General features: G+C 69.7%; 49 protein-coding genes (1 of these 49 running past the window's edge). 31 read left to right on the forward strand and 18 right to left on the reverse strand.

Annotated elements, in window-relative coordinates; all coding sequences use genetic code 11:
* Window positions 1-80 precede the first annotated feature (80 nt).
* The gene (locus tag IEZ09_RS33510; RefSeq protein ID WP_189257821.1) at window positions 81-710 is read right to left on the reverse strand and encodes a TetR/AcrR family transcriptional regulator; all 630 of its coding nucleotides are present in this window, start codon (window positions 708-710) and stop codon (window positions 81-83) included.
* Between the two features lie 126 nt (window positions 711-836).
* On the opposite strand from IEZ09_RS33510, the gene IEZ09_RS33515 reads away from it, so the two are divergent.
* The 11 genes from IEZ09_RS33515 (at window position 837) to IEZ09_RS33565 (ending at window position 14,457) form a co-directional block, all read left to right on the forward strand.
* Window positions 837-1,790: an alpha/beta fold hydrolase gene (locus tag IEZ09_RS33515; protein WP_229813181.1), complete on the forward strand. Its 954-nt coding sequence runs from the start codon at window positions 837-839 to the stop codon at window positions 1,788-1,790.
* A gap of 40 nt (window positions 1,791-1,830) precedes the next feature.
* Window positions 1,831-2,820: a DUF3152 domain-containing protein gene (locus IEZ09_RS33520; protein WP_229813182.1), complete on the forward strand. Its 990-nt coding sequence runs from the start codon at window positions 1,831-1,833 to the stop codon at window positions 2,818-2,820.
* 83 nt (window positions 2,821-2,903) lie between these two features.
* Window positions 2,904-4,076, forward strand: coding sequence for an adenylyltransferase/sulfurtransferase MoeZ (gene moeZ, locus IEZ09_RS33525; RefSeq protein ID WP_189257822.1), 1,173 nt, complete (start codon window positions 2,904-2,906; stop codon window positions 4,074-4,076).
* A gap of 133 nt (window positions 4,077-4,209) precedes the next feature.
* Window positions 4,210-5,007: a TIGR02569 family protein gene (locus IEZ09_RS33530; RefSeq protein WP_189257823.1), complete on the forward strand. Its 798-nt coding sequence runs from the start codon at window positions 4,210-4,212 to the stop codon at window positions 5,005-5,007.
* A 105-nt stretch (window positions 5,008-5,112) separates the two neighbouring features.
* A complete protein-coding gene (locus tag IEZ09_RS33535; RefSeq protein WP_189257883.1) occupies window positions 5,113-7,044 on the forward strand; it encodes a molybdopterin oxidoreductase family protein in 1,932 nt (643 codons plus the stop codon).
* Window positions 7,029-8,444 carry an FAD-dependent oxidoreductase gene (locus IEZ09_RS33540; protein WP_189257824.1) on the forward strand — a complete coding sequence of 472 codons (1,416 nt, stop codon included), beginning with the start codon at window positions 7,029-7,031 and terminating at the stop codon, window positions 8,442-8,444. The genes IEZ09_RS33535 and IEZ09_RS33540 overlap by 16 nt, the downstream gene beginning before the upstream one ends.
* Window positions 8,445-8,541: 97 nt before the next feature.
* Window positions 8,542-9,846: an MFS transporter gene (locus tag IEZ09_RS33545; RefSeq protein WP_189257825.1), complete on the forward strand. Its 1,305-nt coding sequence runs from the start codon at window positions 8,542-8,544 to the stop codon at window positions 9,844-9,846.
* Between the two features lie 114 nt (window positions 9,847-9,960).
* Window positions 9,961-12,417: a nitrite reductase large subunit NirB gene (nirB, locus tag IEZ09_RS33550; RefSeq protein ID WP_189257826.1), complete on the forward strand. Its 2,457-nt coding sequence runs from the start codon at window positions 9,961-9,963 to the stop codon at window positions 12,415-12,417.
* On the forward strand, window positions 12,414-12,728 hold the full coding sequence (nirD, locus tag IEZ09_RS33555) for a nitrite reductase small subunit NirD (RefSeq protein WP_189257827.1): 315 nt from the start codon (window positions 12,414-12,416) through the stop codon (window positions 12,726-12,728). The genes nirB and nirD overlap by 4 nt, the downstream gene beginning before the upstream one ends.
* A complete protein-coding gene (locus IEZ09_RS33560; RefSeq protein ID WP_189257828.1) occupies window positions 12,725-13,819 on the forward strand; it encodes a uroporphyrinogen-III synthase in 1,095 nt (364 codons plus the stop codon). Before nirD ends, IEZ09_RS33560 begins: the two co-directional genes overlap by 4 nt.
* Window positions 13,816-14,457 (forward strand): sirohydrochlorin chelatase, encoded by a 642-nt coding sequence (locus IEZ09_RS33565; RefSeq protein ID WP_189257829.1) that lies wholly within the window; start codon window positions 13,816-13,818, stop codon window positions 14,455-14,457. Before IEZ09_RS33560 ends, IEZ09_RS33565 begins: the two co-directional genes overlap by 4 nt.
* Before the next feature lie 9 nt (window positions 14,458-14,466).
* On the opposite strand, the gene IEZ09_RS33570 is transcribed toward IEZ09_RS33565, so the two are convergent.
* The 3 genes from IEZ09_RS33570 to IEZ09_RS33580 are packed head-to-tail and all read right to left on the reverse strand — an operon-like array spanning window position 14,467 to window position 17,100.
* Window positions 14,467-14,784: an MGMT family protein gene (locus IEZ09_RS33570; RefSeq protein ID WP_189257830.1), complete on the reverse strand. Its 318-nt coding sequence runs from the start codon at window positions 14,782-14,784 to the stop codon at window positions 14,467-14,469.
* 13 nt (window positions 14,785-14,797) lie between these two features.
* On the reverse strand, window positions 14,798-15,787 hold the full coding sequence (locus tag IEZ09_RS33575) for an alpha/beta hydrolase (RefSeq protein WP_189257831.1): 990 nt from the start codon (window positions 15,785-15,787) through the stop codon (window positions 14,798-14,800).
* Window positions 15,788-15,804: 17 nt separating this feature from the next.
* A complete protein-coding gene (locus IEZ09_RS33580; RefSeq protein ID WP_189257832.1) occupies window positions 15,805-17,100 on the reverse strand; it encodes a cytochrome P450 in 1,296 nt (431 codons plus the stop codon).
* A 177-nt stretch (window positions 17,101-17,277) separates the two neighbouring features.
* Between IEZ09_RS33580 and IEZ09_RS33585 the strand changes: the two genes are divergently transcribed.
* The gene (locus IEZ09_RS33585) at window positions 17,278-18,096 is read left to right on the forward strand and encodes an SAM-dependent methyltransferase (RefSeq protein WP_189257833.1); all 819 of its coding nucleotides are present in this window, start codon (window positions 17,278-17,280) and stop codon (window positions 18,094-18,096) included.
* A gap of 102 nt (window positions 18,097-18,198) precedes the next feature.
* Window positions 18,199-20,280 carry a putative bifunctional diguanylate cyclase/phosphodiesterase gene (locus tag IEZ09_RS33590; RefSeq protein WP_189257834.1) on the forward strand — a complete coding sequence of 694 codons (2,082 nt, stop codon included), beginning with the start codon at window positions 18,199-18,201 and terminating at the stop codon, window positions 20,278-20,280.
* On the opposite strand, the gene IEZ09_RS33595 is transcribed toward IEZ09_RS33590, so the two are convergent.
* Together IEZ09_RS33595 and IEZ09_RS33600 are read right to left on the reverse strand one after the other, a co-directional pair.
* The gene (locus tag IEZ09_RS33595; RefSeq protein ID WP_189257835.1) at window positions 20,277-21,272 is read right to left on the reverse strand and encodes an alpha/beta hydrolase; all 996 of its coding nucleotides are present in this window, start codon (window positions 21,270-21,272) and stop codon (window positions 20,277-20,279) included. The genes IEZ09_RS33590 and IEZ09_RS33595 overlap by 4 nt on opposite strands.
* Before the next feature lie 16 nt (window positions 21,273-21,288).
* The gene (locus tag IEZ09_RS33600) at window positions 21,289-22,602 is read right to left on the reverse strand and encodes a cytochrome P450 (protein ID WP_189257836.1); all 1,314 of its coding nucleotides are present in this window, start codon (window positions 22,600-22,602) and stop codon (window positions 21,289-21,291) included.
* 172 nt (window positions 22,603-22,774) lie between these two features.
* Here IEZ09_RS33600 and IEZ09_RS33605 point away from each other — a divergent pair, with 172 nt between their 5' ends.
* Entirely contained in the window at window positions 22,775-23,599 is an 825-nt protein-coding gene (locus IEZ09_RS33605) for an SAM-dependent methyltransferase (RefSeq protein WP_189257837.1), read from the forward strand.
* Window positions 23,600-23,817: 218 nt separating this feature from the next.
* Window positions 23,818-25,815: a putative bifunctional diguanylate cyclase/phosphodiesterase gene (locus IEZ09_RS33610; protein WP_229813183.1), complete on the forward strand. Its 1,998-nt coding sequence runs from the start codon at window positions 23,818-23,820 to the stop codon at window positions 25,813-25,815.
* A 46-nt stretch (window positions 25,816-25,861) separates the two neighbouring features.
* Here the strand turns inward: IEZ09_RS33610 and IEZ09_RS33615 are convergent, their stop codons facing one another.
* Window positions 25,862-26,809 carry a chitinase gene (locus IEZ09_RS33615; RefSeq protein ID WP_189257839.1) on the reverse strand — a complete coding sequence of 316 codons (948 nt, stop codon included), beginning with the start codon at window positions 26,807-26,809 and terminating at the stop codon, window positions 25,862-25,864.
* 174 nt (window positions 26,810-26,983) lie between these two features.
* On the opposite strand from IEZ09_RS33615, the gene IEZ09_RS33620 reads away from it, so the two are divergent.
* Window positions 26,984-30,121, forward strand: a complete 3,138-nt coding sequence (locus IEZ09_RS33620; protein WP_189257840.1) for an ATP-dependent helicase — start codon at window positions 26,984-26,986, stop codon at window positions 30,119-30,121.
* A gap of 127 nt (window positions 30,122-30,248) precedes the next feature.
* Entirely contained in the window at window positions 30,249-33,614 is a 3,366-nt protein-coding gene (locus IEZ09_RS33625) for an ATP-dependent helicase (RefSeq protein WP_189257841.1), read from the forward strand.
* Between the two features lie 200 nt (window positions 33,615-33,814).
* On the opposite strand, the gene IEZ09_RS33630 is transcribed toward IEZ09_RS33625, so the two are convergent.
* Both IEZ09_RS33630 and IEZ09_RS33635 read right to left on the reverse strand, forming a co-directional pair.
* Window positions 33,815-34,342 (reverse strand): hypothetical protein, encoded by a 528-nt coding sequence (locus IEZ09_RS33630; RefSeq protein ID WP_189257842.1) that lies wholly within the window; start codon window positions 34,340-34,342, stop codon window positions 33,815-33,817.
* A gap of 76 nt (window positions 34,343-34,418) precedes the next feature.
* Window positions 34,419-34,799, reverse strand: a complete 381-nt coding sequence (locus IEZ09_RS33635; protein ID WP_189257843.1) for a DoxX family protein — start codon at window positions 34,797-34,799, stop codon at window positions 34,419-34,421.
* A gap of 62 nt (window positions 34,800-34,861) precedes the next feature.
* On the opposite strand from IEZ09_RS33635, the gene IEZ09_RS33640 reads away from it, so the two are divergent.
* Both IEZ09_RS33640 and IEZ09_RS33645 read left to right on the forward strand, forming a co-directional pair.
* A complete protein-coding gene (locus tag IEZ09_RS33640; protein WP_229813184.1) occupies window positions 34,862-36,286 on the forward strand; it encodes a M20/M25/M40 family metallo-hydrolase in 1,425 nt (474 codons plus the stop codon).
* Window positions 36,283-37,323, forward strand: a complete 1,041-nt coding sequence (locus tag IEZ09_RS33645) for a potassium channel family protein (RefSeq protein ID WP_189257845.1) — start codon at window positions 36,283-36,285, stop codon at window positions 37,321-37,323. Before IEZ09_RS33640 ends, IEZ09_RS33645 begins: the two co-directional genes overlap by 4 nt.
* On the opposite strand, the gene IEZ09_RS33650 is transcribed toward IEZ09_RS33645, so the two are convergent.
* Window positions 37,295-37,747 (reverse strand): hypothetical protein, encoded by a 453-nt coding sequence (locus tag IEZ09_RS33650; RefSeq protein ID WP_189257846.1) that lies wholly within the window; start codon window positions 37,745-37,747, stop codon window positions 37,295-37,297. The two genes, IEZ09_RS33645 and IEZ09_RS33650, sit on opposite strands and share 29 nt — an antisense overlap.
* Window positions 37,748-37,790: 43 nt before the next feature.
* Entirely contained in the window at window positions 37,791-38,360 is a 570-nt protein-coding gene (locus IEZ09_RS33655) for a single stranded DNA-binding domain-containing protein (RefSeq protein WP_189257847.1), read from the reverse strand.
* Between the two features lie 80 nt (window positions 38,361-38,440).
* Here IEZ09_RS33655 and IEZ09_RS33660 point away from each other — a divergent pair, with 80 nt between their 5' ends.
* From IEZ09_RS33660 to IEZ09_RS33670, 3 genes are read left to right on the forward strand one after another with little or no spacing between them, the layout of a single operon-like run.
* The gene (locus IEZ09_RS33660; RefSeq protein WP_189257848.1) at window positions 38,441-39,109 is read left to right on the forward strand and encodes a response regulator transcription factor; all 669 of its coding nucleotides are present in this window, start codon (window positions 38,441-38,443) and stop codon (window positions 39,107-39,109) included.
* The gene (locus tag IEZ09_RS33665) at window positions 39,106-40,350 is read left to right on the forward strand and encodes a sensor histidine kinase (RefSeq protein ID WP_189257849.1); all 1,245 of its coding nucleotides are present in this window, start codon (window positions 39,106-39,108) and stop codon (window positions 40,348-40,350) included. The genes IEZ09_RS33660 and IEZ09_RS33665 overlap by 4 nt, the downstream gene beginning before the upstream one ends.
* Window positions 40,351-40,389: 39 nt before the next feature.
* On the forward strand, window positions 40,390-40,869 hold the full coding sequence (locus IEZ09_RS33670; RefSeq protein ID WP_189257850.1) for a hypothetical protein: 480 nt from the start codon (window positions 40,390-40,392) through the stop codon (window positions 40,867-40,869).
* On the opposite strand, the gene IEZ09_RS33675 is transcribed toward IEZ09_RS33670, so the two are convergent.
* From IEZ09_RS33675 to IEZ09_RS33685, 3 genes are all read right to left on the reverse strand, one after another.
* Complete coding sequence (locus tag IEZ09_RS33675; protein WP_189257851.1) at window positions 40,866-41,765, reverse strand: neutral zinc metallopeptidase; 900 nt, start codon at window positions 41,763-41,765, stop codon at window positions 40,866-40,868. The genes IEZ09_RS33670 and IEZ09_RS33675 overlap by 4 nt on opposite strands.
* An 18-nt stretch (window positions 41,766-41,783) precedes the next feature.
* Window positions 41,784-43,025, reverse strand: a complete 1,242-nt coding sequence (locus IEZ09_RS33680; protein ID WP_229813185.1) for a neutral zinc metallopeptidase — start codon at window positions 43,023-43,025, stop codon at window positions 41,784-41,786.
* A gap of 127 nt (window positions 43,026-43,152) precedes the next feature.
* A complete protein-coding gene (locus IEZ09_RS33685; RefSeq protein WP_268247666.1) occupies window positions 43,153-44,268 on the reverse strand; it encodes a neutral zinc metallopeptidase in 1,116 nt (371 codons plus the stop codon).
* A 207-nt stretch (window positions 44,269-44,475) separates the two neighbouring features.
* On the opposite strand from IEZ09_RS33685, the gene IEZ09_RS33690 reads away from it, so the two are divergent.
* The 4 genes from IEZ09_RS33690 to nudC are packed head-to-tail and all read left to right on the forward strand — an operon-like array spanning window position 44,476 to window position 49,733.
* Complete coding sequence (locus tag IEZ09_RS33690) at window positions 44,476-46,101, forward strand: DUF2207 domain-containing protein (protein WP_189257852.1); 1,626 nt, start codon at window positions 44,476-44,478, stop codon at window positions 46,099-46,101.
* 10 nt (window positions 46,102-46,111) lie between these two features.
* Window positions 46,112-47,395, forward strand: coding sequence for a M16 family metallopeptidase (locus tag IEZ09_RS33695; protein ID WP_189257853.1), 1,284 nt, complete (start codon window positions 46,112-46,114; stop codon window positions 47,393-47,395).
* Window positions 47,392-48,780 carry a M16 family metallopeptidase gene (locus tag IEZ09_RS33700; protein WP_189257854.1) on the forward strand — a complete coding sequence of 463 codons (1,389 nt, stop codon included), beginning with the start codon at window positions 47,392-47,394 and terminating at the stop codon, window positions 48,778-48,780. Before IEZ09_RS33695 ends, IEZ09_RS33700 begins: the two co-directional genes overlap by 4 nt.
* Window positions 48,777-49,733 carry an NAD(+) diphosphatase gene (gene nudC, locus IEZ09_RS33705; RefSeq protein ID WP_189257855.1) on the forward strand — a complete coding sequence of 319 codons (957 nt, stop codon included), beginning with the start codon at window positions 48,777-48,779 and terminating at the stop codon, window positions 49,731-49,733. Before IEZ09_RS33700 ends, nudC begins: the two co-directional genes overlap by 4 nt.
* A gap of 161 nt (window positions 49,734-49,894) precedes the next feature.
* Here the strand turns inward: nudC and IEZ09_RS33710 are convergent, their stop codons facing one another.
* A complete protein-coding gene (locus tag IEZ09_RS33710) occupies window positions 49,895-50,644 on the reverse strand; it encodes an NmrA family NAD(P)-binding protein (protein WP_229813186.1) in 750 nt (249 codons plus the stop codon).
* On the reverse strand, window positions 50,641-51,846 hold the full coding sequence (locus IEZ09_RS33715; protein ID WP_189257856.1) for an FAD-dependent monooxygenase: 1,206 nt from the start codon (window positions 51,844-51,846) through the stop codon (window positions 50,641-50,643). The genes IEZ09_RS33710 and IEZ09_RS33715 overlap by 4 nt, the downstream gene beginning before the upstream one ends.
* Before the next feature lie 56 nt (window positions 51,847-51,902).
* Between IEZ09_RS33715 and IEZ09_RS33720 the strand changes: the two genes are divergently transcribed.
* Complete coding sequence (locus IEZ09_RS33720) at window positions 51,903-52,370, forward strand: MarR family winged helix-turn-helix transcriptional regulator (RefSeq protein ID WP_189257857.1); 468 nt, start codon at window positions 51,903-51,905, stop codon at window positions 52,368-52,370.
* Here the strand turns inward: IEZ09_RS33720 and IEZ09_RS33725 are convergent.
* Window positions 52,359-53,369 carry a DUF2399 domain-containing protein gene (locus tag IEZ09_RS33725; RefSeq protein WP_229813194.1) on the reverse strand — a complete coding sequence of 337 codons (1,011 nt, stop codon included), beginning with the start codon at window positions 53,367-53,369 and terminating at the stop codon, window positions 52,359-52,361. The genes IEZ09_RS33720 and IEZ09_RS33725 overlap by 12 nt on opposite strands.
* Window positions 53,370-53,451: 82 nt before the next feature.
* Here IEZ09_RS33725 and IEZ09_RS33730 point away from each other — a divergent pair, with 82 nt between their 5' ends.
* The 4 genes from IEZ09_RS33730 to IEZ09_RS33745 are packed head-to-tail and all read left to right on the forward strand — an operon-like array spanning window position 53,452 to window position 55,958.
* Entirely contained in the window at window positions 53,452-53,904 is a 453-nt protein-coding gene (locus IEZ09_RS33730; protein ID WP_189257859.1) for a YbaB/EbfC family nucleoid-associated protein, read from the forward strand.
* Between the two features lie 20 nt (window positions 53,905-53,924).
* A complete protein-coding gene (locus IEZ09_RS33735) occupies window positions 53,925-54,236 on the forward strand; it encodes a type VII secretion target (protein WP_189257860.1) in 312 nt (103 codons plus the stop codon).
* Complete coding sequence (locus IEZ09_RS33740; RefSeq protein WP_189257861.1) at window positions 54,233-55,483, forward strand: CdiA C-terminal domain-containing protein; 1,251 nt, start codon at window positions 54,233-54,235, stop codon at window positions 55,481-55,483. The genes IEZ09_RS33735 and IEZ09_RS33740 overlap by 4 nt, the downstream gene beginning before the upstream one ends.
* Window positions 55,484-55,496: 13 nt before the next feature.
* Window positions 55,497-55,958: a SitI3 family protein gene (locus tag IEZ09_RS33745; protein ID WP_189257862.1), complete on the forward strand. Its 462-nt coding sequence runs from the start codon at window positions 55,497-55,499 to the stop codon at window positions 55,956-55,958.
* Here the strand turns inward: IEZ09_RS33745 and IEZ09_RS33750 are convergent.
* Window positions 55,955-57,206 carry the 3' portion of a TIGR02680 family protein gene (locus IEZ09_RS33750; protein ID WP_189257863.1) on the reverse strand. It continues 2,777 nt past the right edge of the window, so only the last 1,252 of its 4,029 coding nucleotides appear in the window; the start codon falls outside the window, past its right edge — the gene reads right to left on this strand; its stop codon occupies window positions 55,955-55,957. The genes IEZ09_RS33745 and IEZ09_RS33750 overlap by 4 nt on opposite strands.

Here is a 57,206-nt window from a genome sequence, read left to right on the forward strand (position 1 = left end):
GCCCAAGCCAGTTGATCACCTGTGTTGCGACGACCCCTCGAATCCACCCCTGACGTGGAGGAAGGAGCCCTTCATCGACCTCAGTGCTGGAGCGGGAAGCCGCCGCCGATACCCCGCCACGCCAGGTTGGAGATCAGGGCGACCGCCTCCTCCTTGGGCACGCGGCGGTTGTCGGCCAGCCAGGAACGGGCCGTGACCTGGGAAAGCCCGACGAGGCCCACGGCCAGCAGGCGTGCTCGTTCCGGGTCCAGGCCCGCGTCGGCGGTGATGGTCTCGGTGATCGCGTCGACGGAGTCGGTGGTCGCGCGCTCGACGGCTTCCTGGACGGCGGGCTCGGAGCGCAGGTCGGACTCGAACACCATGCGGAAGGCCTGGCCCTCGCCGTCCACGAAGTCGTAGAAGGCGGCCACGGCGGCACGCACGCGCAGCTTGTTGTCCGTCGTCGAGCCGATGGCGGTGCGAACTCGGCCGACCAGCTCGTCCACATGGGACTCGAGCAGGGCCATGTAGAGCTCGAGCTTGCCGGGGAAGTGCTGGTAGAGCACCGGCTTGGACACGCCCGCTCGTTCGGCGATCTCGTCCATCGCCGCGGCGTGGTAGCCGTTGGCGACGAACACGTCCTGTGCCGCTGCCAGCAGTTGCGCGCGGCGGGCGGTGCGCGGCAGTCGAACGCCCCTGCCTGCGGGTGCGCTCTGCGCCGTCTCCGTCATGGTGCCTCCAGCACGAGTCATCTGCCGTCGGAGAGGGGTTGCCTGACCGCGGCGTGAGCGCAACCTTACTCGCTAGTAGCCCAGATCCGGGAACCATCTCCTGCTTCTTTCCCGCATCCTGGTCTGGTGAGCGCCCTGATTCCCGCACCGCTGTCCACCGTCGAACTGCCGCCGCTGGACACGACGCAGACACCGTGGCCCGGCGAATTCCACCAGGTCGAAGGGCACGAGGTGCACGTCAGGGTCACCAAGGGGGACGGGCCGCCCGCCGTGTTCGTGCACGGGCTGGGTGGGTCCGCGACCAACTGGACGGACCTCGCCGCCCAGCTGCGCGACCACGTCAGCGGGTACTCGATCGACCTGCCCGGGTTCGGGCGATCGGAGCCGATTCCTGGGTACGACTTCAGCCTCGCCACGCACGCGCGCACGGTGATCAAGTATTTGGAGACGTTCGACGAGCCCGTGCACCTCTTCGGCAACTCGATGGGGGGTGCGATCTCCGTCATCGTGGCCGCGACCAGGCCTGATCTGGTCAGGACGCTGACGCTGGTGAGCCCGGCCGTGCCGGATCTGCGGCCCCGGCTGGACCGGATGTCGGATCCGCGGATGGCGCTCGCCGTGCTGCCGATCATCGGGGCCAAGGTGCGCCGTGAGCTCGCCAAGCTCACCGCGCACGACCGCACCAGGCAGATGCTCGAGCTGTGCTTCGCCGACCCGAGCGTGGTGCCCGACCACCGCATCGAGGAGTCGATCAAGGAGAACGAGGAGCGCGCCCGGCAGAAGTGGGCGGGGCAGGCGCTCAACCGCAGCACGCTGGGGTTGATGCAGAGCTGGCTGATACCGGGGCCGAAGTCGCTGTGGAGGCTGTTGCCGCTGGTCAAGGCGCCCACGCTGGTCGTGTGGGGCGAGAACGACAGGCTCGTGAGCGTGCGGAAGGGGCCGCGCACGGCCCGGCTGCTGCCCAAGGGGCGACTGCTCGTGTTGCCGAAGACCGGGCACGTCGCCCAGATGGAACGGCCCGCCACCGTGGCCAGGGCCGTGCTGGGCATGTGGGAGGCGGTCGACCGACACACATGGTGATGAACAACGGCCATACGGGGGATGTGGGACCCTGGGCAACGTGAATCGCGCCCCCGAGCGAGGACGTACTGATCCGCCTGCTGACCGCTATCGCCGTGGCGCGCGCCGGACCAGCGCGGAACCGCTTGCGGCCGCCTGGGAGCCCGAGGGCACGGCGCAGCACCGGCGGCCGCGCAAGCGCGGGGTGAAGAAGCTCGTCGCCAACTACGGGTGGCGGATCTACGCGATCCCCGTGCTCGTCGTGCTGACGGCGCTCGTGGTGCTCGACACCGTGCAGCCCAAGTCGCCCGCCGCCGGTGGCAGCGCGGGCAACCCCACCGACGTGGCCACCACCACGCCGGAGGCTCCCGCGTCCGAGGTGCAGGCGCAGAAGCCCAAGCTCGACGTCCCCACCGCCGAACTGCCCCCAGGGCCGGCGTTCTCGGAGGACGGCGTCGGCACGTGGCGGGTGATCCCCGGCAGCGGCGCGCGGGTCGGTGAGGCGAACGCGCCGAAGTTCCGCAAGTACGCGATCGCCGTCGAGGACGGTGTGAAGCCCGCCGACTACAACAACGACGAGGCCGCGTTCGCGCGGACCGTCGAGGGGATCCTGTCGGACCCGCGCAGCTGGATCGGCACGAAGCAGGTCGCGTTGCAGCGGGTGGAGGCGAACCAGAACCCCGACTTCATCGTCAGCCTGACCAGCACGAAGACGACGCACACGCTCTGCGGCAAGGAGATCCCGTTCGAGACCTCCTGCTGGAACCCCGCGAGCAAGCGCGTGATCATCAACGTCGCCCGGTGGGTGCGCGGTGCCATGGTCTACGGCCCCGACCTCGCCGGATACCGGACCTACGTGATCAACCACGAGGTCGGGCACGCGCTCGGCAGCGGCCACGCGGCCTGTCAGGAGAACGGCGCGCCGGCGCCGGTCATGATGCAGCAGACGTTCGGCGTCGCGAACAACTTCGTGTCGCAGCTCAACGCGGGCCAGGACGTGGTTCCCGCCGACGGCAAGGTGTGCACGCCGAACGCGTTTCCCGCTGGCTGAGACGGCTTTCCAACGAGGAAGAGTCCAGGCAAGGTTGACGTTGTCTCGGATACAGAGGCATGCAGTCCGTCGAGGAGGAGCAAATGGCGCTTCCGCCGCTCGTTGAGCCAGCCGCGGAGCTGACCAAGGAAGAAGTCGCGCGGTACAGCCGGCACCTGATCATCCCGGACGTCGGGGTGGACGGGCAGAAGCGGCTGAAGAACGCGAAGGTCCTCGTCGTCGGCGCGGGCGGCCTGGGCAGCCCGGCACTGCTGTACCTGGCCGCGGCCGGGGTCGGCACGCTCGGCGTCGTCGACTTCGACGTCGTGGACGAGTCGAACCTGCAGCGCCAGGTGATCCACGGCCAGTCCGACGTCGGCCGCCCGAAGGCCGAGTCCGCCCGCGACTCCGTCGCGGAGATCAACCCGTTCGTCAAGGTCGTGCTGCACCAGACGCACCTCAACTCCGAGAACGCGCTGGAGATCTTCCGCGACTACGACCTGATCCTCGACGGCACCGACAACTTCGCCACGCGGTACCTGGTGAACGACGCCGCGGTGCTGCTGGGCAAGCCGTACGTCTGGGGTTCGATCTTCCGGTTCGAGGGCCAGGTCAGCGTCTTCTGGGAGGACGCCCCGAACGGCCAGGGCCTCAACTACCGCGACCTCTACCCGGAGCCGCCGCCTCCCGGCATGGTTCCCTCCTGCGCGGAGGGCGGCGTGCTGGGCGTGCTGTGCGCGTCCATCGGGTCGATCATGGTCACCGAGGCGATCAAGCTGCTCACCGGTATCGGTGACCCGCTGCTGGGCCGCCTGATGGTCTACGACGCGCTGGAGATGACGTACCGGACGATCAAGATCCGCAAGGACCCGGACTCGCCGAAGATCACCGAGCTGATCGACTACGAGGCGTTCTGCGGTGTCGTCTCCACGGACGCGCAGCAGGCGGCGGCGGGCAACACGATCACGCCGCTCGAGCTCAAGCACAAGCAGGAGTCCGGTGAGGACTTCCTGCTGGTGGACGTCCGCGAGCCGCACGAGTACGAGATCGTGAAGATCCCCGGCTCGGTGCTGATCCCGAAGGACAAGATCCTCTCGGGTGAGGCGCTGTCCGAGCTGCCGCAGGACAAGCCGCTGGTGCTGCACTGCAAGTCCGGCGCCCGGTCGGCGGAGGCCCTCGCGGCGCTGCACAAGGCGGGCTTCAAGGACGCCGTCCACGTCGGTGGTGGCGTGCTGGCGTGGGCGCGCGAGGTCGACCCCAGCCTGCCGACGTACTAACCCCGGTGACTGCTTTCGGGCGCTTCGGTGCCCGAAAGCACTCATGAACGACTGGGCTGTTCGGGTGGTGGGATGAATCACGGCGTGTCGCCTTCCACCACCCGGACGGTCTAGCCAGGTAGCGTGCCGGACCGTGACCCGCAGCCCCGAACCGCCCCCAGCGCACGTGCGTGCGGCGTTCGGGGCACGTGACGCCGAACCGGAGCTCATCGACGGCGGCCCCGCGTGGCGCTGTGGCGATGCCACGATCCGGCCCGCGCCGAAGCCGGCCGAGGCCACCTGGATCGCCAAGACCCTCGACGGCCTGGACGTGCCGAACCTGCGCATCGGCAGACCGCTCAGATCCACCGACGGCCGGTACGTCGTGGGCGGCTGGTCCGCCACCAAGTTCCTCGCCGGTCGTGCCGAGGCACGTCACGACGAGGTCATCGCCGTCGCCCAGCGCCTGCACCAGGCCACGGCCGAGCTGCCCAAGCCCCGCTTCCTCGACGCCAGGACGGACGTGTTCGCCGTCGCCGACCGCAAGGCCTGGGGCGAGGAGGACGTGCCGCTGGAGGCCGATCTCGGCGGCAGGCTGTTCGACCTGCTGAAGGAGACGCAGAAGCCGCTCAACCTGCGGTCGCAGGTCGTGCACGGCGACCTCTTCGGCAACGTGCTGTTCGCGGGCAACGCCCCGCCCGCCGTCATCGACTTCACCGCGTACTGGCGCCCCGCCGAGTGGGCCGCCGCCGTGATCGCGGTGGACGCCGTCGCGTGGGGTGGCGCGGACCCCGGCCTGTTCAAGCGGTGGGCCCACCTCGCCGAATGGCCGCAGGTTCTGGTGCGCGCGACCCTGTTCCGGTTGGCAGTGCACGCTTTGCACCCGTTGTCAACGTCACAGTCGTTTTCGGGCTTGGAACGAGCTGCTCACCAAGTCACCGCACTGCTCTGAGCTGACAACTTTCCACGTTCGAAACATTGCGGAGCATCGGGTTAACGCGCGCTTCTTAGCGTCAGCCAGGTGACCCATTGCCCCTACTGCGCGCTGCAGTGCTCCATGAGCGTCATCGACGGCCAGGTGGCCCCTGGTCCCGGTGGGCTGTGCCAGAAGGGCTGGACGGCGGGGGAGTTGCTGCGCCATCCAGGCCGCCTCACCACGCCGCTGATCCACGGCCGGCCCGCCTCCTGGGACGAGGCGCTGGACTTCGTCGCCTCCCGGATCAAGGAGTTCGAGCCCGACGAGATCGCCGTGTTCGGCGGCGGCGGGCTCACCAACGAGAAGGCGTACCTGCTCGGCAAGTTCGCGCGGGTCGCGCTGAAGACCTCGCAGATCGACTACAACGGCCGGTTCTGCATGTCCTCGGCCGCCGCGGCGGGCAACAAGGCGTTCGGGCTGGACCGCGGCATGCCGTTCCCGCTGAGCGATCTCAAGACTGCCGACACCGTGCTGCTGGCGGGCTCGAACCCGGCCGAGACCATGCCGCCGTTCCTGCGCCACCTGGAGGGCGCGCGGCTGATCGTCATCGACCCGCGCCGCACCGCCACCGCCGAGCGCGCGACGCTGCACCTGCAGCCCGCGCCGGGCACGGACCTCGCGCTGGCGCTGGGACTGCTGCACACCGCGGTCATCGAAGGCGTGGTCGACAAGGAGTACATCTCCTCGCGCACCAGCGGTTTCGACGACGCCTGGCGCATCGCCGCGCAGTGGTGGCCCGAGCACACCGAACGCGTCACGGGTGTCTCGGCCGCTGACCAGCGCGCTGCCGTGCACATGCTGGCCGGGCGGTCGTACATCCTCACGGGCCGCGGCACCGAGCAGCACGCGTCCGGCACCGACACCGTGTCGGCGTGGATCAACCTCGCGCTGGCGCTGGGTCTGCCGGGCCGCGTCGGCTCCGGCTACGGCTGCCTGACCGGGCAGGGCAACGGCCAGGGCGGCCGCGAGCACGGGCAGAAGGCCGACCAGCTGCCCGGTTACCGCAAGCTCGACGATCCCGTGGCGCGCAAGCACATCATGGACGTCTGGGGCGTCGACTGGCTGCCCGGTGTTGGCCGCAGCGCGTACGAGCTGCTGAACGCCGACGACCTCAAGGCGATGCTGGTGTTCGGCAGCAACCCGGTGGTCTCGGCACCGCGGGCGTCCGGTGTAGCGGAACGTCTGAAGGCCCTGGACCTGTTGGTGGTGGCGGACTTCGTGATGTCCGAGACCGCCGCGATGGCCGACGTCGTGTTCCCCGTCACGCAGTGGGCGGAGGAGGACGGCACGATGACCAACCTCGAAGGCCGGATCATCAGGCGCCGCAAGGCACTCGACCCGCCCGCCGGGGTGCGCAGCGACCTGCACCTCATCCACGGGCTGGCCGCGCGCCTCGGCTGCGCGGAGAAGTTCCTGACCGAGCCGAAGGAAGTCTTCGAGGAGCTGCGCCGGGCGTCCGCCGGCGGCCCTTCCGACTACTCCGGCGTCACCTACGAGCGGCTCGACGCCGAGCAGCTGCACTGGCCGGTGCCGTCCGTCGATCATCCAGGCACGCCAAGGCTTTTCCTCGACCGGTTCGCGCATCCGGACGGTCTCGCGCGGTTCGTCCCGGTCGACCACAAGGGTCCGGCGGAACCGCCGGACGAGGAGTTCCCGTTGCAGGCCACCACCGGGCGGGTCCTGCAGCACTACCAGTCGGGTGCGCAGACGCGGCGGATCGGCGAACTGATGAAGGCGGTTCCCGAGATGTACGTGGAAATGCACCCGGACACGGCTTCGCGTGCAGGGCTCGCTTCCGGTGAGCCCGCGCACGTCGTGTCCCGGCGGGGCAGGGTGACGGCGACCGTGCGGTGCGTGCCGAGCATGCGCGCCGACGCGGTGTTCCTGCCGTTCCACTTCCCCGGTGACGGGAGGGCGAACCTGCTCACCAACCCCGCGCTCGATCCCACGAGCCGGATGCCCGAGTTCAAGGTCTGCGCGGTGCGATTGGAGCAGGTATGCGACGAGTCGTGATCGTTGGCTACGGCATGGCGGGCGCTCGGCTTGCGGACGAGCTGCGCCGTCGTGACCAGGACATCTCCATCACCATCATCGGATCCGAGCCGCACGCCGCGTACAACCGCGTGCTGCTCTCGACCGTGGTCGCCGGAACCATGACGCCGGAGTCGACCCGGCTGCACGACGACAGGTGGGCGGCCGAGCACAACATCGACCTGCGGCTGGGGCAGACCATCTCGGAGATCGACCGGGCTTCGCGCACGGTCGACGGAATTCCTTATGACGCACTGGTTCTCGCCACCGGCAGCACTCCCTGGGTGCCGCCGGCGGAAGGCCTGGTCGAGGACGGCAAGCTGGCACCGGGTGTCGTCGCCTTCCGGACTCTCGACGACTGTGCCGAGATCGAGGCCAAGGCCAAGAAGGGCATGCCCGTCGTCGTCCTCGGCGGTGGCCTGCTGGGCATCGAGGCCGCGCGTGGCCTCGCCGGACGCGGCTGCCTCGTCACCGTCGTCCACCCGGTCGGCCACCTGATGGAACGCCAGCTCGACCCCGGTGCGGGCGGCGTTCTCGCCCGCACGCTCGGCCAGCTCGGCATCGAGTTCAAGCTGAACTCGCTGGCCGCCAAGTACCTCCCCGGCGACGGCCTGATCCTCGACGACGGGACCCACGTGCCCGCCGAGCTCGTGGTCGTCTCCGCGGGTGTGCGCGCCGAAACGTCGTTGGCGGTCAAGGCAGGCCTGGAGGTCGACCGCGGAATCCTGGTCGACGACGCCCTGCGCACCAGCGACCCGCGCATCCACGCGATCGGCGACTGCGCCCAGCACCCCGGCACGGTGTCCGGTCTCGTGCAGCCGGCGTGGGACCAGGCCGCGGTGCTCGCCGACCGTCTGACCGGCGCCAACCCGGCGGCCCGCTATCGCGGCACTTCCGTCGTGACGCGGTTGAAGGCGCGTGACGTGGATCTCGCCGCGCTGGGTGACGTGCACACCGACGTGGACTGCCAGGACGCGGAAGTCCTGTGCTTCCAGGAACCTTCCCGCGGCCGGTACGCCAAGCTCGTGCTGCGGGACGACCGGGTGGCCGGCGCGATCGTGCTCGGCGCACCGGACGCGGCCGCCACGATCACCCAGCTCTACGACCGGGGAATCCCCGCGCCGACCGACCGGCTGGCGTTGTTGCTGGGCCGTGCGTTGCCCGCGGAGGCCGCGTCACCTGCGGACCTGCCGTCCAGCGCGGTGATCTGCCGGTGCAACACCGTCTCCAAGGGACAGATCGTGTCGGCCTGGCGTTCGGGAGCGGAAACCCTGCCGCAGCTGGCAGAGGCCACCCGCGCGACCACGGGCTGTGGTGGGTGCAAGGACGCTGTGTGCGGACTGCTCGACTGGCTCGGAGCCTCACAGCCCGCCTCGGCGTGATGTGCGGCGGAGTTGCCTTCGTCGTCATCGGCCAGAACCCCTCGGTAATCCGGACTTCCTAGCTTTTTCGGCAGTCGCCGACCCCAGGAGGAACTACATGCGGAGCTGGATCGAGCACTGGGAACCCGAGAACCCCGAGTTCTGGGAGTCGAAGGGCAAGAAGATCGCGCGCAAGAACCTCGCGCTGTCGATCTTCGCGGAGAACCTCGGGTTCAGCGTCTGGGTGCTGATGAGCATCGTCGTCGTCAGCCTCGGCTCGGTGGGCTTCAACTTCACCGTCGGCCAGCAGTTCTGGCTGCTGATCGTGCCGAACCTGGTCGGCGCGGTGCTGCGGGTGCCGTACACCTTCGCGGTGCCGAAGTTCGGCGGTCGCCTGTGGACCACGATCAGCGCGGGCCTGCTGCTGATCCCGACCGCGATGCTCGCCTACGCCGTGACCACGCCGGGCACGCCGTACTGGTTCTTCCTGCTCACCTCGGCCGCGATGGGCCTCGGCGGCGGCAACTTCTCGTCGTCGATGGCGAACATCTCGTTCTTCTACCCGGAGGGCAAGAAGGGCCTGGCGCTCGGCATGAACGCGGCCGGCGGCAACCTCGGTGTCGCGATCACCCAGCTGATCGTGCCGGTCGTCATCACCATCGGCACCGGGATCCACCTCGCCTACGCGGCGCTGATCTGGATGCCGTTCATCGTCCTCGCCACGGCGCTCGCGTGGTTCTTCATGGACAGCCTCACGCAGGCCAAGCCGGACGGTCAGTCGTACAAGAAGGCGCTGTCGAACCAGCACACCTGGGTGATGTCGTTCCTGTACATCGGCACGTTCGGGTCGTTCATCGGCTACTCGTTCGCGTTCCCGTCGCTGATCAAGATCAGCTTCGTGGAGTACAAGAGCTGGGTGGCGCTCGCGTTCCTCGGCGCGCTGATCGGCTCGATCGCCCGTCCTGCCGGTGGCTGGCTGGCCGACCGGATCGGCGGTGCCAAGGTGACGCTCGGCACGTTCGTCGGGCTCGGGATCGGCACGATCGGCGTCATGGTCAGCGTGGACATGAAGAGCTTCCCGCTGTTCTTCGCCTCGTTCATCGCGCTGTTCATCCTGGCGGGCGTCGGCAACGGCTCGACCTACCGGATGATCCCGGCGATCTTCAAGACGCAGGTGGACGACGACAAGTCGGCCAAGCGCCAGGCCGCCGCGGTCGTCGGCATCGCGGGTGCGATCGGTGCTGCCGGTGGCGTTCTGGTGAACCTCGTCTTCAAGTTCTCGCTGGAGGGTTCGAAGACGCTGACGCCCGCGCTCACGGCGATCCTCGTCTTCTACGCGCTCTGCCTCGCCACGACGTGGTGGTTCTACCTGCGGCGCAGCGTGTTCGCGACGCGACCCTCGCTGGCCTACGCCGGAGTGTGACGCGCACAACGCGCTGAGCTGCGGAGAGAGTTTCCTTTAACACCCGCGAAATAGTGCGGACCTCGGGATGACACGCCGCCCGGTGAGCATACCGGGCGGAAGGAGGGATATCCGATGACCCAGACCCTGGTCGTGATCGGCAACGGCATGGTCGGCCACAGGCTCGTCGAGATCCTCCGCGACTCGTCCTGGCGGATCGTGGTGTTCGGCGAGGAAGCGCGCCCTGCCTACGATCGAGTCGCGCTGTCGTCCTATGTGGACACCTGGAACGCCGCGGACCTGGAGCTGACGCCGCTGACCGGCTGCGAGCTCCGCCTCGGCGAGAAGGCTGTCTCGGTGGACAGGGAACGTCGTGTGGTGACGGGCGCGTCCGGCATCGAGGTGCAGTACGACGCGCTCGTGCTGGCCACCGGCTCGGTGCCGTTCGTGCCGCCGGTTCCCGGCCGTGACCTGCCCGGTTGCCACGTCTACCGCACCATCGACGACCTGGACGCCATCCGGGCGACCGTGCAGGCCGCCGACCGGCCCGGCCGGCACTCCGGCATGGTGCTCGGCGGTGGCCTGCTCGGCCTGGAGGCGGCCAACGCGCTGCGCGGCATGGGCGTCTCGCCGCACGTCGTGGAGCTGGCACCGAGGCTGATGCCGATCCAGGTCGACGAGGGCGGTGCCGGGCTGCTCAAGCGGCTGGTCGAGAAGCTCGACCTGACCGTGCACACCGGTACCTCCGCTTCCTCCATCGAACGCGACGGCTCGCGGTTGATCGCCAAGCTGGCCAACGGGGTCGAGCTCGACCTCGATGTCGTGGTGTTCAGCGCGGGCATCCGGCCGCGCACCGACCTCGACCTCGGCCTGGAACTGGGACCGCGCGGCGGTTACCTGGTCGACGCCGCCTGCCGGACCGCCGACCCGCGCGTGTTCGCGATCGGCGAGTGCGCTTCGGTCGAAGGTGTGGCCTACGGGCTCGTGGCTCCCGGTTACGCGATGGCCGAGGTCGTCGCGGACCAGCTCTCGGGTGGCACGAAGGTGTTCCCCGGTGCGGACCTGTCCACGAAGCTGAAGCTGCTCGGTGTGGACGTGGCGTCGTTCGGTGACGCGCACGCCACCACTGAGGGTGCGCTGGAAGTCGTCGTCAACAACGCGGTGGCCGGCACTTACAGCAAGCTCGTCGTGTCGGACGACGCGAAGACGTTGCTGGGCGGTGTGCTCGTCGGTGACGCCTCCGCGTACCCGTCGCTGCGGCCGTTGGTGGGCAAGGAAGTTCCGGCGGCGCTGCTGCAGCCCGGTGGTGCCGTCGACGTCGAGATGCCGGCGGACGCCCAGGTCTGCTCGTGTCACGCCGTCACCAAGCAGACGATCACCGACGCGATCCAGTCCGGTGTCGCGTGCGATGTGGCGGAGCTGAAGGCGTGCACCAAGGCCGGTACGGGCTGCGGCTCGTGCGTGCCGATGCTGAAGAAGCTGCTGACCGACTGCGGTGTCGAGCAGTCCAAGGCGTTGTGCGAGCACTTCACCTACTCGCGCGCCGAGCTGTTCGAGATCATCCGGGCGACGCGCATCACGACGTTCACCGCGTTGGTCGAGAAGCACGGCACCGGTCGTGGTTGCGACATCTGCAAGCCCGCCGTGGCCTCGATCCTGGCGTCGCTGAACAACGGGCACATCCTGAGCGAGACGCAGGTCTCGTTGCAGGACACCAACGACAGGTTCCTGGCGAACCTGCAGCGCAACGGCACGTACTCGGTGGTGCCGCGCATCCCCGGCGGTGAGATCACGCCGGAGAAGCTGATCGTCATCGGTGAGGTGGCCCGCGACTTCGGCCTCTACACCAAGATCACCGGTGGTCAGCGCATCGACCTGTTCGGCGCAACCGTCGACCAGCTGCCGCAGATCTGGCGCCGGCTGGTGGACGCGGGCTTCGAGTCGGGTCACGCCTACGGCAAGGCGCTGCGCACGGTGAAGTCCTGCGTCGGCACGACCTGGTGCCGTTACGGCGTGCAGGACTCGGTCGGTCTGGCGATCGAGCTGGAGCTGCGCTACCGCGGCCTGCGGTCGCCGCACAAGCTGAAGTCGGCCGTCTCCGGTTGCGCGCGCGAGTGCGCGGAGGCACGCGGCAAGGACTTCGGCGTGATCGCGACCGAGAACGGCTGGAACCTCTACGTCGGCGGCAACGGCGGCTTCACGCCCCGCCACGCCGACCTGCTGGTGTCCGATGTGGACACCGAGACGCTGATCAAGGTGATCGACCGGTTCCTGATGTTCTACATCCGCACCGCAGACCGCCTGCAGCGCACCTCGGCGTGGCTGGAAGGCCTCGACGGAGGGCTCGACCACCTGCGCGAGGTCGTCGTCGACGACAAGCTCGGCATCTGCGACGAGCTGGAAGCCGCGATGGCCGCGCACGTCGAGGACTACGCCGACGAGTGGAAGGGTGTGCTGGAGGACCCGGAGAAGCTCGCGCGGTTCACGTCGTTCGTGAACGCGCCCGGCACGCCCGACCCCACGATCTCGTTCCGCGCTGAGCGTGGTCAGCGCGTCCCCGTCCAGCTCGGCATTCCGGAGGTCGTCAGGTGACCGTCGTCTGTGACTTCGACTTGTTGCGTCCCGAGACCGGCGTGGCCGCTCTGCTGCCAGACGGCACGCAGGTGGCGGTGTTCCTGACCGCCGACGGGACCTTGCACGCGTTGGACAACATCGACCCGTTCAGCGGTGCCGCCGTTCTGTCGCGCGGCATCGTGGGCGACCGGGGCGGTGTTCCCGTCGTGGTGTCGCCGGTCTACAAGCAGGCTTTCGAGCTGGCGACCGGCAAGTGCCTCGACGAACCGTCGGTGTCGGTCGCGGTGCACCCGGTGCGAGTGCGTGACGGCGTCGTGGAGCTGCCATGAACGGACCGCTGGCGGGCTTCACCATCGGCGTCACCGCGGCCCGTCGCGCCGACGAACTCATCGCCCTGCTGGAACGCAAGGGCGCGTCGGTCATCCACGGCCCGGCCATCCGCATCGTGCCGCTGCCCGACGACGCCGAGCTGCACCAGGCCACGTCGCGCCTGGTCCAGACACCGGTCGACGTCGTGGTCGCCACGACCGGCATCGGGTTCCGCGGGTGGTTCGAAGCAGCAGAGGGGTGGGGACTGGCCGCCCGCCTGCACCGTGCTCTGGAGGGCGCGGTGGTGCTGCCGCGCGGCCCGAAGGCCAAGGGCGCGGTGCGGGCGGCCGGCCTGGTCGAGACCTGGTCGCCGGAGTCCGAGTCGAACGCCGAACTGCTGCAGTACCTGCTCCGCATGGGCGTGTCCGGCAAACGCGTTGCCGTCCAGCTGCACGGCGAACCGTTGCCGGACTTCGTGAACACTCTGCGCGCCGCCGGTGCCGACGTCGTCGAGATTCCCGTGTACCGCTGGGAGCCGCCTGCCGACATCGGGCCGCTGGACCGGTTGATCGACGCGACGCTGGCCGGGCAGGTGGACGCGCTGACGTTCACCAGCGCGCCCGCGGCCTCCTCGGTTCTGCGCACGGCGGGGGACCGGTACGCGGAACTGGTGGAGGCGTTGCGGCGCAACGTTCTCGTGGTCGGGGTCGGCGCGATCACCGCAGGGCCGTTGGTGGCTGCCGGGATTCCCGTGGTGCAGCCCGCCCGGTCCCGGATCGGGTCGATGGTCCGGGAGTTGGCTGTGGAGCTGCCTTCTCGGGCCACTCGGTTGCGGATCGCGTCGCGGGACATGGAGATGCGGGCGCAGGCCGTCGTGATCGACGGGGAGTTGCGGCCGGTGGCTCCGGCTCCCATGGCTGTTCTGCGGACGCTGGTGGCCGCTCGGGGACGGGTGGTGTCCCGGCAGGACCTGTTGGCCGCCTTGCCTTCCGGGGGTGAGGAGCACGCCGTCGAGACGGCCATCGGGCGGTTGCGGACCGCTCTCGGCTCGCCGCAGATGGTGTGCACGGTTGTCAAACGTGGTTACCGGTTGGCCATGGAGCCCGCATGAAGCTTGTACTGGCGTTTCACGGCACTCGGGATCCTCGTGGAGCCGTGGTGTGCGAAGAGATCGCTGCTCTGGTGCGGCCGCAGGTGGATGTGCCTGTCGAGGTTGCTTATGCCGACGTGCGGCAGCCCGATGTTCGGTCGGTTGTGGACGGTCCGGCCGTTGTGGTGCCGGCGTTCCTGGCCGCCGGCTACCACGTTCGGGTCGACATCCCGGAGCAGATCGGGAATCGGCCGGACGTGGTGCTGACCTCGCCGCTCGGGGTGGATGCGGTGCCCGCGGTGCGGGATCGGTTGCGGGAAGCAGGTTTCCGCCGCGGCGACGCAGTGGTGCTCGCCGCGGCGGGTTCGTCGGACGTTCGGGCGCTGGCGGACGTCAAGCGGGCTGCGGCCTTGCTCGGCGCCTGCGGTGTCGGGTACGTGGCCACCGCGACGCCCCGCGTGCCCGAGGTCGTCGCCGGGGTGCGGGGGCGCCGCGTGGCCGTCGCTTCGTGGCTGCTGGCACCGGGCGTGTTCCACGGGTCGCTCGCCGAGTGCGGCGCGGACGTCGTGTCCGATCCGATCGGAGCGCATCCCCTTGTGGTCGAGGCGTTGGTGCGCAAGTACTACGCGGCTCGGGCGGTGCTGCGCCAGTCGGCGTGAGGTGCTCGCCTACCAGAGGCCCGGCTCTTCTTCCTTGCGCGCGTCTTCCCAGCGGTACTCGCGCAGGTTCACCTTGCCGTCCAGGTTCGGGACGCCCTCCTCGTGCAGCAGCTGGAGCTGCGTCTCGCGGAGGTGTGGCGCGCAGGTGCCGTCGGCCTTCAGCACTCGTTGCCACGGCAGGTCGTGACCGTCCTCGTTGAGGATGCGGCCGACCAGCCGTGGCGACGGGGCTTTGGCGAGATCTGCGATGTCGCCGTAGGTGGCGACGCGTCCGCGGGGGATGGCCTTGATGAAGTCGCGGACTCGCTCGTGGATCTCTTCGTCCATCCCCCGAGTTTAGTCAGATCGACTTGGACCAGGTGGCCACAACGGCGTGGTAGTCGGAGGCGTTGGGCGCGTAGTTGATGGAGTGGCCATAGCCGTTCAGGATGAAGGTGTCCAGGCGGGGGACGGAGGGGAAGAACTGGCCCTCGTCGGCCTTCAGGGCGGCGGGCGAGGAGCAGTCACTGCCCATCAGGGGGAAGTCGTCGCCGCAGAAGTGGAAGTCGTTGCCGACGACCAGGAGGACGGGGACGTTGATGTTGCGGGAGACCGGGATGATCACGGTGTTCAGCAGGATCGTGTCCACGGCCTCGGTGGCGGCGAAGACGTCCTTGGTGGACTCGTCGAACGAGATGGCGCCGTCGACCAGGGGGCCCGGCTTGTGGAACGCGTTGTAGCGGGTGTCCGGCATCGTGGTCAGGTAGCCGAGGTCCAGGCCCGCCGGGATCATGTTGGCCAGCACCGGGACGACGGTGATGTAGTTCATCTTGTGCGTGAAGCCGGTGACCAGGACGCCGTCGACGTCGTGGTAGGTGCCCGCCTCGATCATGGCCATCGCGGAGCCGATGGAGTGGCCGGCGACGATCACCTTCTCGAAGCGCGGTTTCAGGGTTTTGATCACCTGGTGGACGGCGCTCGCCTGGGTTGAGGCGGTGACCAGGGCGCTCAGAGGCTTGGAGCTCCTGCCGGTGCCCAGGCGGTCGACGGCCAGGGTGGCGATGCCCGCCTTGTTCTGGGCTCGGGTGTAGGAGCGGGTGTCCGGGTCGTAGCCGATGTCCCAGTACGAGTTGTCGTAGGTGCCGCCGGGGATCAGCACCTGGACGGTCCTGGCGCCCTGGGGGGCGCAGAGGCGGCCGTACATCCGTTCCAGGGACGGGACGAGCGGGGTCAGGCCGATGTTGACGTTCGTGTAGACGTCCTCGCACGTGACTGCGGCTGAGGCGGGTGTGGGGGCGAGCAGTGTTCCGGTGGCGAGCAGAGCCGCGGCGCACAACCGGCGGAAACGCATGGGGGAACGACCTCCAACTAGTTGCGGGGGACGGCCTTCATCAGCAGGCCGTGGGGGTACGGGGCGGACGTGAACTTCACGCGCGCCGGACGGGTGGGGACGAGACGCCAGCGGGTCGCGATGGTCGCGAGGGTGATGACGATCTCGGTGTGGGCGAAGGTGTTGCCGAGGCACTGGCGGTTGCCGCCGCCGAACGGGATGAACGCTCCGCGCGGGAGGCTCGCGGCGAACTCGGGGGTCCAGCGGCCGGGGTCGAAGCGCCGCGGTTCGGGGAAGTACCGCTCGTCGTGGTGCAGGGCGTGCGGGCTGACGATCACCTCGGCGCCCGCGGGCAGGTGGACGTCGCCCAGCTGGACGTCCGTCAGCGTCCGGCGCATCACGAACCAGATCGGGTACCTGCGCAGGGTTTCCTGCACGACCTGCTCGGTGTAGGTCAGGGAGGCCACGTCGGCGAAGGTGACCGGGCGGCCGCCCAGGACCGCGTCGACCTCGGCGTGCAGGCGGTGTTCGATCTCCGGGTTGCGGCCGACCTCGTAGAGGGCCCAGGCCAGGGCGATCGCGGTGGTCTCGATGCCCGCGGTGAGCAGGGTCAGGACTTCGTCGTAGGTCTGCTGGTCGGTCATGCCGGCCAACAGCAGCATCGAGAGGACGTCGCCGTGGTCGGTGCCGTCGGCGCGCCAGCTCTCGATGACTTGCAGCACAACGGCTTTCATGCGGGCGATGGCCGCGTCGAACTCGCGGTTGCCGGGGATCGGGAGCTTCTCGACGAAGGAGGGGGAGAGCGCGCGGATCATGCCCTGCTGGATCACGGTGAAGATGGACCGGCGGACCTCCTCGACGGCCCGGTGGCCCATCTCGGTCGAGAAGAGCGCCTCGCCGACGATCGTGACCGCGAGCTCCTGCATGTCGTTCTCGATGACGCGGATCTCGCCCGGTTGCCACCGCGCAGCCAGCGAAGCAGCGGCACGAGCCATCGTCGAGGCATAGGTTTCGATCCGTTCCCGATGGAACGCGGGTTGCATCAACCGGCGCTGGCGCAGGTGGAACTCGCCGTTCGACAGCAGCAGGCCGGTGCCCAGGTACGGCTGGAACTTGTCGAACATCGCGCCCTTGCGGAACTTCGACCCCTGGGAGACGAGCACCTCGTGGGTCAGCGCGGGACTGGTGACGAAGTACGCGTGCAGCGGGCCCAGGTCCAGGCGCACCACGTCACCGTGCTCGTGCAGCGCGTCGGTGAACTCGGCGCGCCGGATGAGCATCGCCGGGGTGTGCCCGAGTAACGGCCAGCGGCGGGGAGCCACCGGGACGGGCATCCAGACTCCAAGGAGTTGGGCCGAATGGGGACGGACCACCCTAGGAGCCGTTTGGGGGAGGACGACAGTGCCTGATCGGGTGGTTCCTCATCACTCTGTTGGTTCAGTGCGGTAGCCGCTCGGGTGACTAAGCTCGTTCGTCTTCCCCGAACGCCACGAACCGAAGAGGTGTGCACCGTGGCAGAGACCCAGGACTGGGTGCCGCTCGGCATCGACACGAACGTGCCCAGCATGGCCCGCGTCTACGACTACATCCTCGGCGGCGCCCACAACTTCGCCGCAGACCGGCAGGTCGGCTCCCAGATCGAGAAGCTCGTTCCCGGACTGCCGAGTGTCGCCCGGCTCAACCGGCGGTTCCTCGGCCGCGCGGTGAACTTCCTGATGGACCAGGGAGTTCGCCAGTTCCTCGACATCGGCTCCGGCATCCCGACCGTGGCGAACGTGCACGAGGTCGCGCAGGACCGCGACCCGGCCGCGCGCATCGTCTACGTCGACAAGGACCCGGTCGCCGTCGCGCACAGCGAACTGATGCTGTCGGGCAACTCCAACGCCGCGATCGTGCAGGCCGACATGCGCGACCCCGAGGCCGTGCTGTCGCATTCCGAGGTCAGGCGGTTGCTGGACTTCGACCAGCCGATCGGGCTGCTCATGCTCCTCATGCTGCACTGGGTGCCGGATGAGGACGACCCGCAGAAGCTCGTAGCCACCTACCGCGACGCGTTGCCCGCCGGCAGCTTCATCGCGATGACGCACGTCGCCAAGGACCAGATCGACGAAAGCGTGGACAAGGCCGCCGAGGTGGTGAACCGCAGCAAGAGCGCGGACCAGATGCACATGCGCACGCATGCGCAGGTCAGCGCGCTGTTCGACGGGTTCGAGCTGGTCGAGCCCGGTCTCGTCGGCTGCGGGGAGTGGCGGCCGGACGGGCCCGGCGACATCGCGGACGAGGCGGGCATGAACATGTTCCTGTACGCGGGGGTCGGTCGTAAGGGGTAAAACTACCCTGTAGTGTCGGAGGTTCACTCCGTCGGCGCAGCGGGCGTCGACTGCCGGTAGGTAAACTGCCGAACACTCTCCAACCCATACAGGGCAACGGGAATGACGAATCCGAGCCGAAGACCCGATGCCGCTCCACCGTCGGACTCCGCAGCCGTCCGCGCGCGCGAAGCCTTGGCGCGCAAGTGGAGCTACCTGCTCAGCAGCGTCATCGTCGTCGCGCTGAGCAGAGACGAGCTGGACGCTGAACTGAGCGCCCAGCTCGACGCGTTGTGCGCGTCGCTGCACAGCGAGCCGTTCGACCCTGCTCCGTTCGAGGAGGTGGGCGAGCGACTCGTCGCTCTGGGCTACGTCAACGAGCCCGGACTCCGGCGCACCGTCGACGTGCTGGGCAAAGGCTTGCTGGCACTGGAGGAATTCCACGCGGTCGAGCAACTCCCGGTCCGCGTCGTCGGTGGAATCGGCGCGTTGACGTGCGGCTTCACGATCGCGCGTGCCCGCGTGATCCTGGACCAGCAGGAGAGCATGCAGCGCTCGCTGCTCAAGGCCGCCCGTGACGCGCAACGCGACCAGCGCCAGAGCGAGGCGAAGTTCGAGGGCATCGCGTCGTCGTCGACGAACGGCGTCCTCATCGTCGGCCTCGACGGAAAGCTGGCCTGGGGCAACGACTCGATCGGCGACATCCTCGGCCGTCAGCCGGAGCCCGGCACCAGGCTCGTGGAGCTCATCGCGCCGCAGTCGATCGTGGTGTTCCGCGAGATGATGGAACGGGTTCTCGCCGAGCGCGACGAGTTCGAACGCGAACCGATGCAACTGCTGCGCGACGACGGCGAGTTCGCCAAGGTGACGCTCACGGCGTCACTGCTGCGCGACGACGAGGGCAAGCCGAGTCATGTGCTCGTCATGGCCGACGACGACACGGAACTGGCGCTGCTGCAAGGAGAACTGCGCAGGCAGTCGCTGCACGACGTGCTCACCGGGTTGCCGAACCGGCAGTTCTTCACCACGCACCTGGAAACCGTGCTGCGCAGGGCCGATCCCGAGTTCGGCGTGACGATCTACCACCTCGACCTCGACGCGTTCGGCCTGGTGTGCAACAGCCTGGGCGGCCGCGTCGGCGAACACCTGCTCCAGCACGTGGCGCGCCGGCTGCGCGCGTTGATGTCACACGAGCAGGCGATGGTCGCGCGGTTCGACGGCGACGAGTTCGGCATCGTCGTGGAGAACACCGCCACCACGCCGGACGTCGCCACGACGATGGCGGCCATCAACGCCGACCTCGGTGAACCGACCTATGTGGACGAACACGGGCTGGCGGTCTCCGTGAGCGCCGGCGTGGTCCACCGGCCGTCGCCGGACATCGATCCCGTAGAACTGCTCCGCATGGCGGACCTCGCGTTGCGGCAGGCCAAGAAGGACCAGCGCGGCCAGTGGCAGTTGTTCCACGCCAACCAGGACACCGAACGCAGGCGCGACCACGCGCTGGCCGTCGTGATGCCGGGAGCGTGGGAACAGGGCGACATCGGTGTGTGCTACCAGCCTGTGCGCGTGCTCGCGACCGGTGAGCTGGCAGGCGTCGAGGCGGTGCTGCACTGGGATCTCTCGGACCGGTGCGCCGAGCTCGCCGACCAGACGGGGCTGATCCTGCCGATGGGCGAGTGGCTGCTGCGGATCGCGGCCGGCCAGGCGCAGTGGTGGCGTCAGCGCGGCGAGCTCGACGCGCAGTTCGGCGTCCGGCTCACGCGCCACCAGGCGACCGACGCGGACCTCGTGTCACGGGTGGCGAAGGTCGTCGACGAGACCGGGATGCCGCACGAGCGCTTGACGTTGTGCATGCCGGTCGGCGTGCTCGGCGTGGCCGACGCGGCGGACAACCTGGGCACGCTCGCGGCCAGGGGAGTGACGATCGCGCTCGAGGACTTCGGCCTCGGGCCGCGGGATCTGGCCTGGCTCTCGGAGCTGCCGATCGTGTCCGTGTGCGTGCCGAACGATCTGGTGCGACGCCAGGATCCCCGTTCCGCCGCGTTGATCCCGGCCGTGCACGAGCTGGGCGTGAACATCTGCGTGGACGGCGTCGAGAACGCCGACCAGGCCAAGTGGTGGACGGAAGCGGGCGCCGACCTCGCGATCGGCGCCCACTTCGGTGTCCCGCTCGATGCGGGAGAGTTCCTGAAGAGCCTTTAGAGGCTGCGCTGCCACGCGGTGACGGCCGCGTGGTAGCCGGACGAGTCGGTCGAGTAGTTGAAGCAGTGGCCGTAGCCGCTGAGGATGAACGCGTCCATTCGCGGCGCCCGCGGGAAGAAGGGCCGCTCGGACGCGATCAGCGCCTCGGCCGACGAGCAGTCGGCACCAAGCGGTGGGGTGCCGCAGAAGAAGTCGTCGCTCGATTCGACCGCCATCACCGGTGCGGTGATCGCGCTGCTGGACGGGATCACGATGTTGTTCATGAGGATGAGGTCGATGGCCTCACCCGCTGAGGCGACGTCCTTCGTGGCCTCTTCGAAGTCCATCACGGCGGTGTTCAACGGGCCGGGCTTGTGGAACGAGTCGTAGCGGGTGTTCGGCATCGTGGTCACGTAGCCCGGATCCAGGCCCAGCCTGCCGAGCCGCGGGTCGAGCGTGACCGGGATCAGGCTGGCCGCGACGGGAACCACCCTGAGGTAGTCCCACTGGTTGGCCAGGCCGGTGATCAGCACGCCGTCGACGTCGTGGTACGTGGCCGCCTCGGCGACCGCGACAGCCGAGCCGACGGAGTGGCCGCCGACCAGGACCTTCTGGAACCGGGGGCGCAGGCTCTGGATCACGTGGTGCACGGCTTCGGCCTGGCTCGGGACGGTGACCAGCACGCTCAGCGGTTTGCTGCTCTTGCCGGTGCCGATCCGGTCCACCGTCATGGTGGCGATGCCGGCGTTGTTCATCGCGAGCCGCGCCGAGCGGGTCTCGGGATCGAGCGGGATGTCCCAGTACGAGCTGTTGTACGTGCCCCCTGGAACGAGGACCTGGACCGTGGTGGCGTTGTGCGGCACGCACAACCTGCCGTACATGGTCTGCTGGGTGAGCCCGAACTGCACCGGCGTGTACACGTCCTGACAGCTGGTCTGGACCGCGTTCGCCGGCGGGGGTGCGGAGACGAGCAATGCGAGCGATACGGCGGCACAGAGCCGACGGAGACGCATCGGGGACAACCTCCAACTAACGGGGAACGGCCTTCATCAGGAGGCCGATGGGGTAGAGCGCGTTGGTGAACCTGGTGCGCACCGGCTGGACGGGGACCAGCCGGTGGCGAGCGCAGATGGTCGCCACCACGATGACGATCTCGGTCAGTGCGAAGTGGTTGCCGAGGCACTGGTGGACGCCGCCGCCGAACGGGACGAACGCGCCCTTCGGCAGCTGCCGGACGCGGTCGGGGGTCCAGCGGTCCGGGTCGAAGCGGTCGGGATCCTGGAAGTGTTCGGGGTTGTGGTGCATCGCGTGCGGGCTGAGGAGCACCTCGGTGCCGGGCTGCAGGAGGACGCCCCCGAGGTCGACCTCCTCGACGGTGCGGCGCATGAACAGCCAGAGCGGGTACTTCCGCAGCACCTCGTTCGCGACCTGCCCGAGGTACGTCAGCTTCGGCACGTCGTCGAACGTCACCGGCCGTCCGGCCAGCACCTCGTCGATCTCGGTCAGCACCCGCTGTTCGATCCCGGGGTTCGCGGCGATCTCGTGGAAGATCCACGCCAGTGCCAGCGCGGTGGTCTCGATCCCCGCGAACAGCAGTGTCATGACCTCGTCGAAAACCTGCTGGTCGGTCATCGGCTCACCGGTCTCGGCGTCCCTGGCCAGCAGCAGCATCGACAGCACGTCGCCGTGATCGGCTCCGTCGGCACGCCAGCCGACGATGACCTCGCGCACGATCGCGCCCAGCCGGGCGATGGCCGCGTCGAACTCGCGGTTGGCCGGGATGGGCAGCTTCTCCACGAATCCCGGTGAGAGAGCGCGCACGACCCCGTGCTTGATGACCAGGAAGACAGACCGGCGGGCCTCGTCGATCGCTCGTTTGCCGATCTCGGTGGAGAACAGCGCCTCGCCGACGATCGTGACGGCGAGGCCCTGCATGTCCAGCTCGACCTGGCGCACCTCGCCGGGACTCCACTCCTCCATCAGGTCCCGCGTCGCGCGGGCCATGGTGTTCGCGTAGCCCGCGATCCGGTCGCGGCGGAACGCCGGCTGCAGCATTCGGCGCTGTCGCAGGTGGAAGGCTCCGTTCGACATCGCGACCCCGTCGCCGAGGATCGGGCGGAGCTTGTCGAATATTCGCCCTTTGTGGAACTTCGGCGCATCGGTGACCAGCACCTGGTGCATCAGCTGGGGGCTGGTCACGAAAAAAGTTCGCATCGGCCCCAGATGGACTTCGACGAGATCGCCCTGAGCCCGCAAATTCGTGGTGAACTCGAATTTTTTCCGCAATATTGGCAGGGTGTGCCCGAGAAATGGCAGCCTGCCGGGTGCCATCGGAGCGGACATCAGCACTCCTCGCGAGGCGGAAAGAGGCGGAAAGAGATGGACAACCATAGGAGTCGTTTGGTCGAGAGTGACAGTGCCCGATCGGGTGACGCGCGTTCACGCCGGCGGTCTAGTCGTGTGGACTTGGTGCCTGACTAAGCTCGTGTGTTCTCAATCCGAAGAGGTGATCGTCGTGCCCACCGAACAGAACTGGGTTCCACAGAGCGTGGACGTCTCCGTCCCGAGCGCGGCACGGTTCTACGACTACCTGCTCGGGGGCGCGCACAACTTCGCGGTGGACCGCCAGTTGGGCGACCGGGTCGAGCAGGTGATGCCGCACGTGCGCAGCGTGGCCAGGGTCAACCGGGCATTCCTCGGTCGTGCGGTGAGGTTCATGGTCGACGAGGGGGTGCGCCAGTTCCTGGACATCGGCTCGGGCATCCCGACCGTGGGCAACGTGCACGAGGTCGTGCAGGAGCTGGACCCCGAGTGCCGGGTCATGTACGTCGACCGCGATCCCGTCGCTGTCGCGCACAGTGAACTGATCCTCGCGGGCAACGACCGCGCCGGCGTGCTGCAGGCCGACCTGCGTGATCCGGACAGCATCCTGAACAGCGCCGAAGTGCGCCGGCTGCTCGACTTCGACCAGCCGATCGGCCTGCTGATGCTGTTCATGCTGCACTGGGTGCCGGCAGAGGCCGAGCCGTGGAGTCTGTCGAGTCTGCTGAAGCGCTACCGCGACGCGATGCCCAGCGGGAGCTACCTGGCGATCACGCACTACGCCGACGACCATGGCGACGAACTGATCACGGCCGCGGTCGAACGGGTGAACCAGCAAGGCGGAGACCAGGCCTGTCCGCGCAGCCGGGACGAGATCGCCGCCTTTTTCGGTGATTTCGTGCTGGTCGGGCCGGGACTTGTCAGATACGCGGAATGGCGAACTTCCGGGCCTGGCGACATCTCCTCCGATCCGGGGGTGAACAGGCTCGCGTACGCCGGGGTAGCTCGTAAGCCGTAGAAACTCCTTCGAGCGACGCGGATTCACGCGGTCGGTGCAAAAGGAACCCACCGCGAGTGGGTAAACTGCCGGGCAATCTGAGCCCATGTGAGGCAGCGTCAATGCCCAACCCGAGTCGAATACCAGACAGCACGCCGTCACCCGAGGACAATGTCCGGGCGCGGCTGACGCTCGCGCGGAAATGGTCGTATCGACTGCACGGCACATCGGCGATTCCAATGGGCCGGGAAGATCTCGACGGGAAGCTGAGCGGCCTGCTCGACGAGTTGTGCGAGATGCTGCACCAGGAACCGTTCGCCAGCGCTCCGATCGAGCGCGTCGGCGCGGATCTTTCGGGACTGGGATACCTCGGCAAGCACGGGCTGCGCTGCTCAGCGGAGGTCCTCGGCAAGGGACTGCTCGCACTGCCGGAGTTCCGGCCGGTCGAGCGGTACGCGGTCCGGGTCGCGCAAGCGATCGGCGCGCTCGGGGTCGGATTCGCCGACGCCAACACCGAGTCCGTGCTGTTGCAGCAGGAGGGCATGCAGCGGTCGTTGCTCAAGGCCGTGCGCGACGCCAACTGGAACCTCAAGGAGAGCGAGGCCCGGTACAACGAGGTCGTCACGTCGTCCAGCGATGGCGTGCTGATGGTCGACCTCGACGGGCGGCTGCTCAGGACGAACGCGGCGATCGGCGACATCCTCGGGCGAACCCAGGAGGAGCTCGTCGGTGCGCAGCTGAGCGACCTCATCGCGCCCGGCTTCACCGAGATGCTGCAGCAGGCGATGGACGACCTCGTACGCGGCACCGCGGAGCGGATCCGGCAGTCGCAACGGATGCTGCGCAAGGACGGTGAGGTCGCGCGGCTGTCGTTGACGGTGTCGCTGTTGCGTGGCGCGGACGGCGAACCGAGCCATTTCGTCGTCGTGGCCCAGGACGGCACCGAGCTGGAGCTGCTGCAGAACGAGCTCAAGCGCCAGTCGTTGCACGACGCGCTGACCGGACTGCCGAACCGCCAGTTCTTCACCACACGGCTGGAGATCGCGCTGCGCAAGGCCGATCCCCTGCACGGCATCACGATCTTCCACCTCGACCTCGACGCGTTCGGGATGGTGTCGAACAGCCTCGGCGGCCGGGTCGCCGAACGGCTGCTGCAGCACGTGACGCAGCGCCTCAGGCTGTTGCTGGCTGGCGAGAAGGCCATGATCGCCCGGTTCGGCGGCGACGAGTTCGGCGTGCTCGTGGAGAACACGGCGACCACGCCGAGCATCGGCTCGATCATGAAGCGGATCAACGACGACCTGCTCGAACCGACCTATGTGGACGGTCACGGGCTGGCGGTGTCGGTGAGCGCGGGAGTCGTGCACCGGCCGGAGAGCGGTGCCGAGCCGGTCGACCTGCTGCGCGCGGCGGACACGGCGTTGCGAAGAGCCAAGGTGCGCAGACGTGGCCAGTGGGAGGTGTTCCACGCCGGGCAGGACGCGGAGGAGCGCCGCGCCCACGCGGTGGCCGTGACGATGCCAGGTGCGTGGGAGAACGGTGAGATCACCGTGCGGTACCGCCCGATCGTGCGGCTGTCCGACGGTGAGGTGAGCGGTGTCGAGGCGGCGTTGCACTGGGACCGCCAGGATGCCGAGGCGCTGAACCACGACCGGTGCGCGGCGCTGGCCGAGGCGACCGGGTTGATCCTGCCGCTCGGCGAGTGGCTGCTGCGGGTCGCGAGCGGGCAGTCGGCGTGGTGGCGGCAGCGCGGGCAGTTCGGCCACGCGCTGGTCGTGCGGCTCACCGCGCACCAGTCGTCCGACGCGGACCTGGTCGAGCGCGTGGTGCGGGTGCTCGGCGAGACCGGGCTGAAGATGCACGAGCTGGCGGTCAGCATGCCGGCCGGTGTGCTGCCGGAGTCCGACGCCGCCGACAACCTGGGAGTGCTCGCGGGGCTCGGCGTTCACGTCGGGGTCGACGACTTCGGGCTCGGACCGCTGGATCCCGCCACGGTGCTGGAGCTGCCGGTGAAGTCGGTGCGCGTGGCGCGCGGTCTGGTCGAGCGCCGGTCGCCTTACGTCACGGCGCTGATCCCGTTGGTGCGCAAGGCGGGCGTGACGGTCGCGGTCGACGGGGTCGGCAGCGCCGAGCAGGCCCTGTGGTGGCGTGAGGCGGGCGCGGACTTCGCGACCGGCGACCACTTCGGGGTGGCGTGCCCGCCTGGGCAGTTCCTGGAAGAGCTGGAGCCCCGGTGACCGGACGGCGTCGGGGTGCACGTCCGGCCACCGGAGGAGTTCTCGATCAGCCGGTGAACTTCGCCAGCGCCTTGGTGAACTCGTAGGTCTGCTGGTTGATGCCGCTGCACGAGGAGCTCATCGCGCCGCAGTTGCCGCGGTCGCGGTTCACGGCCCAGAACGACACGCGGGACAGGTGCTTGGAGTTCGCCCACGTCACGATGTCGCGGAAGTTCTGCGGGGTGACGGTCTCGCCGGTGTCGGTCTTGCCGTTCATCGACGACAGGCCGCTGCGCCGGTACGCCGCGTCGTCGGTGAGCCCGAACGTGGACTTCACGTGGTTCTTCAGGCCGTCGACCGCGCTCTTGGTGTAGGCGAACATGTCGCCGCCGCTGCCCCAGTCGAACGGCATGACCGCCCACGTGTCGATCGGCGCGCCGAGCTCCTTGGCGCGGGTGATCAGGCGCTTGCCCCAGGAGTTCGGGCCGGTGCGGTCGGTCGGCATGGTGATGACCGTCTTCACACCGGGGTTGTTCTGCTTGATGATCTTCAGCGCGCCGAGCACGCGGTCCTGCGTCGTGTTGTTCTCGAACTCGGCGGCCTCGATGTCGATGTCGATCGCCTTGAGCTGGTAGGCGTTGATCACCTTCTGGTAGGCGCCCGCGAGTGCGCTGGCCGACGTGCAGAACTGGCCGAGCTTGTTGCCGGACCAGCCGCCGATCGACGGCACCGCGTCGCCGCCTGCCGCGCGGATGTTGCTGATCAGGGTGGCGTCCGAGCCGGTCAGCGAGCGGTTGCCGTCCCACTTCGGGTTGCAGGTGCCGTCGCTCAGGATGAACGCGAGGGTGAAGGCCTTGATGCCGGTCTGCTGCATCACCGTCTGCGGGTTCGGCGCGCCGCCCCACTGGTAGAGGTAGGGGGCCGCGAGCACCGGGTTCACGGCGGCCTGCGCGGCCGTGGGCAGAAGCATCGTCGCGCACGCGGCAGCGACAGCGCCGACGAGGAACCGCTTCATCAGTCCTCCAAGACTGCTCGGTCCAGGGCGGCGGAGCTGGCAGTGAGGGGGCTCACAACGTGTTCAAAAATGGACTAGACCACATCTCTCTGTCAAGAAGGTAGACCAAATCCGTCCGTGCTCCGTCCGGCGGGCGTGACTGATCTTGTCGGTGCAGCGTGGTGAAATCGGAACGTGGCACTCGCACCCCAGCTGGTCCGCCGGAAGCCGGAGACGCGCCCGCGTCCCCGGTGGGATCCGGCTGTCCAGCGCGTCTTCTCGCACTCCGGCTTCCTGCGGGTGCTGGGTGGTCCGGGCACGGGGAAGACGACGCTGCTCGCCGAGCTGGCGGCGCACGTCGTGCTGGAGGAGGGGGCCTCACCGGAGAACGTGCTGGTGCTGACCGCGAACCGGCGCGCGTCCGTGGCGTTGCGCGCGCACATCACGCGGTTGCTCACCGGGCGGCTCTCGACGATCCGCGAGCCGCTGGTGCGGACGGTGCACTCGTACGCGTTCGCCGTGCTGCGCAACCAGGCGGTGCTGCTGGGCGAGCCGCCGCCGCGGTTGTTGTCGGGCCCCGACCAGGACGCGATGGTGCGCGAGCTGCTCGCCGGTGACGTGGAGCTGGGCGCGCTGAACTGGCCGGAGCGGTTGCGTCCCGCGCTGGAGCTGCCGGGGTTCGCGCACGAGCTGCGCGATCTGCTGCTGCGCGCGGCCGAGCGGGGCCTGGGGCCGGAGGACCTGATCGAGCTCGGCGAGGAGCACAGGCGGGACGAGTGGGTGGCGGCCGGTCTCTTCGGTCAGCAGTACGAGTCGGTGAACCTGCTGTCCGGCATGGACTCCGCGACGGCGTACGCCCCTGCCTACGACGCCGCCGAGCTGGTGTCGTCGGCGTACGCGGCGTTCGTGAACGACGAGGACCTGCTGCTGGCGGAACGGCGCCGGGTGCGGTACCTGCTGGTCGACGACGCGCAGCACCTCGACCCGATGCAGTACTCGCTGATCAGCTCGCTGGGCTCGGGTGCCCAGCGGTTCGTCCTGGCGGGCGATCCGGACCAGGCGATCTTCACGTTCCGCGGTGCCGATCCGGAGATCCTGCGGGACGTGCCGGGCGAGACGGTGGTGTTGCCGAGGTCGTTCCGGATGATGCCGGAGATCCGGGACGCGGTGGCGCGGCTGGCTTCCCGCCTGCCGGGAGCGTCTCCCACGCGGTCGGTGCTGCCCGCCGACGGCGAGGGTTCCGTGCAGGTGCGGCTGCTCGCGTCGTCCGCGCAGGAGGCGACGTGGGTGGCGGACCAGCTGCGGCGTTCCCACCTGGCCGACGAGGTGCCGTGGTCGCAGATGGCCGTGGTCGTGCGGTCGGCGACGCTGTCCTTGCCGGTGCTGCAACGGGCTCTGCTGGCGGCGGGGGTGCCGGTGGCCGTGCCGTCGGACGAGTTGCCGTTGGCGCAGCAGCCTTCGGTGCGCCCGCTGCTGGCGTTGATCCGTGCCGCGGCCGTGCCGGGTTCGCTGGACGAGGACACGGCCGCGATGCTGCTGTCGTCCGCGTACGGCGGGGCAGATCCGTTGGCGCTGCGGAGGTTGCGACGTGGCCTGCGGCGCCTGGAGATGGCCGCGGGCGGCGACCGTCCCAGCGGTGAGCTCCTGGTGGAGGTGCTGGAGACCGCCGACCGGCTGGCCGCGCTGGAGGACGTGGAGTCGTTGCCCGCGCGGCGGATCTCGCACCTGCTCGCGTTGGCGCGCAAGGCGATCGAGGCGGGCAAGTCGGTCGAGGTCGTCCTGTGGGAGCTCTGGACGGCGACGGGCCTGCAGGACCGCTGGGTCGCCCAGTCGGCCCGCCGGGGCATGCCGGGCATGCAGGCCGACCGCGACCTCGACGCGATCGTCGCCCTGTTCGAGGCGGCCGCGAAGTACGTCGACCGGCTGCCGGGTTCTGGCGTGGCGGGGTTCGCGGACTACCTGGAATCGCAGCGGATCGTCGGCGACACGCTGGCCGCCTCGGCGCCCACCGGTGAGGCGGTGTCCATCCTGACGGCGCACTCCGCCGCGGGGCGCGAGTGGGAGGTCGTCGCCGTCCCGGGCGTTCAGGAGGGCAGCTGGCCCGACCTGCGCCTGCGCGGCACGGTGCTCGGCGTCGAACGCATGGTGGACGTTCTGGCCGGCCTCGAACCGTCGGTGTCGGCCGTGGCGCCGATCCTGGCGGAGGAACGCCGCCTGCTGCTGGTGGCCGCGTCCCGTGCCCGGTCGAAACTGCTGATCAGCGCTGTCCGGGGAGAGGACGAACAGCCGTCGCGCTTCCTCGACGAGATCGAGTCGTCCGCCGAGGAGGAACGCAAACTGCACCGCCCGCAGCGCGGTCTGGTGCTGGGCGAGCTGGTGGGCGAGCTCCGCCGCGTGGTGTGTTCGGACTCGGAGGACCCGGCGCGCCGTTCCCGCGCGGCCGTCCAACTGGCGCGCCTGGCCGAGGCTGGCGTGCCCGGCGCGCACCCGGAGTCCTGGTACGGCCTGGTCGACGTGTCGACCGAAGCTCCACTGTGGACGGAAGAGCAGAAGGTCAGCGTGACACCGTCGACCATCGAGGTGATCACGAAGTGCCCGCTGCGCTGGGTCGTCGAACGGCACGGAGGCCAGGATCCGGCCGAACTGGCGTCCGTGACGGGCACCCTGGTCCACGCGCTGGCCCAGGCCGCCGCGTCCGGCGCCGACGCGGCCCAGCTCCGCGTGAAGCTGGACGAGGCCTGGGCCGCCGTCGACGCGGGCGCCCCGTGGTTCTCCCGCCGCGAACGCCTGCGCGTGGAACGCATGCTCGACACGTTCCTCGCCTGGCTGACCATGAGCCGCAGCCAGCTGACCCAGGTCGCGGTGGAAGAAGAGATGGTCGTGGAGGTGCCCAAACGCGACGGCGGGCCGTGGCTGCAGGTCCGCGGCCGGGTCGACCGCCTCGAACACGACGAGGACGGCCGCCCGGTCGTCATCGACATCAAGACGGGCAAGAGCCCGGTCTCCCGCGAGGCCTCGCAGGAGCACCCCCAGCTGGCCGTCTACCAGCTGGCCACGTCGCTGGGCGGCTTCACCCACATCGGCCTGGGCACCGAACCGGGTGGGGCGCGCCTGCTCTACGTCGCCAAGGAGGACAAGAAGACCGGTGCGGTGGAACGCACCCAGGCCCCGCTCGACGAGCAGGGCGTCCGCGCGTGGCTGGAGGTCGTCCAGGGAGCGGCGGAGTCGGTGCTGGGCCCGAACTACACAGCGCGGGAGAACGCGGACTGCGACCGCTGCCCTGCCCGCACGACGTGCCCGGTCCACCCGTCAGGGCGACAGGTGAGCGAGTAGGGCCTGGGTGGTGCGGACGCGCACAGCCCGGGTAGGAAGATGTGCTGGTGACGTTGTTCAGGACTGATGACCGGCCCGTCGCCCCGCGCGACGTGCGGTGCGACGTCACGTGTGGACTGGTCGTCCGATGACGGTCAGTCCTTTCGAGATCGCCGAGGCGCTCGGGCTCAACAAACCGACCCCCGAGCAGGCCGAGGTCATCGCGGCGCCGGCCCAGCCCGCCCTGGTCGTGGCCGGTGCGGGCGCGGGCAAGACCGAGACGATGGCCGCGCGCGTCGTCTGGCTGGTCGCGAACGGCATCGTGCTGCCCGACCGGGTCCTGGGTCTGACCTTCACCCGCAAGGCCGCGCGGCAACTCGCGGACCGCGTGCGTGCGCGGCTGCGCAGGCTGGCCGGATCTTCGCTGCTCGACGAGCTCGACCCGAGCGGCGAGCGCAAGATGGCCGTCCTGACCGGCGAGCCCGTGGTGCTGACGTACCACGCGTACGCAGGGCGCCTGGTGTCCGAGCACGGTTTGCGGCTGCCGGTCGAGCCGGGAGTGCGGCTGCTCACCGAGACCGCGTCGTGGCAGCTCGCGCACCGCGTGGTGTCGACGTGGGCCAAGGACCTCGACACCGACAAGGTGCCGGCGACGATCACCGGTTACCTGCTGGCGCTGGCCGGTGAGCTCGGCGAGCACCTCGTCACGCCGGAAGCGCTGCAGAACCACGCGGACAAGCTCTGCGCGCTCATCGAGAACGCCCCGAGAGCCAAAGGCCAGCGGGACGCACTGCCGGAGAAGCTGAAGGAGGTCATCCGGGCGCAACGGCTGCGGGTAGCGCTTTTGCCGCTGCTGGAGGCGTACCAGCTGCGCAAGCGGAAGGAGGCGGCACTCGACTTCGCGGACCAGATGTCGCTGGCCGCGCAGCTCGCGCAGTTCAAGGAGGTCGCGGAGGGCGAGCGCGAGCGGTACGGCGCGGTGCTGCTGGACGAGTACCAGGACACCGGGCATGCGCAGCGCGTGCTGCTGCGGTCGTTGTTCGGTGAGGGCAAGCCGATGCCCGTCACGTCGGTGGGCGACCCGGCGCAGGCGATCTACGGCTGGCGCGGTGCGTCGGCGGCGAACCTGCCGCGGTTCGCGGACGACTTCCCGCCCACCAGGAAGTTCGGGCTGCTGACCAGTTTCCGCAACCCGCCGGAGGTCCTGGAGCTGGCGAACGCGGTGTCGTTGCCGCTGCGCGAGGCGGGGCTGGACGTCGAGGAGCTGCGAGCGCGCCCCGGTGCCGGGCCGGGCGACGTCCGGCTCGCGTTGCACGCGGACATCCGCCAGGAGCTGGACTGGATGGCGGACAACGTTGCGGCGCAATGGGAAGCGCACCTCGACACCGAAGGCGTGCCGCCGACGGCCGCTGTCCTGGTGCGGCGGCGGTCGGACATGGCGGCGATCGCGGCCGCGCTCAGGGAACGCGGGCTGCCGGTCGAGGTCGTGGGCCTCGGCGGTCTGCTCGACGAGCCCGAGGTGCGAGACCTGGTGTCGGCGCTGAGGGTGCTCGTGGACCCGTTGGCGGGAACGGCGGCCGCGCGCCTGCTGACCGGGTCGCGGTGGCGGCTGGCCGCGCGCGACCTGGCGGCGTTGTGGAGCCGTGCGCGCGAGCTGGCGGGAGTCCAAAGCAGACAGTCCGTTGTGGACGACCCGCTGCTCGTGCTGGCCGACGCCCTGCCCGGCGAGCACGCCGAGCAGGCGGGTCTGGCCGACGCGCTGGACGATCCCGGTGATCCGGACGCCTACTCGCCGGACGGCTACCGGCGCATCAGAAGGCTGGGCGGCGAGCTGGCCGCGTTGCGGCGCAGGCTGGACCAGCCGCTGCCCGAGCTGGTCGCGGACGTCGAACGCACGTTGCTGCTCGACATCGAGGCCATGTCGCGGCCGGGCATGGTGGGCCGGGCGCACCTCGACGCGTTCTCCGACGTGGTCACGGACTTCGCGGCGGCCAGTCCGTCGGCGACGCTGTCGTCGTTGCTCGACTACCTCTACGCGGCCGAGCACGCCGAGGACGGCTTGGAGCCCGGCGAGGTCGAGGTGTCCGAGGACCGCGTGCAGATCCTGACCGTGCACTCGGCCAAGGGCCTGGAGTGGCGGATCGTCGCGCTGCCGCACCTGGTCAAGGACGTCTTCCCCGGCCGCAAGAAGTCCTCCTGCTGGCTGAAGTCCGTCACCGAACTGCCGGCGGATCTTCGCGGTGACGCGCAGGACCTGCCCCAGCTGCGACTCTCGGCCGGCTTCAACCGCAAGGAGGTCGACGAGGCGCTGACGATCCACGCCGAGGAATTCGAAGACCGCCGCCTGGTCGAGGAACGCAGGCTCTTCTACGTCGGCGTCACCCGCGCCGAGCACAGCCTGCTCATGTCGGGCCACTGGTGGGCGGAGGCAGGCGACAAGCCCAAGGGCCCGTCGGTGTTCCTGCAGGAGATGCACGAGGTCCTGCAGCGCGAAAACCCACCGGGCGACATCAGCGTGTGGGCGGACGAGCCGGACCCCGACACCCCGAACCCCCTCGCCGAAGACGTGAAGACGTCGCAGTGGCCGGCCGATCCCCTGGGCAAGCGCCGCGACGCCGTGGTCGAGGGCGCCAAGATGGTCCTGGCCGCCCTCGACGACCTGCGCAACGCCCCGCCAGAACCGCTGCCGCTGATCTTCACCGCGCCGGAAGAACCCGCTGTCGCGATCGAAGACGAGGACTACCCGCCCCCCGACGAGCCACCGGACGACGACTTCCCACCCGAGCCCGAACCGCTCCCGGACGACGTGGTGCCCGACGACCCGGAAATGCCGGAGGAGGACGACCCGGAGGGCTGGGCCAAGGACGTGGACGTGCTGCTGGCCGAACGCGCGGCATCGATGACCCGCCGCGAACAGGTCGAACTGCCCGACCACCTCTCCGTGAGCCAACTGGTCGAACTGGCCAAGGACCCGGACCTCCTGGCCCGCCGCCTGCGCCGCCCACTGCCGTTCCCCCCGAACCCGCTGGCGCGCAGAGGCACGGCCTTCCACACGTGGCTGGAAAACCGCTTCGGCGCCACCCGCCTGCTCGACATCGACGAACTGCCGGGCGCAGGCGACGCCGACGCCTCCCCGGACGCCGACCTGGAACGCCTGAAGGAGGCGTTCCTCGCCAGCGCCTGGGCGGACCGCACCCCGCACGACGTCGAGGTCCCCTTCGAGGCGGAGTTCGACGGCATCTCGGTGCGCGGCCGGATGGACGCCGTCTACCAGGACCCGGACGGCTGGACCGTCGTGGACTGGAAGACCGGCGCGGTCCCGGACGCCGACGCGCTGCCCGCGCTCTCGGTGCAGCTGGCGGCGTACCGGCTGGCCTGGGCGGCGCTGGTGGGGGAGCCGTTGGAACGGGTCCGGGCCGCGTTCCACTACGTGCGCCACGACCACACGTTGCGGCCGGCCGATCTGCTGGACGAGCAGGGCCTGAAGGACCTGATCAGGTCGGTGGGGCCGTGATGGGGAGCGTGGCGGTCGGTCGGTTGTGGCCATGATCGCGAGTTGTCCACAGGTTGCGGGGCTTTGACCTGCGGTGATGCGTTACGGGATAACCTGTGGACAAGCCGGGAACCGGAAATGCGTTTCAATCGTTGCGTGACAAGGAAGCGCGCGGGGGGCAGCGGCGGCTCAAGTGCCGGGCGGCTGAGGTGTGCGGCGGCTCAGGTGCTGGCCGGTGCGTGCGAGGCCTTGAGCACCCGCTCGTACAGCACCTCAAGCAGCCACCGTCCGAAGAGCGACGGCCCGAACTCGGGGGAGCGGTCCTCCGGCGGCACCATCATGTCGGCGGCGGAGTCGTCCGCGACCACGACGCCGATGCCGTAGTAGTCGAGCTCGATGTACGACCAGGCCTGCGACTCGTCGGAGCGGGGCAGCAGCACCGCGCACGGTGCCAGGGTGAGCAGGGTGCCGCACGACTGCAGGGCGCGGTCCGTGGTGGACTCGCTGACCAGCACGCCGACGAGTTCGACGGCGGCTACGGGCAGGCGGTCGTGGGCCGCCGGCTCGAACCAGGAGCGGAACCAGGACGGGTCGGCGCGGGGTGGCCAGCCGTTCTGGGTGCGCCACTCGTGGACCTCGGGCAGCAAACGCACCACCGCGGACACCTGCTGGCCGAGCACGGCGACGTCGGGAACGACGACTCCGTCCCAGCCGAGCGCTGTTGCGGCGCGCTGAAGAAGCGTTTGCACAGGGCGCATCCTAGGGTTCCTCGCGCGAAAAATGACAGCGTTTGCGGGGTTCTTGGTTAAGGATTACCCAGGGTGGTCATGGGGCCGCTTTGGCCACTTTCCAGGCCCAAGCGACGAGTGGGATCTGCAGTGGCAGGCGACCATACGCCAGTGCGCGCGCCTTTGGCGACTTGGAGCGGAAATCCAGAGCCATTTTCACGTTTGCCGGGAACACCGCCACGAAGAACGCCGCGGCGGCGAGACCGCCCAGGCGGCGGGTGCGGGGTGCTGCCACCGCCGTGGCCAGGGCCAGTTCGGCCGCGCCCGACGCGTAGGTCCACTGCCGCGGGGTGCCGGGCAGGGCGCGCGGGACGATCGCGTCGTAGTACTTCGGCCTGGTGAAGTGGGTGATTCCGGCCAGGCCGAGCAGTGCGGCGAGCGCCAGCGCCGATCGCGCTCGGGAACGGTTCGGTTCCATGCGGTCACCCTGTCATGCCTACGCCGCGTAGGCGAGGTGGGGCTGGCCTATTCTCCACGGGCGTGGCAGGTGATTCTCATCATCCCGAACGCGCTGCGGTTGCCGCGCTGAGCGAATCCTTCGTTGCCGGGCTCCGCGAGTGGATCAAGATCCCGTCGATCGGCGTCGACCCTGAACACCGCGATGACGTGCGGAGATCCGCCGAGTGGCTGGCCGGGCAGCTCAGGGAGGACGGCTGGCCGGAGATCGAGATCTGGGACGACGGGCCGGCGCTTCCCGCCGTCTACGCCTGCTGGCCCGCGGCGGATCCGGGGGCTCCGACCGTGCTCGTCTACGGGCACCACGACGTTCAGCCGGTCGATCCGGTCGAGCGGTGGCACCATCCGCCGTTCGAGCCCGTGACCAGCGGCGACGAGTTGTACGGCCGGGGTGCGAGCGACGACAAGGGGCAGGTTGCGATGCACCTGCTCGCGGTGAAAGCACATCTGGCGGCAACCGGACAGAATGCGCCGAGCGTCACGCTGAAACTCTTCATCGAGGGTGAGGAGGAATCGGGTTCTCCGCATCTGCGAAAGCTGCTCGAAGACCACCGGCAGCAGCTCGCCTGTGATCTTGTGGTGTTCACCGACACCGCGTTGCACGAACGCGATGCGCCCACCGTCAACACCGGCCAGCGCGGTGTTCTCGGCGGTGAGATCACGTTCTTCGGCGGTACCGACGACGTGCATTCCGGGCGGGCCGGCGGCGCGATTCCGAACCCCGCGACGGCATTGGCGAAACTGATCGCCGCGCTGCACGACGAGGAAGGCCGGATCCAGCTGCGGGGCTTCTACGACGACGTCCGCGAACCGTCCACAAAGGAGCGACAGGACTACGTGGAGCTGCCGTTCGACGAGCAGAAGTGGTTGGCGCACAACGGGGGTGGTGCGCAGGCGACCGCGGGCGAACCCGGCTACACGACGCTCGAACGGATCTGGGTGCGGCCCACCGCCGAGATCAACGGCATCAGCAGCGGCTACACCGGCCCCGGCCTGAAGACGATCATCCCGGCCACCGCGACCGCGAAGCTCAGCTTCCGGCTCGTGCCCGACCAGCTGCCGGAGAAGGTCGCGGACCAGCTCAGGGAGTTCGTCGCCAAGCACACGCCGCCGGGCATCAGGGCCGAGGTGAGCTTCCGCGGCGACGGGGTGCCGCCGTACGCGATCAGCCCCGACGACCCGGCCAACGCGACGGTGAAGGAGGCGATGGAACTGGCCTTCGACCGGCCCGTGCGGTTCGCGCGGGCCGGTGGGTCCGGGCCCGCCGCGGTGCTGCAGGCGTGGCTCGGGGTGCCCCTCGTCTACCTCGGAGCGACCTTGCCGGATGATCGCGTGCACGCGCCGAACGAACGCGTCGTTGTACCGCTGCTCCTCAAAGGTGCGGAGGCGGCGGCTCACCTGTGGCGAATGCTTCCCCAAGCAAAGATCGCGAAGAGGTTGACTCGATGAGCCTGACTGACGAAGCGTCGCACTCGCTCGTCGGCGTGATCAAGATGCCGGACCAGGCGCAGAGCCCGGTCCGTGCCATCGTCAAGCGCGTGATCGGGGCTTCGGCCGCGCTGCTGCTCGCGGTGCTGATCGTCTACCTCGACCGCGACGGCTATCGCGACGTCAACGAGGACGGCGTCTCGTTGCTCGACGCGTTCTACTACGCGACGGTGTCTCTCTCGACGACGGGCTACGGCGACATCACGCCCGCGTCGTCGTCAGCGCGGCTGATCAACGTCCTGGTCATCACGCCGTTGCGGGTCCTGTTCCTGATCGTGCTGGTCGGCACGACACTCGAAGTTCTCACCGAGCGCTCCCGTCAGGCGTTGCGCATTCAGAAGTGGAGGCGGGTCGTGCGGGACCACGTCGTGGTCGTCGGTTATGGCACCAAGGGACGGTCGGCCGTCGCGGCACTGCTCGGTGACGGTGTCGAGCCCGGCTCGATCGTCGTCGTGGACACCGTGCAGGAAGCGCTCGACGCCGCGTCCGCCATCGGACTCGTGACCGTGCATGGTTCCGGTACGCGCAACGACGTGCTGAGGGTCGCCGGTGCGGCCCGAGCGCGCGCGATCGTCGTTGCGCCGAACCGGGACGACACGGCGGTGCTGGTGACGTTGACCGCCCGCGAGCTCGCCCCGAAGGCGCAGATCGTGGCGTCGGTGCGGGAACGGGAGAACGAGCACCTGCTCAAGCAGTCCGGCGCCGACTCGGTGGTCGTGTCGTCGGAGACGGCGGGCCGCCTGCTCGGCATGGCCACCGCGACGCCGTCCGTGGTCGCGATGGTGGAGGACCTGCTCACGCCGGACGCGGGCCTCGCGATCGCCGAACGCGACGTCGAGCCGGGCGAGGTCGGCGGGTCGCCGCGGCACCTGTCGGACATCGTGCTCGGCGTGGTCCGGGGCAAGACGCTCTACCGGGTCGATGCTCCGGAAGCCGACGCGATCGAGCCGGGTGACCGGCTGCTCTACGTCAAGAAAGTGACTCCTGCCGGCGAGTAGGCAGGACCGCGGGCGCTCGCAGGGGCGCGTAGCGGAAGAGGAACGCGTAGAAGCCGCCCGCCAGCGCCGCCATGCACAGCAGCAGCGCGGTGAGGCGGCTCGAGACCGGCGGGCCGACCGGGACCGATGCCGCCGACTGGACGGTGTCACCGCCCGTCATCACGACCTCCAGCGTCTCGCCCTTGCGGTGGCCGCAGCCGTCGAGCTTGGCCTGCTTCTTCGTGCCGTCCGCGTCCCATTCGACGGTGTCCATGCCCTGGCCGCACGAGCCGGACTCGACGACGGTCGCGGAGACGCGTCTTACCGGTTCCCCGGCGCCGAGCACCTTCAACGGCACCAGAAGGGCGATCGCGACCCCGATCCCGACCAGTCCGACGACCAGCAGGATGAACACCCATCTGTCCGGGCTACGCGGAACCGCCACACTGCGATGTTCGCAGACGCGGCGGTCCGCGTGGAGCCCAGGTTTACTTCGGCAGCTGACGCAGCTGCTCGACCTTGATGGTCTTGCCGTCGGACACCGAACCGGTCACCGCGACGAGGTCGCCGTTCTTCGGCTTCTCGCTCACTCCCGACAGGTCGAGCGGCGTCTGCAGGCCGTCCAGCTGGATCAACGTCGCGTTGTTGCCGTTGACGTCCTTGATCGTGCCCTGCTCGTGGGCCTTGGCGAGCGCCACGTTCAGCGCCTTGCCGTCCTTCACGCGCACGGTCACGCGCTGCTCGGCCTTGAGCCCGCCCAGGTCGCCGCCACGCAGCTTCGTCGAGCCGTCAGTGGTCAACGACACCTCGCTGCCGTCGTCCTTGATGATCGTGAGTTTGCCAGACTCGACGGATTTCACCCGGCCGACGACGAGAGTGCTGTCCTTCAGCTTCACCTTGTCCGGGCGGCCCGGCTTGCCTGGACCGCCGGGGTGGCGTTCCGCGAACGCCGCGGGCGGGCCATCGGGGTTGTCGGCCGCTGCCGCGACCGCGATGCCGCCGACGGTGAGCCCGACGGCCGCGACGATCGCGCCGGCCCACGCAGATTTCTTCGACATGTGGCTCAGGGTGCGCGCGCATTCTGAGCGTGAGCTGAAGGCGAGTCGCCCGAAGTCCGGATGATCAGCAGAATGAGGAGGTGTCCGCCAGGGTGTTGGTGATCGAGGACGCCGAGGCGATCGGCGCCGCGGTGTCGTCCGCGTTGCGCGAGTCCGGGTACGAGGTGCAGCACCGGCTGGACGGGCGTCAGCTCGAGGCCGATCTCGGCCGCTTCCGGCCCGACCTGGTCGTGCTCGACGTGATGCTGCCCGGTCGCGACGGCTTCGCGCTGCTCGAGGTCATCCGGAGGTCGTCAGGGGCCGGGGTGGTCATGCTGACCGCCAGGGACGGGGTTCCCGACCGGTTGCGCGGCCTGTCCGGCGGGGCGGACGACTACGTCGGCAAGCCGTTCGTGCTGGCCGAGCTCGTCGCACGGGTGTCGGCGGTGTTGCGGCGGCTCGGGCGGACGCCGTCCACCGTGCAGGTCGGGGACCTGGTCGTCGACGCCGACGCCGGCGTGGTCATGCGGGCCGACCAGACCATCGAGCTGACCGCCACCGAGCTGCGGCTGCTGGTGTACCTGGCGGCGCAGCGCGGGCGGGTGGTGTCCAAGACGCAGATCCTCACCGCCGTGTGGGGCTACGAGGACTACGACCCCAACCTCGTCGAGGTCCACATCAGCGCGGTGCGGCGCAAGCTCGAAGAGCACGGGCCACGGCTGGTGCACACCGTGCGCGGGCTGGGGTACGTGTTGCGGGCCGACGAATGAACCTGCGCACGGTCTCCCTGCGGCGGCGGGTTGCCGTTTCGGTCCTGTTGGTGCTGGTCGCGTTGGTCATCGCCGTCGACCGGACCTTCCAGGGGCAGTCCAACCGGGACGTCGACCTCGTTCTGCGCGACGCCGAGAACCGTGCGGGTGCGTTGCTGCTGAAGGGCGTTCCGCCGCGGGACGTCGTCCGGCAGCTGAGCAAGCGGAACATCCACGTCACCGTGGAGCTGCCCAACGGGAACCGGTTCGGGGACGTGCCGGAAGAAGGGCAGTTCGCGCGCAAGAACCGGAACTTCGGGGCCGCCAAGTTCACCTTCTACGCCGACACCGAGGCCATCTCGCAGGCACAGGTCCGGCTGCGCAAGCTGCTGATCATGCTGGGGCTCGGGGCCATCGTGGTCACCGGGGTGCTGATGATCTGGGTCGTCCGGCGGGCGCTGGCACCTCTCGACGCCATGACCTCGCTGGCCCAGGCCATCGCCGCCGGGCATCGGGGCGGCCGGTTGAACCCCTCCCGCACGGACACCGAGCTGGGCAGGGCCGCCGCCGCGTTCGACGGGATGCTGGACTCGCTGGAGGGGTCCGAGCAACGGACCAGGCGGTTCGTCGCCGATGCCGCTCACGAACTGCGCACGCCCATCACCGGCGTGCAGGCCGTGGCGGAGGCCCTGGTGCAGGCGCCGGTCGACTCGCCTGACCGCGACCAGATGTCGTTCCTGCTGGTCAGGGAGGCCAGGCGGGCAGGGCGGCTGGTGGACGACCTGCTGGCCCTCGCGCAGCTCGACGCGGGGTACGAGATGCAGCGCGAAGCCGTGGACCTGCTGGGACTGGCCGAGGCCGAGGTGGCCAGGACCCGGTACGTGGCACCGGACTTCGACATCGCCGCCGAAGGGTTCCCGGTGACCGTGATCGGGGACGGGCAGCGGCTGGCGCAGGTGCTCGCGAACCTGGTGGACAACGCCAGGCAGGCCACCGGTCCTCAGGGGACGGTGCGGATCCGGGTCGACCAGACCGGGTTCACGGTGTCCGACAACGGGCCCGGCGTGCCGGAGTCCGAACGGGAGCGGATCTTCGACCGGCTGGTCCGGCTGGACGACGCCAGGGATCGGCGGTCCGGCGGGTCGGGGCTCGGGCTGGCGATCGCTCGTGGGGTGGTCCGGGCTCACGGCGGGGAACTGACCTGTGAGCCGTCCGAGTCCGGGGCCGTGTTCCGGGTCGTTCTGGCGGTGACGCCCGCATAACCAGTCGCGTCGCTCCCGCGGTTTTGCTTCCCTGCCGGGGTGGACGTCGACGTCGTGGTGCAGTGGGTGCGGACCGAGTGGACCAAGGCTTCACGCGGAGGGGCCGAGGCGGCGCGGCGCAACGCCGTGCCGGAGGCGTTCGCGTTGCCGCACGGGCGCCCTGCCGTGCACGAGGTGATCCAGCTCGAGTGGTGCGACTTCGAGCCGGTGTGGTCGAAGGAGAGCGACTCGATCGACCGCCTCCGCCTGAGCCTCCTGGAATCCGACGACGTGCTGGCCGTGCAGCTGCAGGACACCATGCACGCGGCACCGCGGCGGTGGAACCGGCCTTCACCGGTGCGGCTCGCGCGCGGCGAGTGGCTGCGGTGGCAGCTCAACCACCGGTGGCAGCGGCCGCGCGATGGTGCCTACAACTACGAGCTGACCACGCTGAACCTGGCGTACGGGCCGGTCAGCGACCTGAAGCTGTTCCTCGGCAAGCCCACCCGGCACGTCGACGAGCGGGCGCGGTTGCGTTAGGAGACCTGGGCGGCCGGGGCGGCGAAGGTGTTGCAGGCCGCCGTCGAGTTGGTCTTGAAGCCCGTGGTCGCCCAGGTGGCCTGGTTCGCGGCCGAGCCGTGGGCGTTGTTCTCCGGCTTCTCCTCGACGGCGTACTTGAAGTCCTCCTGCGCCTGGCGGGCCAGCGCCGGTGTCACGGAGCCCTTGCCCGCGACGCCGGCGAGGAACATGCCGGCGAAGCAGTTGGCCTGCAGCTCGATCCGGCGCGACATCTCGAGGCCGGCCGGGGTCTTCTCGCCCGCGTCGGTGATCTTCAGGTCAGCCGCCCGCAGGAGGCCGGAGAGGGCCTGGACGTGGTGGCCGTACTCGTGGGAGAGGGTGGCCAGGTGCGTTGCCGGGGCGTCGCCGCCGCCGTTGTCGCGCAGGCGGGCCGTGGGCATGTAGATGGTGCGGTTGCGGCCGCAGTAGTACGCGACGGCGTGGTCGGACTCCGGGGCGGCGCCGCACGGGCCGTCCTTGAGGTCGGGCGAGGCGTCCAGCGACGGCTTCTCGAACGGGAGGTTGGCCGCGGTCAGCACCGGGCCCCAGGCGGCGTCCAGGCACTCGACGCCCGCGGTGTAGTAGGCGGCCAGCTGCTGGTCCGAGACGCCGAACGCCGGCAGCTGGCAGGTCACCGCCTGCAGCGACGCCGGTGTCACCAGGAACGGGTGGTCCGCCAGGCGGTAGACCGCTCGGGGACGGACCGGGGTCGAGGGCTCCGGCGGGCTCGACGGGGACGTGGCAGGGCGGGAACCCGCCAGGGCGTGACCGGTCACCAGTCTGGGGCGGCTCAGTTGACCGATTCCGAGGACGAAGGCGACCACCAGCAGGAACACGGCCCCGAGCACGATCGGGTTGTTCTTGGCTGGTTGGGTCACGTTCGCCCCTTCCGGGTTCTAGGAGACTGAGCCCGCGTCGGCGGCCCAGGTGTTGCACTCCGAGGCCTTGTTGCTGCGGTAGCCCCGGTCCACCCAAGCCGCGTTGTTCTCCGGTGTGCCGTGGTCCTTCGTCGGATAGATGTCGTAGTCGCCCCGGTTGCCCGCGTCGGTCAGGCCGACCCTGATCACGTCGATCGGAATCGCGCCGTGCGACAGCGGTGCCAGGGTCATCCCTCCGAAGCAGGTGGCCTGCAGCTCCATCCGGCGGTTCAGGTCGAGGCCCTTCGGAGTATCCCACCCTCCCGCGTCGTACTGCGCGCGGTCCGACGCTTTGAGCATTCCGGTGAGCCACTGGATGTGGTGGCCGTACTCGTGGGCCAGCTGGCCGAGGTACTTGCCGGGGTGGTTCGGGTTGTTCGGGTTGCGTTCCGCGGCGTAGGCGTTGGCCGTCCAGTAGATGCCGCCCTGGCAGTACCGCGCGGTGGAGTCCGGGCGGACCGTGCCGCACGGGTACTGCGCGGTCTCGGTGATGATGTGCAGCTCAACGGGCTGGTACGGGAGGTTGGCCGCCTGCAGCGCAGGCTTCCACATGCTCTCGATGCACGGCAGCGCGGCGCGCAGGAAGCGGTCCTGGCCCGCGGGGGAGTAGTCCATCGCCGGGAGCGGGCAGCCGGAGATCGTGTTCGCGCCGAAGTTCGGCTTCAGGAACGGGTGGTCGGCCAGCGCGTAGACGGCCTTCGGGCCCGCGGGCGTGGCGGACGTCGACGGGGTGCGGGAGGCCGACGGACGCGATGGGGTCGTCGTCGAGGTCGTGGTCTCCGTGGTGGTCGTGTAGGTGAAGGTCGGGCTGTAGGTCGTGTAGTTCGAGTTGCCCGCCTCCTTCACCTTGCTGTTCAGGGTCGCGGCGAACACGCCGACCGCGCCCAGGCCGAGGATCACCACGCCGCCGAGGATCAGAGCCACGATCGGGCCGGTGCTCTTCTTCCGCGGTGGCATGCCCGGATACGGCGCGTAACCGGGCTGGAAGCCACCGGGCGGCGGACCCCACGACGGGTGCGGCGGCGGCATGACCTGGCCCGGCGGGGGCGGCGGAGGGCCGTACTGGCCGGGTGGCGGGCCCATCGGCGGGCCCTGCGGCGGCATGCCGTACTGAGGTGGGGGACCTTGAGGCGGACGCTGCCCGAGCGGTGCGGGCATCGGCGGCGGGCCTACCGGGCGTGGCGGTGGCCAGTTGCCAGGACCACCGAGTGGTTGCGTCATCGCCTGCGGTCCCCCCATTGGTGAGCCTGGGTCGGGTACGAGCATATGCGGAGCGAGATCGTTCGTCCCCCGACCGGGCTAACGCGTCCCGTCCACGTTCTTCAGACGCGCGGGCCGGGGGATCGGTTCACGAGACGTCCGCGGAACTCGCCGCCCAGGTGTTGCAGGCCTTGATGTCGTTCTGCTTGTGGCCGTGCATCACCCAACGCTGGTTGTTCGGCGCGCTGCCGTGGTCTGGCGTGCGGTTGTAGTCGCCGCGTATGCCCGCATCCTGCAGACCGGTGTTCACGACGTCCATCGGCACGACGTTCTTGTGCGAGAACGGGGCCAGCGTCATGCCGCCGATGCAGGTGGCCTGGAGTTCCATCCTGCGGTTGAGCTCGAGACCCTGCCTGGTGTCCCAGCCGCCCGCGTCGTACTGGGCCTCGCCGACGGCGCGCAGGAAGCCCGCAAGCCACTGGATGTGGTGGCCGTACTCGTGGCTGAGCTGGCCGAGGTACACGCCGGGATGCCGGACCGTCGCGCCGGCCTGGGTGGCGTAGAAGTTGGCCGGCCAGTAGATGACTCCCTGGCAGTACATCGCCGTCTCGTCGTTGCGCCGCGAGCCGCACGGCGACTTCACGGTGCCGGAGAACACCTGCAGCTCGGCCGGCTGGTACGGGAGGTTGGCCGCCTTCATCGCCGGCTGCCACGCCTTCTCGATGCACGGCAGCGCGGCCGAGAGGAACCGTTCCTCACCTGCCGGGTTGTACTCCATCTTCGGCAACGGGCACGCGGCGAAGTCGTTCGCGCCGACACCGGTGCCGAAGATCGGGTGGTCGGCGAGCTTGTAGACCGCCTTCGGGCCGGGCGGCTGCGTCGGCGTGGAGGACGTCCGCGTCGACGAGGTGCGCGTGGTCGTCGTCGTGGTGGTCGTGGTCGTCGTCGTTGCCGTGTAGGTGTAGGTCGGGCTGTACGTCGTGTAGTTCGAGTAGCCCGCGTCCTTCACCTTGCTGTTGAGCGACGCCGCGAACACACCGACAGCGCCGAGCCCCAGGATCACCACACCGCCCAGGACCAGCGCCAGGATGGGGCCGTTGCTGCTCTTGCGCCGCGGTGGCATCACCGGGTACGGCGGCGGCGCGAAACCACCGGGAGGCGGCGGGCCCCAGGTCGGTTGCGGTGGCGGCATCACGGGACGCGGCGGCGGCAGCGGGGCGCGGCCTGGTGGCGGCAACGGTGCACGGCCGGGCGGCGGGCCCATCGGGCGCATCTGCGGAGGCCCCTGAACAGGGCGGGGAGGCATCGGCGGCCCGTACTGCCGTGGTGCGGGCACAGGCGGTGGGCCTACCGGGCGTGGTGGCGGCCAGTTGCCCGGTGGCGGTGGTTGCGTCATCGCCGAAAATCCCCCAGATGGCGTCTGTTCGAAAGTCCGCCGGAGCATATGAGGACTCCGCTATTGTCCGCAGCCGTGTTGAAGAACTGGGGAGTGGCGATCTTCGCCACGGCCGCGCTGACCGCAGTCATGACGTCGGGCACGGCTGTTGGCGCACTCGCGCAGCCGCTTCCCGGGACGGTCAGCACCGAGGTGCGGATGAAGCTGGAGCGCGACGCCAGGCTCTCCGTGACCGAGACCGTCCACGTGCCGGACGGCAAGACGGTGAAGCGGACCGTCCCCTTGCGACTCGCGGTGGGCAACGGCCTGGAGCGCCAGTACCAGGTCACCGATGCCAAGGTCGAGGGCAAGGGCAGTGCGAGCGTCGGCGACGACCAGTTCTCCGCCACGTTCGAGGGCGGCCAGGCGACGCTGACCTACACGGTCGTCGGCGCGGTCGCCCCCGTCGGTGACGCGCTGGAGGTCCGCTGGCAGGTCGCGGGCGGCTGGGACACCGAGGTCGACAAGGTCACCGTCTCGTTCTCCGCACCCGACTCGCCGACGTCGGTCAACTGCCTCGCCGGCCCCATCGGCTCGTCGCAGCCGTGCACCAGCGCCGACCTCGCGGACGGCAAGGGCGTGCGGGCCCAGGAGATCAAGCTCGGCGCCGGCGAACGCGTCGATGTCGCGATTGGACTGTCCGCGGGTGTCGTGCCGCCGAACGCCGTCGTGGTCGAGCAGTCCGGCCTCGCGGCCGCGTTCGCCCTGACGCCGGTCAGCGGTGCCGCGCTCGGCGGCCTGCTCGTGTTGCTGCTCGGCGGGGTCGCCCTGCTCTGGTACCTGCGCGGCCGGGACGCGGCGGCGCTCGCCGGAGAGGTCCGCGCGGTGTCGGTGCTGGTGCGCGACCAGGCCGGACGTGTCGCGTTCGCATCACCCGACGGTGTGCTGCCCGGCCAGGTCGGCACGGTCGTCGACGAGCACGTGGACGTCGTCGACGTGACCGCGACGGTCATCGACCTCGCCGTCCGGAACTACCTGTGGATCGCCGAGGTCGAGGGCCACGACTGGCAGATCGTGCGCCGCAACCCGGCCGACGACTCGCTGTCCGGCTACGAGAAGGCCGTCTACGAAGCCCTTCTGCCGCAAGGCGTCGACGCGGTGACGGTGTCCGAGCTGCGCGGCCGCCGGATCGATCTCGCCCAGGTCCGCGACCGGCTCTACGCGGACGTGGTGGAGAAGCGCTGGTTCGTGCGCCGCCCGGACGCCGAGCGCAGCCTCTTCTGGTGGGTCGGCATCGTGATCGCCGTGCTGGGCCTCGCCGGCACCGTCGTGCTGGCGCTGACGATCGGCAACGCGCTGTTCGGGCTCGCCGTCGCCGTCGGCGGTGTTGCCCTGGCGTTCGGGTCGCGGTCGATGCCCGCCCGCACCAAGCGCGGCAGCGAGCTGCTGGAGCACGTCCGCGGCCTGCGCGGCTACCTGCACGGCGTGACGCCGGACGACGTTCCCGAGGCCGACCGCGAGCTGGTGTTCTCCCGTTCGCTGCCGTACGCGGTGGTGCTCGGCGAGACCGAGCGCTGGCTCTCGGCGTTCGGTCAGCAGGACCTCTATTGGTACGGCAACGCCTCCGATTTCCGGCGCAGCTTCCCGGCGTTCCTGGGAGCGCTGGACGGCGTGCTCGCCCAGGCGGGCCACCTTCGATCGCTCCGGGCGCCGAACCCGTAGGCTTGCGGGCATGGCCTCACCCGAACTGCACAGGTTCACGTTGCCCAACGGCCTGCGGGTGGTGCTCGCCCCCGACGCCAGCGCACCGGTCGTCGGCGTCAGCGTGCACTACGACGTCGGCTTCCGCTCCGAGCCGGAGGGGCGCACCGGGTTCGCGCACCTCTTCGAGCACCTGATGTTCCAGGGCAGCGAAAGCCTGGAGAAGCTGGCCCACTTCCGCCATGTGCAGTCGTCGGGCGGCACGTTCAACGGGTCCACGCACCCGGACTACACCGACTACTACCAGGTGCTGCCGAGCGCGGCGCTGGAGCGGGCGCTGTTCCTCGAAGCGGACCGCATGCGCGCGCCGAAGCTCACCGAGGAGAACCTCCGCAACCAGATCGACGTGGTGAAGGAGGAGATCCGGCTCAACGTGCTGAACCGCCCGTACGGCGGGTTCCCCTGGATCCTCCTGCCGCCGGTGCTGTTCAAGACGTTCGCCAACGCGCACAACGGCTACGGCGACTTCGTCGACCTGGAGAGCGCCACGGTCGACGACTGCGCGGAGTTCTTCGACACCTACTACTCGCCGTCCAACGCGGTGCTGACGGTCGCGGGCGACCTCGACGTCGAGACCACCAAGGCGTTGGTGGAGAAGCACTTCGGCGACGTGCCCGCACGGCCGAAGCCGGAGCGTCCCTCGTTCGCCGAGCCCGCGCCGCAGGGCGAGGTGCGGCACGAGCACGGCGACCCGCTCGCCCCGCTGCCCGCGATCGCGATCGGCTACCGCGTGCCGGACCCGGTCACCGACATCGACGGCTACCTCGCGTACCTGGTGCTCGCGGGCGTGCTGACCGACGGCGACAGCTCGCGCCTGCAGCAGCGCCTGGTGCACCGCGAGGGCATCGTGATCGACCTGAACGCGGGCTGCGGCCTGTTCGGGCCGCTGGAGGCCCGCGACCCGGACACGTTCAGCATCACCGCGATCCACACCGCCGAGGTCTCCGCCGACCAGGTCGTCGCGGCCATCGACGAGGAGCTGCAGAAGCTCGCGCAGGAACCGCCGTCGGCCGAGGAGCTCGCGAAGGTCACCGCCCGCTGGGCGTCGACCATGCACAAGGAGCACGACCGGCTCACGAACCGCACGCTGGGCCTCGGCTCGGCGGAGCTGCTGTTCGGCCGCGCCGAGCTGATCTACGAACTGCCCGAGCGGATCGCCTCGGTGACCGTGGACGAGGTGTCCGCCGCGGCCAAGGCGCTGCGTCCCGACGCCCGCGCCCTTCTTCTCGTCAAGCCCACCGGAGGAGCTCAGTGACCGCCGCGAAGACCCATCGTTCGGCTGAGGAGATCGGGCGCACGTCGGTAGGCCCGCGTCCACTGCCCGAGCTGGGCGTGCAGAAGGCGGCCGCTGACCTGTCCACTGTGGACACCGTGCTGCCGAACGGCCTGCGTGTCATCGCGGTCAAGCGCGCCACCGTGCCGATGGTCGAGGTCCGGCTGCGCGTCCCGTTCGCGGACCCGGCCACGTCGAGCACCGGCTCGCACCACTCGGCCCAGGCAGAGCTGCTCGCGAACACCGTGCTCACCGGCACTGCCTCGCGGTCCCGCGTGCAGATCGACACCGAGCTGGCGCTGGTCGGCGGCGAGCTCGACTCCGTGGTCGACCCTGAGCGGCTGAGCATCACCGGCAACGCGCTCGCCACCGGTCTCGGCACGGTGCTCGACGTGCTGCGCGACGTGCTGACCAACGCCTCCTACCCGGCCGACGAGCTGGAGCGCGAGCGCGGCCGCCTGGTCGAGCGCATCACGATCGCCCGCTCGCAGCCGAACGTCATCGCCCGCGAGGCGCTGCAGAAGGTGCTGTACGGCGACCACCCGTACGCCAAGGAGATGCCGGAGGCCGACGAGGTCGCCGCCGTCACCCGCGACGACGTGGTGGCGTTGCACCGCAAGGCGCTGCTGCCGCGCGGCTCGGTGCTCGTGATCGTCGGCGACGTCGAGCCGGCCGAGGCCGTGGCCCAGGTCGGCGAGGCGCTGGGCGCGTGGCAGGGCGAGGGCGAGGCGGTCCAGCTGCCGCCGCTGCCGGCCGTCAAGGGTGGTGACGTGCTGCTGGTGCACCGCGCCGGTGCCGTGCAGTCGCAGATCCGCCTCGCCGCGCAGGCGATCCCGCGCACCGACGAGCGCTACCCCGCGCTGCAGATCGCGAACCTGGTCTACGGCGGGTTCTTCTCGTCCCGCCTGGTCGAGAACATCCGCGAGGACAAGGGCTACACCTACAGCGCGCGGTCGCACCCCGAGTTCACGATCCACGGCGCCACGCTGCTCATCGACGCGGACACCGCGTCGGAGGTGACGGCGGCCGCGCTGCTGGAGACGCGCTACGAGCTCGCGCGCCTCGGCCTGGTGCCGCCGTCGGAGTCCGAAGTGGACGTTGCGCGCCGGTACGCCATCGGCACGTTGCTGACCACGACGTCGTCGCAGTCCGGCCTGGCCTCGTTCGTGGTGAACCTCGTCGGCCTCGGCCTGGGCATCGACTGGCTGATCGAGCACCCGGCCCGGCTGGAGAAGGTCACGCCGGAGCAGGTCGCCGCGGCGGCACTGGAGTTCTTCGCTCCCGGCAACTTCACCGGTGTGCTGGTCGGTGACGCCGAGCTGCTCAAGCCGAAGCTCGCCGCGCTGGGTGGAGTCTCGTTCCAGTGAGTTTCGACCTGGTAGGTCTGCCCGCGCTGTCGAGGTTCACGATCGACAGGAGCGAGCCGTTGCGCGGCGATTCCGAGCGGATCGCCGCGCTCTGGCCGAAAGCTCGCATGATCGTGGTCGACACCCGCGGCCGCACGCTCGTCGCCGAGCACGGCACCCGCGTGGTCGACCGGCCCGCCGTGGAGTTCGGCGAGCAGCCGCCGCTCGGCTCCGTCCTGCTGGGTGAGCAGGACGGGGTGGCCTACTTCGCCGTGCTGATGCCCGCCGAGGAGGGCGAGCAGGTCCCGGTCGGCCGTTCGTGGGTCCTGCCGGAACTGACCGAGGAGCCGCAGTGGCTCGACCTGCGGCAGGCCGGTGCGACGCTGGACGACATGTCGGCCGGCCTCTTCACGACCGCGGCGGCGTTGTTCCAGTGGCACCGGCTGGGCAAGTTCTGCGCCAGGTGCGGCTCGCCGACCGGGCTGGAGAAGTCCGGCTGGGTCTCGGTGTGCTCCGGCTGCGGCCGCGAGGAGTACCCGCGCACCGACGCCGCGGTGATCTGCCTCGTCCACGACGGGGCGGACCAGGTGCTGCTGGCTCGCGGACCCGAGTGGCCGGAGGGCCGGTTCTCGGTGCTGGCCGGGTTCGTCGAGGCCGGCGAGTCGCTGGAGGCCTGCGTGGCGCGCGAGGTGCTCGAAGAGGTCGGCGTGACCGTGCGGGACGTCCGCTACCTGGGGTCGCAGCCGTGGCCGTTCCCGCGGTCGCTGATGATCGGGTTCGAGGCCGTGGCCGACCCCGCCGAACCGCTCGTGCCCGCCGACGGTGAGATCGCCGAGGCCATGTGGGTGTCGCGGGACGACGTCCGCAAGGCGATCGAGGTGCCCGGCAGCGTTCCCGGCCTCGGGCTCGCCGGCGGGGCGTCCATCGCGTTCCGGATGCTGCAGAGCTGGTCGGGAGCAGCCCACAGCGGCTGAGCCGAAGCAGGGTCAGCGCCAGGCTGCCAGCCGGGAACCGGGGCGTGATCCGGACGGGTCTCGCCCCAGTCCGGGCTGGCCGGCGGCAGGACGTTGTGCTCGGCGCCATGGCCGTGATCCTGGCGAGGACGCGTGACGACCGCACGCTCGACGCACCGCGATCAGCTCGTCCGGGTGGCGATCCAGTCCGCGTAGGTGTGCCAGCCGACCTCGGGGAACTCCGCGTGCAGGGCGGCGATGTCCAGGTCGAGGCCGATCTCGGTGTGGTGGCGGAACATCGCGGCCAGGTCCGCCGAGTACCGCTCGGCCTTGGCCAGCGGGATCTCGATGAACTCCGTGCCTCTGATGGCAGCCATCTCCGGACCGGTGAGGCGGTCGCTCGCGATGTCGATGCGGCGGTTGCGGAACCGTTCCGGCTGTTCGAAGGCCAGCACCGTCATCGCGGCGATGTCCTCGGGCGCGACGACGTAGAGCTTCAGGTCCGGTGGGATCGGCAGGGCCACCGGCCCTTCGGCACCCATGAACGCGGCCGGGCCGAGCACCGTCCACTGAGGATGGTTCGCGGCCAGGTGGCGCTCGATCTCCGCCTTGGTGTCGAAGTGCGGGATGCCGGTGCCGCGGTCGGCGTTGGTGGCGGAGGTGAAGACGACGTGCGGCACGTGCCGGGCGGCGTCGATCGCGGCTTTGCCCTGCGCCACCTCGTTGGGGTCGCTGAGCGGAGTCATGAGGAAGACGCCGTCGACCCCTGCGAACGCTCGCTCCAGCGATGCGGGGTCGTCGAAGTCGCCGTGGACGTCGTTGGGATGCTTGGGATTTCTCGTCACGCGGCGGACGTCGTGGCCGCGTTCGGTCAGGAGCCGGGCGACGGCGCCGCCCTGGGTACCGGTCGCGCCGGTGACTGCGATTTTCACTTGCCGATCCTGGAGATGTAGCCGTCCGGGCGGACGGTGGCTTCGTGGCCGTCCAGCACGACGCTGGTGCCCTTGCCGTCGGAGAGGTCGAGGCCGGGGACGAACGTGCCGGTCAGCGGGTGGTCGCAGCCCGTGTCGTAGCGGATGTCGGTGCCCTGGATCATCGCGGAGATGCGGGACTTGACCTCCTGCAGGTCGAGCAGGTCGCTGAACAGCGAGTACAGCTCGCGGGACTGCGGGTCGGGGCGGGTCAGCGCCACCTGGGCCATGGTGTTGCGCAGCACGCGTTCGGCGACCGGGTGGCGTTCGGTGGTGTAGGTGTCGATCAGGCAGGAGTCGCCGGTGGCGAGCTTCCAGCCGAGGTTCAGCGCGTCCTGCAGGCCCAGGTTGAGACCCTGACCGCCGAACGGCGAGTGCACGTGGGCGGCGTCGCCCGCGAGCAGGACGTTGCCCTTGCGGTAGGTGGTGGCCTGGCGGGTGTTGTCGGTCCAGACCGTGGCGGTGTGAACGGCGGTGATGCGCACGTCGCGGCCGCTCACCCGGCGCAGGGAGGCTTCGAGGATCTCGCGGTTCACCTCGCGGGTGGCGGGCGGGCCGTCGAACTCCATCAGCATGATCCGGCCCTTGAGCGGGCCGAAGGCGTGGACGCCGGTCGGGGTGCGCTGCCAGCCGAACGGGAGGTCGCCCTCCAGGTCGACGACCGCCTGGTAGCCGGTGAGGCTGGGGCCGGTGCCGGGGAAGTCGAAGCCGGCGAGCTTGCGGACGCTGCTGCGGCCGCCGTCGCAGCCGACGACGTACTCGGTGCCGAAGTCCAGGTCGGTGACGTCGACGCCGCGGCGGATCTCGACGCCGAGTTCGAGGGCGCGGGCTTCGAGGATGCGTTCCAGGTTCTGCTGGCTGAGCATGACGAGCGGCAGACCGTCCAGTTTGAACAGTCCGGCGAAGTGGCCGGTGGCACCGGTGGGACGCCAGGAGAGGCCTGCGGCCTCGGCTTCGCTCGCGGCGTCGATGGCGGGACCGAAGCCGCGCATGGCGAGCATCTGGTAGGTGCGGCCGTTGATCATCTGAGCCTTGATCGTGTCGGCCTGGGTGGTGAGGCGTTCGAGCACGGTGGTGCGGACGCCCTGAAGGGCGAGTTCGGTGGCGAGCAGGAGGCCGACAGGGCCTGCGCCGACGATGGTGACGTCCCCAGAGGTTTTCATGCTCAACATTTGAGCGTGAAAACGTCGCGAAGTCAAACGTGATTTAGGATGGGCTGGTGACCGAGCCGATTTTCGCGTGGCTGTACGTGCAGCAGGGCGTGGACGCCGTGAAGGCCGCGATGGGGCGGCGGATGGAGGAGGAAGCCGGCTGCTCGCTCCTTGAGCACGTGGCGCTCTACCAGCTGTTCCGCAACGGTGGGCGACTGCAGATGTCCGAGCTGGTCGAGCTGCTGGACGTGAGCCCGTCCGGCGTCACGCGGCTGATCGAGCGGCTGGTCAAACGCGGCTGGGTCACGCGGGAGCAGCCCCCGGACAACCGGCGGCTGGTCCACGCCGTGCTGACGCGCGAAGGCGAGGAGGCGTGCCAGGGCGTCACCGCGCGGGTGTACCGGGCGGCGGTCGCCGAGGAGTTCACCGGGTTGCTGAACGAACGCGACCTCGCCGACCTGCGCCGCATCGGCCGCAAGCTGATGGAGGGCCACGGGCGGTGGGACGTCAAGCGTTTCGCGCCCTCAGAGGAGTGACGGCAGCACGTGCTCCTCGGTGACCATGAGGCCCGTGGTGGCCATGGTCTCCGCCAGGCCGGGGTCCCAGCTCGCGGTCTCCGGCCGGCTGTTCAACGTCGGCAGCTCGACCCCGCGCGCGATCAACGTGGCGACGGCCTCGCGGTAGTCGGCCGCCGACATCCGCCACGCCGTGCCACCCGTCCACGCCAGCACCTCGTTGGTGACGCGGATGCCGTCCGGCGTGAAGTCGTTGTGGCACCGGACGATCCTGCCGTCGAGGTGGTGCTTCGCCTGTGGCGTCAGGCCGTTCGGCAGCACCATCAACGGCCCCGGCATGCCCGACTCGAGCAGTCGCGGGCTGCGGACGACGGTGATCTCCCGCGCTTCCAGGGTGTCGTTCAGCGTCAGGTAACCCTGCGAGGTCAGCACCGGGTTGCTGTAGGCGTCGGGCAGGACGCCAGCGCGTTCCCAGTCGGTGCCCGCGAGCTGCAACGCCTTCCGCACGATGCGCGCGAGCGGACGGCCGTCGTCCAAGTCGTTGCCCGCCAAGGCGAACCGGGTCGTCCACCGCCGCTGCTCCTGGCCGAGCTTCGCGAGAATCGCCGCGGCCTGGTTCGCGATCATCGGCAACGCGGGCTGCGGGATCTTGCCGTACTTCCGCACGTGCTCGATCCACTCGGCCGCCCACGGGGCGTTGAGCAGGCCGTGCTCGCGCAACGCGAACTTCAGCACGGCGTCCGCGGTCGAGGCCTCTTCCGACGTGGACAGGCCGACCGGCTTGCCGTGCACGGCTTCCAGTACTTCGGGCAACGTGCTGCCGTGGGCGCGGAGGTGCTCGTCCAGGCGTGCCAACGAGATCTGGCGGCGGGCCGGGTGCGCGATCGGCTTGCGCAGCAGTTCGCCGAGGACGGCGGCGGTGCGGGCGTCCTCGACGCGGAAGCTGAACGCCGAGCGGCCGCCGCCCTCCAGGGTCTCGCGGGCGAGGCGCCAGAACTCCGCGAGCTCCGGCTGGTCCATGTTCACGGCACAACCCTAGTTTCCTGATTCGTCGTGCGCCGATGCCGGTTCTGGGTACTCTGCGTGACGGGGAGGGCGCGCAATGACACGAGGGATGAACCTGTTCGGGAGTGACCCGTCCGAGGTCGAGCGTGGACTCGACGAGTGGGTGGCTGGGTTCGAGCGGAAAGCCGCGCGCTACCAGGAGCTCCAGCACCGGGTCGAGGAAGTCCGGCTGTCGGCGACCAGTTCGAACGGAGTCGCGACGGTCACCGTCGATGCCAACGGAAACCTCGTCGACATCCGGTTCTCCGATCGGATCGTCCAGACAACCCCGGACGAGCTGCGGGCTCAGGTGCTCGGCGCGCTCAAGCGGGCCAAGACACAGATCGCGGCCCGCGTCCGCGAGGTCGCCGACGACACGCTGGGGCCGGAGGCACGCGACAGCGCCGACCGGATCACGGGCTACTACGAGCAGAAGTTCGGAGCTCCCGACGAACCGCCACCTCCACCGCCACGCGATGACGAGGACTACGGCGGATCGATCTACCGGTAGCCGGTACGAGGGGCGTGGTCATGTCAGGTTTTGAAGTGGATCCGGCTGCTCTGCGAGCTCACGCGGACAAGGCAGACCGCCATTCCGCCGCGCTCGGCCAGGCCGCGGACGCGGCGGACCAGGCGATGTCGGACGACGTGTACGGCCTCATCTGCCAGTTTCTGCCGCCGCTGTTCAACGAGCTGGAACAGACCGCTCGGGACGCACTGAAGGCGAGCAGGGATGGCATGGCCGAGACCGCGTTGAACCTGCGCCACAGCGCCGAGCGCTACGAGCGCCACGACAATGCGGTCGGCGAGCGTCTCACCAGCATCGAGGGCGGGTTGCGATGACCGACAACCCGCTGGTCGCGAAGGAGGAGGACTCCACCGAGTGGTACTCGGGCTCCGGTATCGCGGAGTCGATCAGCGACCTGGTCAAGGGCATCGAGAGCGGCAACTGGGCCGACATCGGGTTGGGCGCTCTCACCACCGGCCTCGAGGCGCTCAGCTTCGTGATCGACCCGATCGGCTCGGTCGGGTCGAACCTCGTCGGGTTCATCATCGAACACGTCGCTCCCCTCAGGGAGGCGCTCGACGACCTCGCCGGCAACGCCGATGCCGTGGCCGCACAGGCTCAGACCTGGCAGAACGTCGGCAAGGCGGTCGCCCAGGTGAAGAGCGATTACGAGCGCGACGCCGCCACGGACACAGCCGCGTGGGCGGGCAAGGCGGGCGATGCGTACCGGAGAAGGGCCGCGGACACGGCCGCGCTGATCGGAGCCGCGGCTGAGGCGTCGAACGGCATCGGCAGCGCGGTGCGGATGGCCGGGATGCTGGTCGCGGTGGTCAGGGAGACGGTGCGAGACCTGATCGCGGACCTCGTCGGTCGCCTGGTGGTGTGGGCGGCCGAGGCGCTCACCGTGGTCGGCGCGCCGGCGGCCGCGGCGCAGGCGGCCACCGCCGCGGCGAAGTGGGCCGCACGCATCGCCCAGATCATCAAGAATCTCGTGCGCGCGTTGCAGAATTTGATCCCGATGCTGCGCAAGCTCGGTGAGCTGCTGAAGCAGATCCGCAAGAAGATGGACGACCTCAGCGGCAAGAGTGGCGGCGGTGGCCAGCCGCCGAAGAAGCCGAACGATCCGCCCGGTACCGGTGGCCACCCCGATCACACCCAGCCGTCGGGCAAACCGGATCCCGACGCGACGCCGGACGGCCATCCCACGAGGATCCCGGACAGGGAGAGCCCGGAGAACAAACGCGCGCTGGAGCTGGAGAACGAGTCGGCCACCACGCTCGCCAAAGCCGGCTACAAGGTTGAGCAGAACCCGTCCGTGCCCGGTGACAAGAATCCCGACTACCGCATCGAGGGCGAGGTCTTCGACAACGTTGCGCCCACCACCAGCAACCCTCGCAACGTCGCCGACCGGATCCAGCGAAAGGTCGACGCGGGCCAGACCGAACGGGTGGTGGTCAACCTCGCGGACAGCAATGTCAGCGTCGACGCGATGCGCGCTCAGCTGCGCGACTGGCCGATCGAAGGGCTCAAAGAAGTCATCGTGATCGACAAGAATGGCAACGTGCTCCACATCTACCCGTAGGCAGGAAGATCAGATGGCCCTCTCGTACATCCTCGACATCGCGACTCAGCTGACTGCGCCGCGGGTCGCAGCAGAGCTGCGGCCGCTGGTCGGTGATCCGGATCTCACGACGGAAGAGCTGATGGAGGGCGTGGTTGCCGGCAGGGAGACGTGGGTGCGCGTCGGTGAGGCCAAGCCGCGGCCGTGGAACGTCGTCGCCACTGATCTCGGCTTCACTCCCACGACCTGGGTCGTGTTCCGGCTGAGCAAGCAGCAGGAGATCGGGCCGCAGCTCGACGACGTGGTCCGGTGGACCGTCGGCCTGCTCGACCACGTGCCCGGCGACGCCGTCCTGCACTTCGACTACGAGGTCGTGTGGCTGGTCCGCCGCGACGGCGAACTGAGCCTGAACGAACGTGACGACATCTGGACGCCGTCGCGGCTCGCGGCGGTGGGCAACCGGCCTCACCGTCGCGGCACGCCGGTGTTCAGCTAGGGGTCGATCCGGTCCAGCGCCGCGCCGTCCCACGTCGTCTGCGTGCACGCCACGCCACGGCCGTTCTTGGGCCGCAGCACGTCGTAGATGTGCATGCGCGGGATCTTGTCCGACACGCCCCACCCGCTCGGCCAGGTGATCACCCAGTCCATGTCGAGGTCGACCAGCAGCCCCAGCATGCGCGCGATGGTCGGGTCGTCGAGACGTTCGAAGGCCTCGTCGAGCAGCACCAGGCGCAGCGGGTCGAACTCGTCGCTCACCGCGTCGTAGAAGCTCGCCGCGGCCGCGAACAGCGTCACGTACGAGATCAGGCGGGTCTCGCCGGACGACAGCTGGCGCAGCCGCCGTTCGCGCGGGTTGCCGTCCGGGCCCGTGTCCGCGACGGTCACCGTGAACTGGTGCCACGTGCGGTAGTCGAGCGCTCGCGACAGGATCTCGGCGTAGCCGCCGGAATGCGTGTCGCGCTCGTTCTCGATGCGCTCGGTGAAGACTCGGCGCAGCGTGGCGTCCTGCTCCGGGGTGCGTTCGCCGAACGGGAGCCGGACGAGCGCAAGCGCTTGCCTCGTCTGGTCGTCGAGCGCGCTGGACGACTTCCACGCGAGCTTGACGTGCACGCCCTGGCTGGAACGGGCCTGGGAGAGGACCTCGTTCATGCGCTTGGTGAGGTTCTCGGCGACGGTGATCTGGCCGCGCAGCCACTCGGCGAGGTCGCGGATCAGGTAGTCGGCGAAGATGCCCTGGTACTGCTCGTCGAGGAACCCGCGCTGTTCGGCCAGCTTCGTCGTGACCTGGCGGGCGGCGACGGCGACGGGCTTCGCGCCCTCCTCGCCGGTCACCGTCACGGTCAGCAGGCCCGCGTGCTGCTCGGCGGCGATGTCGTGGCTGCCCGCCAGCGAGGTCTGCAACGCCTGCAGCTTCGCGATCACGGTGGCCTCGGTGCCGCCACGACGGTCGCCTGCTTCGGCGATGGCCTGGCGCACCATGGACTCTTCCGGAACGTCGGTGAACGCGGCGGCCAGCAGGCCGGGAGCGCGCACGGTCGCCTGGAAGTTCGCGGACGCGCGTTCCAGTGCTTCGGAGGCCTCCTCGACCTGCGTGGAGTTGGTCTCCAGCAACGCTTCCAGCTTCGCGGCCTGTTCGCGCGCGGTCGTGATGCTCTCGCGCACGCCCTTGAGGTCCTCGCGCATCTTCTTGCGCGACTTCTCCAGCTGCGTCAGCTGTTCGCTGATCTCCTTGGCCTCACCGCCG

It is taken from the genome of Lentzea flava, assembly GCF_014648475.1.
Classification (GTDB): Bacteria; Actinomycetota; Actinomycetes; order Mycobacteriales; family Pseudonocardiaceae; genus Lentzea; species Lentzea flava.

What these genes read in the sequence shown, in the direction of transcription:
- IEZ09_RS33510 (WP_189257821.1), bottom strand. Translation starts at nt 710, where the DNA reads ATGACGGAGACGGCGCAGAGCGCACCCGCAGGCAGGGGCGTTCGACTG.
- moeZ (WP_189257822.1), top strand. Translation starts at nt 2,904, where the DNA reads ATGGCGCTTCCGCCGCTCGTTGAGCCAGCCGCGGAGCTGACCAAGGAA.
- IEZ09_RS33535 (WP_189257883.1), top strand. Translation starts at nt 5,113, where the DNA reads ATGAGCGTCATCGACGGCCAGGTGGCCCCTGGTCCCGGTGGGCTGTGC.
- IEZ09_RS33540 (WP_189257824.1), top strand. Translation starts at nt 7,029, where the DNA reads ATGCGACGAGTCGTGATCGTTGGCTACGGCATGGCGGGCGCTCGGCTT.
- IEZ09_RS33545 (WP_189257825.1), top strand. Translation starts at nt 8,542, where the DNA reads ATGCGGAGCTGGATCGAGCACTGGGAACCCGAGAACCCCGAGTTCTGG.
- nirB (WP_189257826.1), top strand. Translation starts at nt 9,961, where the DNA reads ATGACCCAGACCCTGGTCGTGATCGGCAACGGCATGGTCGGCCACAGG.
- IEZ09_RS33560 (WP_189257828.1), top strand. Translation starts at nt 12,725, where the DNA reads ATGAACGGACCGCTGGCGGGCTTCACCATCGGCGTCACCGCGGCCCGT.
- IEZ09_RS33565 (WP_189257829.1), top strand. Translation starts at nt 13,816, where the DNA reads ATGAAGCTTGTACTGGCGTTTCACGGCACTCGGGATCCTCGTGGAGCC.
- IEZ09_RS33570 (WP_189257830.1), bottom strand. Translation starts at nt 14,784, where the DNA reads ATGGACGAAGAGATCCACGAGCGAGTCCGCGACTTCATCAAGGCCATC.
- IEZ09_RS33575 (WP_189257831.1), bottom strand. Translation starts at nt 15,787, where the DNA reads ATGCGTTTCCGCCGGTTGTGCGCCGCGGCTCTGCTCGCCACCGGAACA.
- IEZ09_RS33580 (WP_189257832.1), bottom strand. Translation starts at nt 17,100, where the DNA reads ATGCCCGTCCCGGTGGCTCCCCGCCGCTGGCCGTTACTCGGGCACACC.
- IEZ09_RS33590 (WP_189257834.1), top strand. Translation starts at nt 18,199, where the DNA reads ATGACGAATCCGAGCCGAAGACCCGATGCCGCTCCACCGTCGGACTCC.
- IEZ09_RS33595 (WP_189257835.1), bottom strand. Translation starts at nt 21,272, where the DNA reads ATGCGTCTCCGTCGGCTCTGTGCCGCCGTATCGCTCGCATTGCTCGTC.
- IEZ09_RS33600 (WP_189257836.1), bottom strand. Translation starts at nt 22,602, where the DNA reads ATGTCCGCTCCGATGGCACCCGGCAGGCTGCCATTTCTCGGGCACACC.
- IEZ09_RS33610 (WP_229813183.1), top strand. Translation starts at nt 23,818, where the DNA reads ATGGGCCGGGAAGATCTCGACGGGAAGCTGAGCGGCCTGCTCGACGAG.
- IEZ09_RS33615 (WP_189257839.1), bottom strand. Translation starts at nt 26,809, where the DNA reads ATGAAGCGGTTCCTCGTCGGCGCTGTCGCTGCCGCGTGCGCGACGATG.
- IEZ09_RS33625 (WP_189257841.1), top strand. Translation starts at nt 30,249, where the DNA reads ATGACGGTCAGTCCTTTCGAGATCGCCGAGGCGCTCGGGCTCAACAAA.
- IEZ09_RS33635 (WP_189257843.1), bottom strand. Translation starts at nt 34,799, where the DNA reads ATGGAACCGAACCGTTCCCGAGCGCGATCGGCGCTGGCGCTCGCCGCA.
- IEZ09_RS33645 (WP_189257845.1), top strand. Translation starts at nt 36,283, where the DNA reads ATGAGCCTGACTGACGAAGCGTCGCACTCGCTCGTCGGCGTGATCAAG.
- IEZ09_RS33655 (WP_189257847.1), bottom strand. Translation starts at nt 38,360, where the DNA reads ATGTCGAAGAAATCTGCGTGGGCCGGCGCGATCGTCGCGGCCGTCGGG.
- IEZ09_RS33665 (WP_189257849.1), top strand. Translation starts at nt 39,106, where the DNA reads ATGAACCTGCGCACGGTCTCCCTGCGGCGGCGGGTTGCCGTTTCGGTC.
- IEZ09_RS33680 (WP_229813185.1), bottom strand. Translation starts at nt 43,025, where the DNA reads ATGACGCAACCACTCGGTGGTCCTGGCAACTGGCCACCGCCACGCCCG.
- IEZ09_RS33685 (WP_268247666.1), bottom strand. Translation starts at nt 44,268, where the DNA reads ATGGGCCCGCCGCCCGGCCGTGCACCGTTGCCGCCACCAGGCCGCGCC.
- IEZ09_RS33695 (WP_189257853.1), top strand. Translation starts at nt 46,112, where the DNA reads ATGGCCTCACCCGAACTGCACAGGTTCACGTTGCCCAACGGCCTGCGG.
- IEZ09_RS33715 (WP_189257856.1), bottom strand. Translation starts at nt 51,846, where the DNA reads ATGAAAACCTCTGGGGACGTCACCATCGTCGGCGCAGGCCCTGTCGGC.
- IEZ09_RS33725 (WP_229813194.1), bottom strand. Translation starts at nt 53,369, where the DNA reads ATGGACCAGCCGGAGCTCGCGGAGTTCTGGCGCCTCGCCCGCGAGACC.
- IEZ09_RS33730 (WP_189257859.1), top strand. Translation starts at nt 53,452, where the DNA reads ATGACACGAGGGATGAACCTGTTCGGGAGTGACCCGTCCGAGGTCGAG.
- IEZ09_RS33735 (WP_189257860.1), top strand. Translation starts at nt 53,925, where the DNA reads ATGTCAGGTTTTGAAGTGGATCCGGCTGCTCTGCGAGCTCACGCGGAC.
- IEZ09_RS33740 (WP_189257861.1), top strand. Translation starts at nt 54,233, where the DNA reads ATGACCGACAACCCGCTGGTCGCGAAGGAGGAGGACTCCACCGAGTGG.
- IEZ09_RS33745 (WP_189257862.1), top strand. Translation starts at nt 55,497, where the DNA reads ATGGCCCTCTCGTACATCCTCGACATCGCGACTCAGCTGACTGCGCCG.